This window comes from Xanthomonas sp. GW (assembly GCF_014236815.1).
Taxonomy (GTDB): Bacteria; Pseudomonadota; Gammaproteobacteria; order Xanthomonadales; family Xanthomonadaceae; genus Xanthomonas_A.
On the sequence record NZ_CP051189.1, the window covers coordinates 3,464,957 to 3,522,627 of the forward strand.

Annotated in this window: 45 protein-coding genes and 1 pseudogene (2 of these 46 running past the window's edge); 30 read left to right on the plus strand and 16 right to left on the minus strand. The window is 69.2% G+C overall.

Going from position 1 to position 57,671, the window contains the following annotated elements; all coding sequences use genetic code 11:
* From HEP73_RS14830 to HEP73_RS14865, 8 genes are all read left to right on the plus strand, one after another.
* Nucleotides 1-249, plus strand: the 3' portion of a protein-coding gene (locus tag HEP73_RS14830) for an FKBP-type peptidyl-prolyl cis-trans isomerase (RefSeq protein WP_179563736.1). Its footprint begins 222 nt before the window's first position; 249 of the gene's 471 nt are visible here — the last part of the coding sequence; its start codon lies off the left edge, out of view; its stop codon occupies nucleotides 247-249.
* 169 nt (nucleotides 250-418) lie between these two features.
* Entirely contained in the window at nucleotides 419-1,777 is a 1,359-nt protein-coding gene (locus HEP73_RS14835) for an Hsp70 family protein (RefSeq protein WP_185820563.1), read from the plus strand.
* 242 nt (nucleotides 1,778-2,019) lie between these two features.
* Nucleotides 2,020-2,700, plus strand: coding sequence for a class I SAM-dependent methyltransferase (locus tag HEP73_RS14840; protein WP_185813393.1), 681 nt, complete (start codon nucleotides 2,020-2,022; stop codon nucleotides 2,698-2,700).
* Nucleotides 2,697-3,032 (plus strand): YkgJ family cysteine cluster protein, encoded by a 336-nt coding sequence (locus HEP73_RS14845; RefSeq protein ID WP_185813394.1) that lies wholly within the window; start codon nucleotides 2,697-2,699, stop codon nucleotides 3,030-3,032. The genes HEP73_RS14840 and HEP73_RS14845 overlap by 4 nt, the downstream gene beginning before the upstream one ends.
* Before the next feature lie 16 nt (nucleotides 3,033-3,048).
* Nucleotides 3,049-3,246 (plus strand): hypothetical protein, encoded by a 198-nt coding sequence (locus tag HEP73_RS14850; RefSeq protein WP_185813395.1) that lies wholly within the window; start codon nucleotides 3,049-3,051, stop codon nucleotides 3,244-3,246.
* A 95-nt stretch (nucleotides 3,247-3,341) separates the two neighbouring features.
* Nucleotides 3,342-4,136: an EAL domain-containing protein gene (locus HEP73_RS14855; RefSeq protein WP_185820564.1), complete on the plus strand. Its 795-nt coding sequence runs from the start codon at nucleotides 3,342-3,344 to the stop codon at nucleotides 4,134-4,136.
* A 132-nt stretch (nucleotides 4,137-4,268) separates the two neighbouring features.
* Nucleotides 4,269-4,847: a mechanosensitive ion channel family protein gene (locus HEP73_RS14860; RefSeq protein WP_185820565.1), complete on the plus strand. Its 579-nt coding sequence runs from the start codon at nucleotides 4,269-4,271 to the stop codon at nucleotides 4,845-4,847.
* A 102-nt stretch (nucleotides 4,848-4,949) separates the two neighbouring features.
* Complete coding sequence (locus tag HEP73_RS14865) at nucleotides 4,950-5,222, plus strand: DUF2789 domain-containing protein (protein WP_185813398.1); 273 nt, start codon at nucleotides 4,950-4,952, stop codon at nucleotides 5,220-5,222.
* A 178-nt stretch (nucleotides 5,223-5,400) separates the two neighbouring features.
* Here HEP73_RS14865 and HEP73_RS14870 read toward each other — a convergent pair whose 3' ends face one another.
* Both HEP73_RS14870 and HEP73_RS14875 read right to left on the minus strand, forming a co-directional pair.
* Nucleotides 5,401-5,667: a DksA/TraR family C4-type zinc finger protein gene (locus HEP73_RS14870; protein WP_185820566.1), complete on the minus strand. Its 267-nt coding sequence runs from the start codon at nucleotides 5,665-5,667 to the stop codon at nucleotides 5,401-5,403.
* 225 nt (nucleotides 5,668-5,892) lie between these two features.
* Nucleotides 5,893-6,429, minus strand: a complete 537-nt coding sequence (locus HEP73_RS14875; protein WP_185820567.1) for a DUF2058 domain-containing protein — start codon at nucleotides 6,427-6,429, stop codon at nucleotides 5,893-5,895.
* A 124-nt stretch (nucleotides 6,430-6,553) separates the two neighbouring features.
* Between HEP73_RS14875 and HEP73_RS14880 the strand changes: the two genes are divergently transcribed.
* The 3 genes from HEP73_RS14880 (at nucleotide 6,554) to HEP73_RS14890 (ending at nucleotide 9,105) form a co-directional block, all read left to right on the plus strand.
* On the plus strand, nucleotides 6,554-7,060 hold the full coding sequence (locus tag HEP73_RS14880; RefSeq protein WP_185820568.1) for a YgjP-like metallopeptidase domain-containing protein: 507 nt from the start codon (nucleotides 6,554-6,556) through the stop codon (nucleotides 7,058-7,060).
* Nucleotides 7,061-7,128: 68 nt separating this feature from the next.
* Nucleotides 7,129-7,839, plus strand: a complete 711-nt coding sequence (locus tag HEP73_RS14885) for an rRNA pseudouridine synthase (protein ID WP_185820569.1) — start codon at nucleotides 7,129-7,131, stop codon at nucleotides 7,837-7,839.
* A 159-nt stretch (nucleotides 7,840-7,998) separates the two neighbouring features.
* Nucleotides 7,999-9,105 (plus strand): S41 family peptidase, encoded by a 1,107-nt coding sequence (locus HEP73_RS14890; RefSeq protein ID WP_185820570.1) that lies wholly within the window; start codon nucleotides 7,999-8,001, stop codon nucleotides 9,103-9,105.
* A gap of 75 nt (nucleotides 9,106-9,180) precedes the next feature.
* On the opposite strand, the gene HEP73_RS14895 is transcribed toward HEP73_RS14890, so the two are convergent.
* Both HEP73_RS14895 and HEP73_RS14900 read right to left on the minus strand, forming a co-directional pair.
* Nucleotides 9,181-9,981: an SGNH/GDSL hydrolase family protein gene (locus HEP73_RS14895; RefSeq protein WP_185820571.1), complete on the minus strand. Its 801-nt coding sequence runs from the start codon at nucleotides 9,979-9,981 to the stop codon at nucleotides 9,181-9,183.
* Nucleotides 9,982-10,245: 264 nt separating this feature from the next.
* Nucleotides 10,246-11,382, minus strand: a complete 1,137-nt coding sequence (locus HEP73_RS14900) for a sensor histidine kinase (RefSeq protein ID WP_185820572.1) — start codon at nucleotides 11,380-11,382, stop codon at nucleotides 10,246-10,248.
* 815 nt (nucleotides 11,383-12,197) lie between these two features.
* Between HEP73_RS14900 and HEP73_RS14905 the strand changes: the two genes are divergently transcribed.
* Nucleotides 12,198-13,931, plus strand: coding sequence for an outer membrane protein assembly factor BamB family protein (locus HEP73_RS14905; protein ID WP_185820573.1), 1,734 nt, complete (start codon nucleotides 12,198-12,200; stop codon nucleotides 13,929-13,931).
* 169 nt (nucleotides 13,932-14,100) lie between these two features.
* On the opposite strand, the gene HEP73_RS14910 is transcribed toward HEP73_RS14905, so the two are convergent.
* The 6 genes from HEP73_RS14910 to HEP73_RS14935 all read right to left on the minus strand — a co-directional run bounded on the left by HEP73_RS14910 (nucleotide 14,101) and on the right by HEP73_RS14935 (nucleotide 26,160).
* A complete protein-coding gene (locus HEP73_RS14910) occupies nucleotides 14,101-14,742 on the minus strand; it encodes a FadR/GntR family transcriptional regulator (RefSeq protein WP_255423511.1) in 642 nt (213 codons plus the stop codon).
* 351 nt (nucleotides 14,743-15,093) lie between these two features.
* On the minus strand, nucleotides 15,094-18,315 hold the full coding sequence (locus HEP73_RS14915) for a glycoside hydrolase family 2 TIM barrel-domain containing protein (RefSeq protein WP_255423512.1): 3,222 nt from the start codon (nucleotides 18,313-18,315) through the stop codon (nucleotides 15,094-15,096).
* A 139-nt stretch (nucleotides 18,316-18,454) separates the two neighbouring features.
* A complete protein-coding gene (locus HEP73_RS14920) occupies nucleotides 18,455-20,020 on the minus strand; it encodes a glycoside hydrolase (RefSeq protein WP_255423513.1) in 1,566 nt (521 codons plus the stop codon).
* Nucleotides 20,013-21,614 (minus strand): DUF5597 domain-containing protein, encoded by a 1,602-nt coding sequence (locus HEP73_RS14925; RefSeq protein WP_185820575.1) that lies wholly within the window; start codon nucleotides 21,612-21,614, stop codon nucleotides 20,013-20,015. The genes HEP73_RS14920 and HEP73_RS14925 overlap by 8 nt, the downstream gene beginning before the upstream one ends.
* 82 nt (nucleotides 21,615-21,696) lie before the next feature.
* Nucleotides 21,697-23,139: a tryptophan halogenase family protein gene (locus HEP73_RS14930; RefSeq protein WP_255423801.1), complete on the minus strand. Its 1,443-nt coding sequence runs from the start codon at nucleotides 23,137-23,139 to the stop codon at nucleotides 21,697-21,699.
* A gap of 204 nt (nucleotides 23,140-23,343) precedes the next feature.
* Nucleotides 23,344-26,160, minus strand: a complete 2,817-nt coding sequence (locus HEP73_RS14935) for a TonB-dependent receptor (RefSeq protein WP_185820576.1) — start codon at nucleotides 26,158-26,160, stop codon at nucleotides 23,344-23,346.
* Nucleotides 26,161-26,613: 453 nt separating this feature from the next.
* On the opposite strand from HEP73_RS14935, the gene HEP73_RS14940 reads away from it, so the two are divergent.
* Both HEP73_RS14940 and HEP73_RS14945 read left to right on the plus strand, forming a co-directional pair.
* On the plus strand, nucleotides 26,614-28,014 hold the full coding sequence (locus HEP73_RS14940; RefSeq protein WP_185820577.1) for a trypsin-like serine peptidase: 1,401 nt from the start codon (nucleotides 26,614-26,616) through the stop codon (nucleotides 28,012-28,014).
* 136 nt (nucleotides 28,015-28,150) lie between these two features.
* Nucleotides 28,151-28,303 carry a hypothetical protein gene (locus HEP73_RS14945; protein ID WP_179563714.1) on the plus strand — a complete coding sequence of 51 codons (153 nt, stop codon included), beginning with the start codon at nucleotides 28,151-28,153 and terminating at the stop codon, nucleotides 28,301-28,303.
* Between the two features lie 104 nt (nucleotides 28,304-28,407).
* Here the strand turns inward: HEP73_RS14945 and HEP73_RS14950 are convergent, their stop codons facing one another.
* On the minus strand, nucleotides 28,408-28,989 hold the full coding sequence (locus tag HEP73_RS14950) for a glycoside hydrolase family 108 protein (protein WP_185820578.1): 582 nt from the start codon (nucleotides 28,987-28,989) through the stop codon (nucleotides 28,408-28,410).
* Nucleotides 28,990-29,204: 215 nt separating this feature from the next.
* Here HEP73_RS14950 and HEP73_RS14955 point away from each other — a divergent pair, with 215 nt between their 5' ends.
* Together HEP73_RS14955 and HEP73_RS14960 are read left to right on the plus strand one after the other, a co-directional pair.
* On the plus strand, nucleotides 29,205-29,693 hold the full coding sequence (locus tag HEP73_RS14955; protein ID WP_185820579.1) for a pyridoxamine 5'-phosphate oxidase family protein: 489 nt from the start codon (nucleotides 29,205-29,207) through the stop codon (nucleotides 29,691-29,693).
* Between the two features lie 261 nt (nucleotides 29,694-29,954).
* Nucleotides 29,955-30,926, plus strand: coding sequence for a hypothetical protein (locus HEP73_RS14960; protein WP_185820580.1), 972 nt, complete (start codon nucleotides 29,955-29,957; stop codon nucleotides 30,924-30,926).
* Between the two features lie 36 nt (nucleotides 30,927-30,962).
* Here the strand turns inward: HEP73_RS14960 and HEP73_RS14965 are convergent, their stop codons facing one another.
* The 3 genes from HEP73_RS14965 to HEP73_RS14975 form a co-directional block, all read right to left on the minus strand.
* Nucleotides 30,963-31,919, minus strand: a complete 957-nt coding sequence (locus HEP73_RS14965) for an HDOD domain-containing protein (RefSeq protein ID WP_255423514.1) — start codon at nucleotides 31,917-31,919, stop codon at nucleotides 30,963-30,965.
* Nucleotides 31,920-32,179: 260 nt separating this feature from the next.
* Nucleotides 32,180-32,659 (minus strand): nuclear transport factor 2 family protein, encoded by a 480-nt coding sequence (locus tag HEP73_RS14970; protein WP_185820581.1) that lies wholly within the window; start codon nucleotides 32,657-32,659, stop codon nucleotides 32,180-32,182.
* 163 nt (nucleotides 32,660-32,822) lie between these two features.
* Nucleotides 32,823-36,509, minus strand: coding sequence for a methylmalonyl-CoA mutase family protein (locus HEP73_RS14975; protein WP_185820582.1), 3,687 nt, complete (start codon nucleotides 36,507-36,509; stop codon nucleotides 32,823-32,825).
* A 229-nt stretch (nucleotides 36,510-36,738) separates the two neighbouring features.
* Here HEP73_RS14975 and HEP73_RS14980 point away from each other — a divergent pair, with 229 nt between their 5' ends.
* From HEP73_RS14980 to HEP73_RS14990, 3 genes are all read left to right on the plus strand, one after another.
* Complete coding sequence (locus HEP73_RS14980; RefSeq protein WP_185820583.1) at nucleotides 36,739-37,056, plus strand: YXWGXW repeat-containing protein; 318 nt, start codon at nucleotides 36,739-36,741, stop codon at nucleotides 37,054-37,056.
* 212 nt (nucleotides 37,057-37,268) lie between these two features.
* Entirely contained in the window at nucleotides 37,269-37,823 is a 555-nt protein-coding gene (locus HEP73_RS14985; RefSeq protein WP_185820584.1) for a hypothetical protein, read from the plus strand.
* 276 nt (nucleotides 37,824-38,099) lie between these two features.
* Nucleotides 38,100-39,200 (plus strand): Glu/Leu/Phe/Val family dehydrogenase, encoded by a 1,101-nt coding sequence (locus HEP73_RS14990; protein ID WP_185820585.1) that lies wholly within the window; start codon nucleotides 38,100-38,102, stop codon nucleotides 39,198-39,200.
* Nucleotides 39,201-39,543: 343 nt separating this feature from the next.
* On the opposite strand, the pseudogene HEP73_RS14995 reads toward HEP73_RS14990, so the two are convergent.
* Nucleotides 39,544-42,383: pseudogene (locus HEP73_RS14995) on the minus strand (S8 family serine peptidase).
* Between the two features lie 205 nt (nucleotides 42,384-42,588).
* Between HEP73_RS14995 and HEP73_RS15000 the strand changes: the two are divergent.
* The 8 genes from HEP73_RS15000 to HEP73_RS15035 all read left to right on the plus strand — a co-directional run bounded on the left by HEP73_RS15000 (nucleotide 42,589) and on the right by HEP73_RS15035 (nucleotide 51,156).
* Nucleotides 42,589-43,764: a thiolase family protein gene (locus HEP73_RS15000; protein WP_185820586.1), complete on the plus strand. Its 1,176-nt coding sequence runs from the start codon at nucleotides 42,589-42,591 to the stop codon at nucleotides 43,762-43,764.
* Nucleotides 43,765-43,887: 123 nt separating this feature from the next.
* Nucleotides 43,888-44,229: a hypothetical protein gene (locus HEP73_RS15005; RefSeq protein ID WP_145701049.1), complete on the plus strand. Its 342-nt coding sequence runs from the start codon at nucleotides 43,888-43,890 to the stop codon at nucleotides 44,227-44,229.
* A 210-nt stretch (nucleotides 44,230-44,439) separates the two neighbouring features.
* Nucleotides 44,440-46,128: a molecular chaperone HscC gene (locus HEP73_RS15010; RefSeq protein ID WP_185820587.1), complete on the plus strand. Its 1,689-nt coding sequence runs from the start codon at nucleotides 44,440-44,442 to the stop codon at nucleotides 46,126-46,128.
* Nucleotides 46,125-47,675 (plus strand): J domain-containing protein, encoded by a 1,551-nt coding sequence (locus HEP73_RS15015; protein ID WP_185820588.1) that lies wholly within the window; start codon nucleotides 46,125-46,127, stop codon nucleotides 47,673-47,675. Before HEP73_RS15010 ends, HEP73_RS15015 begins: the two co-directional genes overlap by 4 nt.
* 90 nt (nucleotides 47,676-47,765) lie before the next feature.
* Nucleotides 47,766-48,125 (plus strand): hypothetical protein, encoded by a 360-nt coding sequence (locus HEP73_RS15020; protein WP_185820589.1) that lies wholly within the window; start codon nucleotides 47,766-47,768, stop codon nucleotides 48,123-48,125.
* 198 nt (nucleotides 48,126-48,323) lie between these two features.
* Complete coding sequence (locus tag HEP73_RS15025) at nucleotides 48,324-50,033, plus strand: diguanylate cyclase (RefSeq protein WP_185813421.1); 1,710 nt, start codon at nucleotides 48,324-48,326, stop codon at nucleotides 50,031-50,033.
* A 212-nt stretch (nucleotides 50,034-50,245) separates the two neighbouring features.
* A complete protein-coding gene (locus HEP73_RS15030) occupies nucleotides 50,246-50,791 on the plus strand; it encodes a bactofilin family protein (protein ID WP_185820590.1) in 546 nt (181 codons plus the stop codon).
* Nucleotides 50,788-51,156 carry a hypothetical protein gene (locus tag HEP73_RS15035; protein ID WP_185820591.1) on the plus strand — a complete coding sequence of 123 codons (369 nt, stop codon included), beginning with the start codon at nucleotides 50,788-50,790 and terminating at the stop codon, nucleotides 51,154-51,156. Before HEP73_RS15030 ends, HEP73_RS15035 begins: the two co-directional genes overlap by 4 nt.
* 277 nt (nucleotides 51,157-51,433) lie before the next feature.
* Here the strand turns inward: HEP73_RS15035 and HEP73_RS15040 are convergent, their stop codons facing one another.
* On the minus strand, nucleotides 51,434-53,089 hold the full coding sequence (locus HEP73_RS15040; RefSeq protein WP_458309691.1) for an acyl-CoA dehydrogenase family protein: 1,656 nt from the start codon (nucleotides 53,087-53,089) through the stop codon (nucleotides 51,434-51,436).
* 97 nt (nucleotides 53,090-53,186) lie between these two features.
* Between HEP73_RS15040 and HEP73_RS15045 the strand changes: the two genes are divergently transcribed.
* The 3 genes in view from HEP73_RS15045 to HEP73_RS15055 are tightly spaced (each overlapping or abutting the next) and all read left to right on the plus strand, a layout consistent with a single transcriptional unit that may run on beyond the window.
* Nucleotides 53,187-54,191, plus strand: a complete 1,005-nt coding sequence (locus HEP73_RS15045) for a ligase-associated DNA damage response exonuclease (protein WP_185820593.1) — start codon at nucleotides 53,187-53,189, stop codon at nucleotides 54,189-54,191.
* Nucleotides 54,188-55,780, plus strand: coding sequence for an ATP-dependent DNA ligase (locus HEP73_RS15050; protein WP_185820594.1), 1,593 nt, complete (start codon nucleotides 54,188-54,190; stop codon nucleotides 55,778-55,780). Before HEP73_RS15045 ends, HEP73_RS15050 begins: the two co-directional genes overlap by 4 nt.
* Nucleotides 55,777-57,671 carry the 5' portion of a ligase-associated DNA damage response DEXH box helicase gene (locus HEP73_RS15055; RefSeq protein WP_185820595.1) on the plus strand. It continues 646 nt past the right edge of the window, so only the first 1,895 of its 2,541 coding nucleotides appear in the window; the start codon lies at nucleotides 55,777-55,779; its stop codon lies beyond the right edge, outside the window. Before HEP73_RS15050 ends, HEP73_RS15055 begins: the two co-directional genes overlap by 4 nt.

The window sequence follows — 57,671 nt, forward strand, 5'->3', positions numbered from 1 at the left end:
CTGCAACAGCAGGTGCCGCGCAGCTCGTTCCCGGATGCCGAAGGCCTGCAGCCCGGCATGCAGTTCCAGGCGCAGACCGACCAGGGCCCGCTGCTGGTCACGGTCACCGAGGTCGGCGCGGAACTGGTGACCATCGACGGCAACCATCCGCTGGCCGGGCAGGTGCTGCATTTCGCGGTGGAAGTGGCCGGCGTGCGCGATGCCACCGAGCAGGAAAAGAACCAGGGCCACGCGGGCGCGGCGCTGTAACCGTCCGCATCCCGGCTGCACCGCACGAGGCCCGCAATCGCGGGCCTCGTGCATTGTGCGGAGGCGGCAGCGACAGGCGCGGCCACGCCCCTGCAGCGGCCGTCGCCAGCTTGCGCCGCGCTGCGGCTTGCCGCACAGTGCGCGGCCCCCTGCCCGGCCCCGCAGCGACATGAGACTCGGCATCGATTTCGGTACCAGCAACTCCGCCGCCGCCGCGGTGATCGATGGCCGCGTGGTGCCGATCGGCTTCGGCGACCAGCACCAGTTCCGCACCACCGTGTACTTCCCGGAAGTGATGCGCGACCCGGCCGATTTCGAGCTGACCCCGGTGCTGGAACGGCAGGTGGACGAGCTGATCGAGGCCGGCCGCCGCGATGCGGCCGCCGCCGGCCGCGAGCGCAGCCGCGAAGAGTTGCGCCGCGATGCGATCCGGGTGGTGCGCCGGCAATGGATGGAAGCGCAGATGCGCGAACCGCGCAGTTCCGCGGCGCTGCTGCAGAACGCGGTGTACGGCGACGCGGCGCTGGATGCGTATTTCATCGAAGGCGAAGGCAGCCTGGTGCAGAGCCCGAAATCGATGCTCGGCTACAACCTGCATCCGCGCGCCAAGCAGACCATCACCGGCATCGCCACCCATATTCTCGAGCACATCCGCCTGACCGCGTCGCAGCAACTCGGCCTGCAGGTGCGCAGCGCGCTGCTCGGGCGCCCGGTGCAGTTCCGCAGTTCGATCGGCGAGGCCGGCAATGCGCAGGCGCTGCAGATCCTGCACAGCGCCGCGATCGCCGCCGGCTTCGACGACATCGCGTTCCTGGAAGAACCCGCCGCCGCGGCGATGCACTACCACGCCGGCAGCGACGAACGCCACGACGCGGTGGTGGTGGACATCGGCGGCGGCACCACCGACATCGCCCACGCCAGCGTCGGCGGCGACGGCGCGCCGCAGGTGCATCGCGCCTGGGGTATCGCCCGCGGCGGTACCGACATCGACCTGGCGCTGAGTCTGGCCAGCTACATGCCGCTGTTCGGCCGCGGCAGCACCCGCGTGCCGGCGCACCATTACGTCGAGGCGGCGATGGTGCAGGACACCACCCGCCAGCGCGATTTCCGCCAGCATCGCTACGACGAAGTGCCGCACCCGTACGACACGCGGCTGCAGGCGCTGCAGGACACCGGCAACACCGCGCGCCTGTACCGCGCGGTGGAACGCAGCAAGATCCGCCTCAGCGACAGCGCACAGCACGCGGAGGCGCTGGAGTACATCGAAGCCGGGCTGCAGGTGCAGGTGCGCGCCGACGAGCTGACCCATGCCGCACGCAGCTATCTGGAGGCGCTGGGCGAACTGCTCGCGCAGGTCCGCAGCGACATCGGCTGCGATCCGGCCGCGGTGTTCCTGACCGGCGGCATGTCGCGCGCCGGCTACATCCAGCAGGTGGTCGCCGCCGCGTTCCCGCAGGCGCGCCTGGTGCACGGCGACCCCTCGTTCGGCGTGGTCCAGGGTCTGGCCCTGGCCGCCGCGCAGCGCTGACCGACGCAGGCCGCAACGCCTCGCCAACCTCGCCGCAGCGCGCGCCGGCATGGCCGCGCGTGCGCAAGTCGCTAGCGCAGCTTCCGTTCATACGCAAGGGGCGCGACTGGCGTAATATGCGCGGTCACGCTTCAGCGTCACGTTTCTACACGCGTCTCGTCCGGCCGTTTCTGTCGCCCGACTCGCCCCTCTTCTCGCGCCAGCCTCCGTCCCGCTTCGGGCCGGACCCAACGGGAGCGCCTGTGTCCGGCTACGCCACCCAGATCAACACGCTCAACCTGGGCGGCCAGGACTATCGCATCCGTTCGCTGCTCGATACCCAACAGTTCTCCGATCCCGACGCGCAGGCCGAAGCGGCCGGCATTTCCTCGGCGCAATGGAGCCTGTTCGGCAACGTGTGGCCGGCCGGCCGGCTGCTCGCCGAAGCGATGGCGCTGTACGACTTCGGCGACAAGCGCATCCTCGAGATCGGCTGCGGCCTCGGCCTGGCCAGCCTGGTGCTGCGCCGCCGCGGCGCCGACATCGTCGCCAGCGACCGGCATCCGCTGACCGAAGTGTTCCTGGCCTACAACGCCGCGCTCAACGAAATGCCCGCGGTGCCGTACCGTCGCCTCGACTGGGACCAGCCCAACCTCGAGCTGGGCCGTTTCGACGTGATCATCGGCAGCGATGTGCTGTACGAACACCAGCATCCGGCGCTGCTGGCCGAATTGCTGGCGCGGCATGCGACGGCGAGCGCGGAAGTGCTGATCGCCGATCCGGGCCGCGGCAACAGCGCCGCGCTGACCCGCGCGCTGGCCACGCAGGGCTACGCGCTCAGCGAACAGCGCGAAATGCCGTTGGGGCCGGACGATCTGCCGCCCTACCGCGGCCGCGTGTTGCGCTTCAGCCGCGATGCCCTGCCAACCGGTGGCAACGCGTGAGCGCCCAACAGGCAACGCCGCGCGCCGCGGCCGAAAAATCCGTCACCTGCGATCGCTGCGACGCGATCTGCTGCCGCCTGACCGTGCTGCTGATGCCCGACGACAAGGTGCCCGAGCACTACACCGAGCACACCGCCGAAGGCCTGCACGTGATGGCCCGCGACGAGGACGGCTGGTGCGTGGCGGTGGACAGCAAGCGCATGTGCTGCTCGATCTACGAACAGCGCCCGGCGATCTGCCGCAAATTCACGATGGCCGGCCCGTATTGCCGCGACATCCGCCGCATCCACAACGATCAGTTGGCGCGCGGCATTCCCCTGACGATGTACTGACTCCAGGAGATTCACCATGGCACGTCCCACCAGCAAGACCCCGCCCCCGACCGCCAAGACCGCACGCAGCAGCAGCGGCGACAAGGCGCAGAAGGGCCTCAGCCGCGAGCGTATCGAGGCCGACATGGCCGCGTTCCGCAAGGCCGGCGGCCGCGTCGAAGTGCTCGGCACCACCCGCGTGCTGAAGAAAGTCGACGAAGCCGAAGCCGGCTGAGCACGCGCACTGCGGCCCCGCCGCAGGCGATGTCGGCGCCGTCTTCACGGCGCCGGCCGATAATCCAGATCTCTTCGCTGTGACAGACGCACGGCATGCTCCTGCGCTCCCTCTCCGCTGAACTGGGCCAGCCGGCCTGCGGCAATTGCCGCGATGGCGAGCCGCTCGACTTCGGCATCCGCATGGCGTTCCAGCCGATCGTCGATGCGCAGGCGCGCACGATCTACGCGTACGAGGCGCTGGTCCGCGGCGAGGACGGCAGCGGCGCGGCCGCGGTATTGGCGCGGGTGCGGCCGCAGCAGCTGTACCGCTTCGACCAGACCTGCCGAGTGCAGGCGATCGCCACCGCGGCGCGGCTGGGCCTGGGCACCCGGCTGTCGATCAATTTCATTCCCAATGCGGTGTACGAACCGGCGACGTGCATCCGCCTGACCCTGGCCGCGGCCGAGCACTACGGCGTACCGACCGGCAATCTGATCTTCGAGATGAGCGAGTCCGAGCGCATCCGCGACCTGCCCAAGGTGGTGCGGATCCTGCGCGACTACGCGCAGCGCGGCTTCCTGACCGCGATCGACGATTTCGGCGCCGGCCACTCCGGACTCAACCTGCTCGCCAGTTTCCAACCGCATCTGCTCAAGCTGGACATGGCCCTGATCCGCGACATCGATAGCAGCGTACCGCGCCAGCATATCGTCGCCGGCATCGTCGGCATGGCCGCGGCACTGGGCTGCCGGGTGCTTGCCGAGGGCGTGGAGACGCCCGCCGAATACCGCGCGCTGCGCGCGTTGGGCATCGACCTGTACCAGGGTTTCCTGTTCGCGATGCCGGCGCTGGAGGCGCTGCCGGAGATTCCCGCCGAACGCTGGGACAGCCTGGAACAGGCCGCCTGAGCCACACCCGGCAGCGCGCATGCGCTGCAGCGTCGGCGTGGCGGCGATGGCGATGGCCGGGCGTGTTGCGCACTTGCCCGATGCGGCGACGATTGCGACCATCGCGCCTCCCCCGCCATGCCGAACCCGCCGATGTCCTCGCTCCACACCATGCTGCCACCCTCGGTCCACCGCTGGCTGGAGCTGATCGTGCCGGGCGCGCAGATCGCGCTGATCGTGCTCGGCGCATGGCTGTTGCGCACCCTGCTGCGGCGGCTGGTGCGGCGACTGAGCGAGCACCACGCGTTGCCGCCCGAACTGACCATGCTGGCGCGCCGCGGCAGCGGCTTCGTGATCTACACCACGGCGCTGCTGCTCATCCTGGATCGGCTGGGCGTGTCCGGCACGGTGCTGTGGACCGCGTTCACCGGCTTCGCCGCCGTGGCGGCGGTGGCGTTCTTCGCGGCCTGGAGCGTGCTGTCGAACATCTTCTGCACGCTGCTGATCTTCGCCACGCGGCCGTTCCGCCTGCACGACCACATCGAACTGCTCGAGAACGGCGAAAAGCCCGGACTCAAGGGCCAAGTGGTGGATATCAACCTGATCTACACCACGCTGCGCGAACACCGCGGCGACGACGGCGACAGCGTGCTGCAGATTCCCAACAGCCTGTTCTTTCAGCGCAGCACGCGGCGCTGGCGCGGCCATCCAGTGCCGCCGGGACTCGGCTAGCGCGCAAGCGCACGTCCTAACAAGACACTGATCGCACCAACGCTATCGTGCCTGGTCTGTGCGCCGCCTCGCGGCGCGCCCCCCATCGACAAGGTGCCCCCCATGGAACAACCCGTCCACCCGTTCGCCGAGCTGTTCGCCCAGTTGGGCCTGCCCAACAGCGAAACCGAGATCCGCCAGTTCATCGGCCGCCATTCACCGCTGCCGGATACGATGCGGCTGGAAGAGGCGCCGTTCTGGACGCCGGCACAGGCGCAGCTGCTGCGCGAGGAACGCATCGACGACGCCGACTGGGCGATGGTGGTCGATCAGCTCAACATCGCCCTGCACTCGCGGCCGGTGCCGCCGGTCGGCACCGCCGCCAACGACGATTGAGTCGCCAGGGCGTGCCATCCATTCCCAAGCAGATCGCGCCGCTCCTACCTACGCGTTGGATTGAACGAACCCGTGGCCACGCCCGCGCGCGGACACGACAGCGTGCACGCGCAACAGCGGCCCTGCGGGTTGGGCCTGACAGGCCCAACGCGACCTACTCGGGAATGCAAGACACGCCCTAGCGCAGCTGGCTGTCCTTGCTGCCGCGGCGGTTGTAGCCGCTGTGCTCGTGCTGTTCGTGGTCGTGCGCTTCCTGGCAGGCCACGCACAGGCGCACGCCCGGCACCGCCTTGCGCCGCGCCTCGGGAATCGGCACATCGCAGGCCTCGCACTGCTCCAGGCTCGGGCCCTGCGGCAGCTGGCTGCGCGCACGCTTGATCGCATCTTCGACGGTGGCGTCGATCTGGTCCTGCACCGCGCCGTCGCCTGCCCACCCTGTGGCCATGATCGTCTCCAAGGATCCGCTACGTCCCGATGATGCGGCCGCGGCCGGCGATTGCAATGCACGCCGGTTTCACATTCGCCGGCATGTTCATGCACGGCGCGCGCTGCCCGCCGAGGCGGGTCATCGATTTTCAAGCAGATCGCGTTACGCAGGAGTGCGACAGCTGCCGGCGCTTGGCTGATGCAGCCGCCGCTGCGCAGCGACCGGAACGCCGCGCGCCGTGGGCTACCAGATCAGGTCGTCCGGCACCTGGAAGCGGCTGTAGTACGCGCCGTCTTCGTCGCCGGCAGCCGGCGCGGCCTGGGTGGTGTCGAGCACGATTGCTGCAGGATCGCGGCTGGCCACCTTTTCCACCACCGCGCGCGGGATCGGCGCATAGCCGGCATCCAGCCGCGCGATCACCGCCGCGCCGCTGATCAGCTGCGCGCGCAAGGCCGCGTCGACCCGCAAGCGCTGGATCTTGCCGGCATCGGTGAAGTGGTAGTCGATCTCGCCATCGGCCTTGAGCTTGTTGCTGTCGACGATCTGCCGCGCCTGTGCGCGCTGCTCCTGCGCGCGCGCCTGCGCATTGCGCTCGGCGGCCAGCGCGCGGTCGCGCTCCACCCGTTCCAGCCGCAGCCGCTCGCTCTCCAGCTGCTCGGCGCTGGGCGGCGGCGGCGCCTTGCCGTGGCGCGCCTTGGCCTGCTCGCGCGCGACCTGCGCCACCTGGTTCTTCTTCACCAGGCCGGCCTTGAGCAGTTGTTCCTGCAGGGGATTGCGCATCGGGAAAATCCAGTCGATCCAAGACGTTGGACCCTATCTTACCCGCTGCGCCCGCCCCCTGGCCGCGCCCGTGCGGCGGCGGCCACGGCTCGTGCCGGCGGCCATGGCGCGCTATCGTGGCGCCATGCAAACGCTGAAATACCTCGTCGGCTATCCGCCGCATGTGCAGGATCAGGTCCGCGAGCTGATCGCGCGCGATCGCCTCGGCGAATGGCTGCGCAAGCGCTACGACACGCCCAATCCGGTGCGCAACGACCGCCAGCTGTACGACTACACGCTGGCGTTGAAGGACCGCCACATGCGCAGCTCCGAGCCGCTGCACAAGGTGATCTACGACAACCGGCTGCAGGCGGTGAAGCACGCGCTCGGCACCCACACCAGCGTCTCGCGGGTGCAGGGCAGTAAGCTCAAGGCCAGCCGCGAGATCCGCATCGCCGGCGTGTTCCGCGACGCGCCGGCGCCGTTCCTGCAGATGATCGTGGCGCACGAACTGGCGCACCTGAAGGAAAGCGCGCACAACAAGCCGTTCTACCAGTTGTGCACGCACATGGCGCCGGACTATCACCAGCTGGAATTCGATCTGCGCCTGTACCTGACCCAGCTCGATCTGGCCGGCACCGCGGACCGCTGAGGCGCCGCGCATGGCAGCGTGGCGACGGCTGCACGTACACTGCCCTGCCCTGATCGCCGAGCCATTCGATGTCCGTCCCTACCCGCCTCGACAAATACGTGGCCGCCATGCTGCCGTGCTCGCGCAGCGAAGCGCAGCAGTACATCGAGGGCGGCTGGGTCAGCGTGGACGGCGTGGTGGTCGAGGAACCGCAGGCGGCGGTGACCACGCAGCAGGTGACTCTGGCCGCCGACGCGCAACTGGGCGCGGTCGAACCGGCCACCTTGTTGCTGCACAAACCGGCCGGGCTGGACCTGGACGCCGCGCTGGCCCTGGTCAGGCCGGACACGCGCAGCGCGTTGGACATGGCCAAGGTGCGCGTGCTGAAACGCCACTTCCTGCGCCTGAACGCGCCAATGCCGCTGGAAGACGCCGCCAGCGGCCTGTTGGTGCTCAGCCAGGACGGCCGCGTGCTGCGCCGCCTGACCGAGGACGCGACCTCCATCGAACAGGAATTCGTGGTCGAGGTGCGCGGCGAACTGAAGCCTTACGGCATGCTGCGGCTGGCGCACGGCCTGGTGTACCGGCAACGTAGCCTGCCGCCGTGCAAGGTCAGCTGGCAGAACGAAGACCGCCTGCGCTTCGCGATCAAGCACGTGCAGCCCGGGCAGCTGCAGCACATGTGCGCCGAGGTCGGGCTGGAAGCGATCAGCCTGCGGCGCCTGCGCGTGGGCCGCATCCCGTTGGGCAAGCTGGCAGCGGGCGAATGGCGTTATCTGCCGGGCGGCGAGCGTTTCTGAGCGGCGGCGGTCGCGACCGGTGACGCGCCGACGCACGGCGCTTGCCACCGTGCCGTCGCGCACGCTTGAGCCTGCCGGCGCGAAGTCCCCCTGTCTTGCGGCCTATTGCGCGCGTCGCGGCCGGCGGCCGACACTCGCCGCGGGCACAAGGGGACGGACATGATCGCAACGATGCTGGCAGCGGCACTGGCCTTGGCGCCGACCGATGCCGCGCTGGCGCAAGCCGACCTGCAGTTCGCCGCCGCGCGCATCGCCGCCGATCATCCGGGCCTGGCCCCTGGCGCGGATCCGAGGCTGGCCGCGCAGGCGCGACAGGCGGCGAGCGCGGCGCAGAGCCAGGCGCGGCGCATCGTCGATCGTGCCGGCTATGCCCAGGTCATGCAGGCCTATGTCGCCTCGTTCGGCGATCCGCATGTCGCGATCGAACTGGCCTCGCCCGACACCGACACCACCGCCGCGAGCGCGACCCCGCCCGCACCCGACAGCGCCGCGCAGGGCGCATTCGAACGCCTCACGCCAGCAGCGTGGAAACTGACCCTGCCGACCTTCTATGCCGGCGATCCCGGCTTCGATTCGACAATGAGCGCGATCGCCGCGGCGGCGGACGCGCTGCGGCAACACACGCCCGCCCTGCTGGTCCTGGACCTGCGCGGCAATGGCGGCGGCGCCGCGGCGCCCGGCGATGCGGTGCTGGCCGCGATCTGGGGCGAGCAGGCGCTGCCTGCGCTGGACCGCCGCCGCGCCAGCGCCTCGCTGTGGCGGGTCTCCGACGGGGTGATCGAAAACCTGCAGACGCGCCGCACGCGCATCGCCGCGCGCTACCCGCAGGAGCTGCCCGGCTTCGACCGCTTGCTGGACGGGCTGCGCGCGGCGCAGCGCCGGGGAGAAGCCCTGTATCGCGACCCGCTGCCGAGCGCGGCCGCCGGCACCCCGCCAAGCGGTGGCCCGGCACGCATCGTCGCGATCACCGATGGCGCCTGCATCAGTGCCTGCCTGGATTTCATGGACCGGCTGCTGGAAGGTCCCGGCGTGGAGCAGGTCGGCCAGCCGACCGGCGCCGACACGCTCTACACCGAAGTGGAAAGCGTGCCGCTGCCGAGCGGACGCGCGACGTTGCTGTTGCCGATGCAGCGCCTGGAAGGGCGCCAGCGCGGCGCGATGCAGGCCTATGCGCCGCGCGTGCGCCTGGACGACGACGCGGCGGTGAGCGCCTGGCTGCGCCGCGAAGTGGCCGCGGTCTCGCCGCCGGCCGGCACCGCGCCGTAGCGCTGCGGCGCGGCGCGACCGGGATCGGGATCGGGATCGATCCGAGCGTGTCGAGCGCGCCTATGCGGCAACGCGCTACGGCTGCGCCAACGCGCGCTCCACCGCCTGCTGCGCCAATGGCGCCATCAGCCCGTAACCGGCCGCGGTGGGATGCACGCCGTCGGTGGCCAGCGCCTTGTCCAGGCCGCCCTGGCGATTGCGCATCTTGCTGTGGTAGTCCAGGTACACCGCGCCGTGGCTTTGTGCGTACTGCTCGATCCAGGCGTTGAGCGCGCGGATCTTTTCCGCCGGTTGCAGGCCCGGCCGCCACGGGTAGTCGCTGACCGGCAGCACCGACGCCAGCACCAGCTTGATGTGGTTGGCCTGCGCCAGCTCGGCCATCGAGCGCAGGTTGTCTTCGATCATGCGCTGGGTGGACAGGCCGGTGTTGCCGGCCAGGTCGTTGGTGCCGGCCAGGATCACCACGGCCGCCGGCTTCAGGTCGATGACGTCCTGGCGAAAGCGCACCAGCATCTGCGCGGTGGTCTGCCCGGAAATGCCGCGATTGACGTAGGGCTTGCCGGGGAAGAACCTGGCGCCCTCGCTACGCCCCCACATGTCGGTGATCGAATCGCCGTAGAACACCACGCGCCGCTCGCCCGCGGCGGGCGGCGCCAGCGCGGCGTTGTCAGCGCGATAGCGATCGAGCTGCGCCCAGTCCAGCAGGCGCTGCTGCAGTTCGGCCACATCCTTGGCCTGCAGCGTGTCCGGCGCTTGCGTGTACAGCGCATCCACCTTGCCCTGCAACGCGTCGGCGGGCGCGGCGGTCTGCGCGAACGCAGGATGGACGGCACTCAGGCACAGCGACAGCAGTGCGGCACGCGACAAGGGCTTCACGATCGACCTCCAGCTCGGGGAAACGCGTCACCCTAATCCAAATCTTGCGCCTGCGCGCGGGTCGGTGGCTGGGGCGGCTTTTGCGGAGCGCATGGGCAGTGTGCGTGGCATTGCCGGTGCGGCGTCGCCCGCGGTTTCTGCGCACGGAGTTCGCTCGTAGTTCGGCTTGGCGATGCTGCGCCCGTACCCTCACCCCAACCCCTCTCCCGTGGGGAGAGGGGCTTTTATTTGCTCCGGTGGGATTCGCGCTGCCGCCGGCTTCGCTCAGTCGCAGGCGGCCGCCTGCCGCGGCAGCGTCGCCAGGAAACGGGTGCCATCCTGCTTCGACGAGCTGACCTCGATGCGCCCGCCATGCGCCGCGACGATCCGGTCGACGATGTACAGGCCCAGGCCCAGGTTCGCGCCGGCGACCTGCGGGGTGCCGTCGGCGTGCGCGGTGGTGGTCAGCGGCTCGAACACCGAGGCCAGCATCGCCTCGGGAATCGGCGGCCCCAGGTTGTGCACGCTCAGGCCCACCTCGTCCGCCGCCAGGCCGTTCAATGCGATGGTGATCTGCTGATCGCGGCTGCCGTACTTCAATGCGTTGTTCAGCAGGTTCGCGATCACCCGGCGCAGCCGCATCACGTCCCAGCTGCCGTGCAGATCGCCGACCGTGATCACCTGCATCGACCGTTTCGGATAGATCGTGGCCATTTCGTCGACGAGTTCCTGGGCCAACGCATCCAGGCTGGCCGCTTGCGGACGCACCGGCGTGGACACGCCCAATTTGTCGCTGGTGAAGTCCATCAGATCGTCCAGGATCGCCTTCATCTGCATGGCGCTGCGCAGCAGCACGCGCGCCTGCGGCGCTTGCGCCTCGCCCTGCCCCAGCATCAGGTCCGCGCAACTCATCACCGCCGACAACGGCCCACGCAGGTCGTGGCCGAGGATGCCCATGAACAGATGCTGGGTCTGCTCCACGCTCTCCATGAAGGCGCGCACCGAATCGGCCAGGATCTGGTCCAGGGCCTCGTTGAAGCGGCTCATGTCCGGCAGATCCTGCACGCCCGGGATGTGCTCGGATCGGCTCCACAGGCGCATCACGCTGGCGCGCAGCGCACGGAATTCCGACACCAGCTGCATCATGCCGAAGCCGTGCTTGATCCGTTGCCGCGCATGCAGGCTCGCCGCGCCGTCGGTCTCGAATTGCTCCGAGCCGGCGTCCAGCGACCTGAGCCGCAGCTCGGTCGCGCTCATCGGCGCGCGCATGTCGGCGACGATTTCGGCCAGCAGTTGCGCGGCGTGATCGCGCAACTGGAATGCGCTCATCGCCTCGCCTTCCGCACCGCGGGTACGCGCGAACGCGATCCAGTCGCCGCACAACGGCTCGATGTTCGCCTCGATGAAATCGGCCAACTTCATGCCGGCAGCCTCGCACCCGGGCGAGCGCACCGTAGCCGCCGGGCGCGCCCATTCGCCGCGAGCATGGCCCCCGCGCCGCTCGCCGCCGTCGCCGCGCGGCCTTCCAAGCAAAACATCCCCATTGCGTCAGCCCCCAGCGTCGATGCGCCAGCTTAAACATTCCCGGTTGGATGCGTACGCCGGGACCCTGCCGGATCGGGCAAGGCGCTGCCATGCGTCGCCGCCACAGCCCGGTTTCCGGCTGCACAAGGGTGCTGCGGCTCGCGCAGCCTCTAAACGGATCGATTTTTGCGCGGCGCCGAGGCTACGAGGCGCACGGCAGTACCGATGGGGAATCGGCGATATGCGCAACGGCGAGCCGCCAAGGACCGACACTCGAATACGGCATGCGCCAGGCACGCGACGCGCAGATTGTCACCAAAGCGCCATACGGCAGCCTCCGCTTCGGCCAATCGCAGGCATGCCGCTGCGCCACACGCTCGGCATTCAGTCGCCACTCATGCGCCGATCACTGTCCCGTATCGGCCCGCATGCCGCGCGATAGCCAATGCACGAATGCCGGATGCCGAACCCACAAGCCGTTGCCCAGCAAGGGACAACGGCGAATGCCGAAGCGCGCACGCCGCGCATGCCGGCCATCGGGCATGCACACGTTTGCCACGCGATGCCACGCGGGCGATTGGTTTTCGCTATCCATGCAACCTTTTCGCCGGCCCTAACTTTTTTGTACGTACATGACACGCGCCGTTTTCGGTTCCTACCATTGCGCCGGTAGTGAAGGGGGGGTCCCCACTCCAAGCCCCGAAGGACACCGCATGAACAGGCATTACGCGCAACGGAAACTCTCTCTGCTGTGGCTGGCCTTGGCTCCCGGACTGATGCTCGCCGCGACGGCGTCGGCACAATCCGCAAGCACTGCCCCCGCGCAAGCGCCGAACGACAGCGCAGCGTCCGCCAGCCCGCAGGGCGGCAGCGACGGCGACACCGCAAGCTCGCGTTCCATTGCTGGCTATGGCACAGCGTTCGGCGGCGGCGCGCCGTACGCCACGCGCAGCAGTTGGGAAAACGCCGGTGGCGGTTATCTCAACACCCGCTTCGCCCCGGCCGAATGGCAGATCACTCCGTTCAACGCGGCGCGGCTGAAGACCGCATGGACCTTCACCACCGCAGGCGACGTGTCCGCCACGCCGACCGTGCAGGGCAGCGCGCTGTACGTGCCCGACTGGGGCGGCCAGCTGTATCGCATCGATACCGCGCTGGGCAAGGCGGTGTGGCAGGTGAAACTGTCCGACTACACCGGCAACGCCGCCTCGCTGTCGCGCAACAGCCCGGCGATCGCGCGCGACAGCGTGCTGGTCGGCGACCAGGCCAGCGGCACCGTCATCGCCATCGACAAGAACACCGGCAAGCTGCTGTGGAAGACCGTGGTCGAAGCCAATACGCAAGCGCGCATCACCGCCTCGCCGGTGGTGTACGGCGATCGCGTCTACGTCGGCGTGTCTTCCGGCGACTGGGGCGGGCTGACGCCTGGCTACAAATTCTCGTTCCGCGGCAGCGTGGCCGCGCTCGATCTGAAGACCGGCAAGCTGCTGTGGAGCTTCCGCACCGCGCCGGAGGGCTACACCGGCGCCTCGGTGTGGGGCACGCTGGCGCTCGACCCGCAACGGCAGCGCGTCTATGCCACCACCGGCAACAACTACTCGGTGCCGCTGGACGTGGCCAGCTGCGTCAAGAACGCCAATGGCGACAAGACCGCGCAACTGGCCTGCCTGGCGCCGGACAACTACGTGGACTCGGTACTGGCGCTGGACATGCGCAGCGGCAAGCCGGTGTGGACGCGCCGCCTGCAGGGCGCCGATGCCTGGTCGCTGTCGTGCCTGGTCGCGCCGACCGCCGGCGTGTGCCAGGAACCGCAGGGGCCGGACTACGACTTCAGCGGCGGCGGCGCCAACCTGTTCACCGCGATCCGCAACGGCAAGCGCCAGGCCCTGGTCGGCGCCGGGCAGAAGAGCGGCGTGTACTGGGCGTTCGACGCGGACAGCGGGCGCACCGTGTGGTCCACCCAGGTCGGGCCGGGCGGCACCGCCGGCGGCATCGAGTGGGGCTCGTCGGTGGACCCGCTCAAGTCGCGCGTGTACGTGGCCATCAACAACAACAACCACACCAGCTACACCCTCGCCCCCGGCAACACCGAGACCTGGAACGCCGGCGCGTGGGCGGCGCTGGACGCGGCCAGCGGCAAGATCCTGTGGCAGGTGAAAGTGCCGGGCATCGATCCGATCCAGACCACGTTCGGCGCCGGCGGCCGCGGCCCGCTCGCGTCCTCGCCCGGACTGGTCTACGCGGGTTCGATGTCCGGCGCGATGACCGTGCTCGACGCCGAGACCGGCAAGACCCTGTGGAGCTTCGATGCCGGCGGTTCGGTGTCCAGCGCACCGGCCGTGGTGGACGGCGCGGTGTACTGGGGCGCGGGCTATAGCCGCTTCAACTTCGGCACCGGCGTGCACAAGCTGTACAAGTTCGTCCCGGCCAGCGCGCGCGGTCACTGATCGCGCGGCAGCGTCCCCGAGACAGGTTCGCACCGACAGTCCTCCTGCACGCAGGAGGACTGTTTTTGTAGACAATGCATCCGCCGCGAGGCCGAAGGTCAGCCGCCGGCGGCGCGACAGCGACGCTTCCATCACGCAGGCGATCGGCGCGCAGCCCAGCTGCCAGTCCTTACGAGCGCTTCTTTTTTTTCGCTTCCCGGCTTTCTTCGCCGGCAATCAGCGACCGCACGTCGTGGATGATGGTGAACATCGCCGCCTGCGCCTTGTCCCCGTCACCGCTCTTGATCGCGTTCAGGACCCGCCGGTGCGCCGGGATGCTCGCCGTGTGCCCATGGATGCGGTTGGTGAACTGGATCGAAAAACTCAGTGCGGTGTTCACCAGCTCGTGGAATTGCATGTAGAACGGATTGCCGGTCGCGTCGAGGATCGCGACATGGAAGGCCACGTCCGAGGACAGGTGATCGTCTTCGCCACGGCCGGCCGCGATCATGCGTTGCAGCGCGTGCTCGATCTTGCCGATCGCCTCGGCATTGCCCTGCTGCGCGGCCAGCTTGGCCGCCATCGGCTCGATGCCCTGGCGCATTTCGGTGAACGAACGCAGCAGGCCGTGCGAGAACTTGCGCTCCAGCATCCAGCGCAGCACGTCCGGATCCAGCAGGCTCCAGGTCTGCTCGGGCCGGACCACGATGCCGCTGCGCGGGCGTGCGGACAGCAGGCCCTTGGCGGTCAGCATCTTGATCGCCTCGCGGGTCACGCTGCGGCTGGTGGCATACGCCGAGGAGATCTCCGCCTCGGTGGGGAAACTCTGCAAACCATAAATTCCGGCCACGACATCGCGCCCCAGCGCATCGAGCAATTGCGAGCTAAGCGTCGTGCTTCCGAACTGTCGCGTCCCCCTTCCCAGATGGTGGGATTTCATTGCAGGCAGCCGTTTTTACAAGGAAAGATCGAGAGTAGCACGGCGATTTCGGCGCGGAAGTCTTGATTTTTTCACGCCAAATCCGGTGGCCCGGGACATGCGCGGACACGTCCCGGACACCGGGCGGGCACACGTGCCGCCGGCCGGCAAGCGCCTCACCGCAGCCGTTCGCAAGCGCTCGCGCAGCGGGCGGTGCTGGGCCCGCAACACGCGTCTCGCCGTGCTGCGCCGCCCTGCCACCGCTCACTCGTCGCGACCGGGCGCCGCCTGCTCGGCGACGCTGTCCGGCATCGCGTTCGGCTGCAGGCGGAACCGATAGCTCGCCGGCTGCAGCGCGATGCGATACGCCGCGTGCGGCTGGCCCCACTTGCTCCACTGGTCGTCGCCGCCCACACCGATCTGGCGATCGTCGATCAGCAGCGACACCCGGCCATGGGCACGGATATCGGAACTGTGCGCGCTGCCGACCGGCCTGCGCTCCAGGTCCGAATACGGAAACGCGAGCGCGTTGACCGACAGCGGCGCGGATCCGCTCACGGTCAGCGCCGCGCCCTGCTCCGGCGCCAGCCGCAGCCAGCGCACGCCGACCTTGTTGCCGGTTTCCTGCGGGCGGATGTAGTCATGGTGCTGCTCGGCGATCTTGCCCGCATAGAGCGCGATCTCGCCGCTGCTGTAGCGATCGGCATAGGTCTCGTGCGGACCGCGGCCATACCAGGCCAGGTCGACGAAGCGGCTGGGCATGGTGAACGCCAGGCCGAGGCGCAACGGATCCGGCAGGCCGGGATAGCGCGGGTCGAAGCGCGCGGTGACCTCCACCGAGCCGTCGCGCGCCATCAGGTAGGCGACGTCGTAGCGCACGTCGGCCGTCGCGCCATCGCCGCCAAGATCGAAATCGACCTCGATCCTGGCGCTGCCGTCATCGGCCTTGCTGGCGACGACGGAACGCACCCGGCGCGTTTCCGACAAGGTCTTCCACACCAGGTGCGTCGCATACAGGCCGGTGCCGATGTCGTTGTCGGTCGGCGCGCGCCAGAAATTGGGCGCACCGCCCTGCAGCAATTCCTGGCCGTGGTAGGCATACCGCGCGACCAATCCGGTGCCGCGGTCGATGCGCAGTTCCGCGCCCGCCGCGCGCAGGCTCACTTCGCCCGCCGCCTCGCGCAGCGAAACCGCGGCGCCGTCCGTACGCGGCGCCGATGCCGCCGCCGGCGGCGACGCCAGCGCGAACTGCTCCCAGGACACCACGTGCCCGGCGGGCACCAGCGGGATCGTGCCTTCGCGCGCGTGGGCGCGCACGCTGATCAGGTACTCGGCGCCGGGCTGCTTGTGCAATGCCGGCAGGTCCAGCTGCAGCTCGCCGGCGGCGCCGGCGGCGATCGCCAGGTCCGGCGCGCGGCCTTCCTGCACCACCCGCCCGTCCTGGCGGATCTGCCAGTCGAAAGAAAATCCCGACAGGTCGATGAAGGCATGCCGGTTGCGCACCAGGAAGCGCCCGCGGTCGGCGTCGATGGCCTCGAACTGGATCGGGCCGTAGACCTTGGCCAGCTCGTGCAGATGCGGGTTCGGGGTACGGTCCGATTGCAGCAGGCCGTCGCCGAACTCGATCGCGCTCTGGCCGGAGGGATTCGGCCCGTAGTCGGCGCCATAGCCCCAGTACGGCCGGCCATCGGCGGTCTTCAGCAGCGTGCTCTGGTCCACCCAGTCCCAGATGAAGCCGCCCTGCAGGCGGTCGTGCGCATAGATGGCGTCCCAATAGGCTTTCAGGTCGCCCAGGCTGTTGCCCATCGCATGCGCGTACTCGCACATGATCAGCGGCTTCTGCGCATACTCGGTGCTCGTCGCGTAATCGACGATGCGCGCCACCGAGTCGTACATCGGCGCGTAGATGTCGGCATAGGCGTTGGGCGCGTGCTGCGCGTACAGCGTGCCCCAGCCCAGGTAGCTCACCAGCCGGGTGGTGTCGCGCGCGTGCAGCCAGTTGGCGGCCTTCTCGAAATTCGGGCCGATGCCGGCCTCGTTGCCCAGCGACCAGAAGATGATCGACGGATGGTTCTTGTCGCGCTCGAACATGCGCTGCACCCGCTGCAGGTGCGCCAGTTCCCATTTCGGGTCGTAGCCGAGCTGCACCTTCTCACGCGGGCGCATGCCCTCGTTGCCGGCCTCCATGTAGGCATGCGATTCGATGTTCGCCTCGTCCATCACGTACAGGCCGTATTCGTCGGCCAGGGCGTACCACAGCTCCGCGTTCGGATAGTGCGAGGTGCGCACGGCGTTGATGTTGTTCTGCTTCATCAACTCAATGTCGCGCCGCATCGAGGCTTCGGAAATCACGTGGAAGGTCTGCGGGTCGTGCTCGTGCCGGTTCACGCCGCGGATCTTGACCGGCTTGCCGTTGACCTTGACCAACCCGTCCTTGACCTCGACCGTGCGGAAGCCGATGCGGCTGGCGCTGGCCTGGATCAGCCGTCCATCGGCGGCGTGAACCTCCAGCAGCAAGGTGTACAGATTTGGCGTTTCCGCGCTCCACGGGCGCACCTTGCCGATCGCCCCGGACAGCGTGAGCGCCTGCTCCTGTTTGGCCGCCGCCAGCGTCGCCTGCCGCACCAGCACCGGCGTGTCGCCGTCGAGCAGCGTGGCGGTGACCCGCGTGCCCTTGGCCGCGTGCACCAGGCCGACATCGACATCCAGCGCGCCGCCGACATAGCGCGCATCCAGCGTGGCGCGCGCGAAGAAATCGCGCAGCCAGGTCTGCGGCGTGGCCAGCAGGTAGACATCGCGCTCGATGCCGCTGACCCGCCAGAAATCCTGGTCTTCCAGATAGCTGCCATCGGACCAGCGATAGACCTCGATGGCGACCGAATTGCGGCCGGGACGCAGCTGCGCGGTCACGTCGAATTCGGCCGGCAGCTTGGAATCCTCGCTGTAGCCGACCCGCTGCCCGTTGACCCAGACGTAGTAGGCCGCGCCAGCCGCGCCGATGTGCAGCAGCACCCGGCGCCCGTCCCAGCCTTGCGGCACCTCGAACTCGCGCCGGTAGGAGCCGACGCTGTTGATGGCGTGGGGGATGAACGGCTGGTTGGCCGGGAACGGGTACTGGATGTTGTTGTACAGCGGCTGCCCGTAGCCCTGCGCCTGCCAGTCGGACGGCACCGGAATGGTCTTCCACGCCGACACGTCGTAATCGTCGCGGTAGAACTGCGCCGGGCGCTGCTCCGGCGTGGGCGAGAACATGAAGCGCCAGTCGCCGTTGAGCGCGAGGTGGTAACGCGAATCGGCGATGCGGCCGGCCTTGGCCAGTTCCACCGATTCGTACGGGAAGGACGTGGCCCGCGCCGGCAGCCGGTCGATTTCGTTGACCTCCGGACGCTCCCATTCGGGCCGCGTATCGGCGGCGGCCCAGGCCGTGGCCATGTGCAGGCCAAGCAGCAGCAAGACGCTTGCGTTGGCCAGGAGTCGTTGTCGCACTGTCGGTTTCATCGAAAGCCCCTCGTGTACAAAACAGCGAATCGGGTCGCACTGCAGCGGCGATTCCCAACGTCGGGATGCAGCGCCGGCACTGCAAAACGTAAACATCCACGGCCACGCGGCTGGGCGCGGGCCGGCCTCATTGTTTGCGCAGGACCACGGTGACCACCGACTGCGGCGGTGCCAGTGCCGTTTGCGCACCGGGCGCGGCCGCGCGGCGGCAAGCGGCTTCGGCGCGCTGCGAAGCCGAGGTGACGATCACCTGCTGCGTCCACGCGCCAGTCCCCAGCGTCTGCGCCGCGATCGCCAGCCGCCGCGTCGACAGCCCGGCGTTGACGTGCACGAATACCAGGTCGCGCCCATCCGCCGACAGCGCCGCCACCGTATCCGCGTCGTCCACCTGCAGCAGGCGCATGCCCGGTCGCAGATAGCGACTGAAGTTGGCCATGGCCCAGTACTTGCGGGTGACCTGGAAGGGATGCTCCGCCGTCGCCGCGGCGCTCAGGTCCATCCGGATCAGGCCCCAATGGCGGCCGGAGCCGGGCTTGCCGGCCGCGGACGTTTCGATCGCCTGCCAGAACACCCACGCCGACGGCTCCAGGCGCTTGAGGTCCAGCACCATGTGCTCGGCCAGCGCCAACGCCGGGCGCATGTCGTCCACGCCCTCGGCCACGTTGGGCGGCGACAGGTCGTTTTCCGACATCCACAGGCGAATGCCGCTGGCGGCGGCGATATCGCGCACGCCGGTCTGGCCGGTGCTGTCGTAGCTGTGCACGTTGAGCTGGCCCAGCACCGCCTTGGTGGCGTCCGCATAGCCGGACCAGTTGTGGATGAAGCCCAGCGCGCTGGTTTCGTCCATCGCCGCGACCCGGGTACGCAAGCCGCGCGCACGCAGCGCGCGGTCGCTGGCCTGGAGGATGCGTTCCTGCGCCGGCACGCTCCAGTGCGCGCCTTCCTGGGTGTTGGCGGCGAACCAGTAGGGCGTGCCCGGCTCGTTGACCGGCGACAGGGTGCGGAAGGCGATGCCGTGGCGACGCTGCAGTTCGTCCACCACCTGCGCCAGATACGCCGCGAACGCCGCCTCCTGGCCGGGCCGCAGATTGTCGTCCAGCCCATGCTCGGCACCGGAGACGCGCCCGCTCACGGTCATGAACCACGGCGGCGAGTTGGAAAACGCCTCGAAGATGCGCTGATCCGCAGGCACCCGCGCGCGGATCGCGTCCAGCCACCAGCGCTGGCCCTGGTCGGCCGACCAATCCCACAGCGCCGGATCGTCGGCACGCCACCAATCCTTGCCCGATGCGCCCGCCGGCTGCCGCCAGAACCCCGGTATCGCCGCGCCGGGGCGCAGATAAGGGGGTGTGTCGGCCGCGTTGCCGCCGCCGATGTTGTAGCGGGCGATCACCCAGCCCAGACCGTCGCGGCCATAGAGCAGATCGGCCAGGCGGTTGCGCAGCGGATCCGGATAGGCGCCGGTCACGTTGGCGAACCAGGCCAGTGCCGTGCCGAAGCCCTCGAAGCGGGTCCGCGGCGACTGCAGGTCCACGCGCAAGGCAATGGTGACCGGCGCGTCGGCGTCGCACAGCGGCGCGCCGAGACACGGCAGCGCCAGCGCCGCGAGCGCGATGCCGCCGAGCCAGCGGCGCCGCAGGAGCGCAGCCCACGTACGCCGCAGGCGCGGGCGATGCAATGCCGCGCTACTCATGCGCCGCCTGCATCAGCGTCACCATCAGGCTGCCGCCGCGTTCGGGCAAACGCAGTCCGAAATAGGTTTCGTCGCCGTTGAGCAGGCGCTCGCGCACCCAGCGCCCGTCGTCGAAATGCCCCTCTTCCACCGTGAGCAGCTGCGCCGTGCCACGCGCACCGAGCTTTGCGGCGAACGCCAGGTTGGCGTTGGCGCCGCTGACCAGGAACCGTTCGGGTTCCACTTCGGCGACCAGCACGCGGCCGTTCGGCACCGCATTGCCCTGCCCGCGCGGCCCGCCATAGCCGTCGCGGACCTCGCCGAAGCGCACCGCGACATCCAACTGCGAGAACGCCAGCGCCACGTTGGCGATGCCCTCTTCTTCCACCGCGGCCTGCACCCGCCCGGCATCGCGCAACGGCAGCAGGAACCGCGCCGCGTCGCGCAGCAGCCGGAAGTTGACGGCGACCGGATCGAGCGTTTCGCGGCCCTCGGCATCCAGGGCGAAGTCCGCGCCGATGCCGAACTTGCCGATGCCCACTGCGAAGGGCCGTGCCAGCACCAGGAACATGTGCCGCGCATGCGCGGCCGACCCGCCGGTCTCGGGCACGAACAAGGGATTGTCCGGGCGGTCGTAGGCCGCGGCGATGGCGGTATAGGGCGCGACGTTGGTGTCGTAGTTGTCCACGCCGACGACGTCGATCGCCGGCGCCAGCGCCTTCCACATCGGCAACAGCCAGGACACCGCGCCACCGCTGGGCGAGGACAGTCCGGGCCGCAGCAGGCCGGGTTGCTCGCGCGGCCAGACGTTGAGGTACAGCGGCAGGTCGTAGGCGGCCTTGCCCGCCGCGGCGACCGCCTGGATGTAGCGCGCGGTGTGGTAGGCCATGAACGCCTCCGGCGCGCGCACGCCGAATGCCGCGGTCCAATCACCGCCTGCAGCGCCGGGCATATCGGCCGGCACCTGGCTGGCGAACAGCGCCTGCGCGGCGGCGGAATGGTCGCGATCGGCGCCGAGCGTGCCGGCCTCGTTCTCGACCTGCACCATCAGCACGGTGCGGCGCTTGCCGTCGATGTCGCGCAGGTGCCGCATCAGCGCCGCGAAGGCGCGCGCATCGGCGTCGCGGCTGGCCGCCGCCAGCGGCGAGAGCGCGTCGATCGGGCGGCCAGCGGCGTCGATGACGCGCGGGTAGCGCACGGGATCGCGTTTCACCCAGTCGGGGACGTAGGCCATGCCGCCGTTCTTCCAGGTGCCGAACCACAACAGCGCCAGCCGCACCTGTTGCCGCCGCGCCTCGGCGACCAAGCCGTCGACCAGGCTGAAGTCGTAGCGGCCGGCGACCGGCTCCAGTTCCTGCCAGGACACCGGGACCATCACCGTGTTGCAGTGGCTGCGCGCGATCGCCGCCTGCAACTGCCGCAACTGCGCCGGGGTGCCGCTGCTGTTGTTGAGCTGCATGCCCAGCAGCAGCCACGGCATGCCATCCACGGTGAAACTGCGGCGGCCGTCGGCGGCGGCGACGAAACGGCTGTCCTGCGCCTGCACCGCCATGGCCGGGACCAGGGCCAGGAGCAGCGCGATCGCGCCGCCGCGCAGGCGGCGCCAGAAGCGCATGCGGGCAGTGCTGTTAGTCGATGGCATCTGCATGGCGTGCGTACTGTCTCCGGGTCGGGTCGGTGTGGTTGCCTGCAGGCGCTCAGGTCGCGGCGCAGTGGGCGCGGACGAAGTCGGCGTGCGCCGGCATCCGCTCTACCGCCATCGCCGCCGCCGCGGCCACGCGCTGCAGCCGCGCGACGGCCTCCGCTGCCGGCATCGCCGTCGCCAGCGGATCGAACCCGTGCACGCGCAGGCCCTGCCCCTCCATAACCGCCAGCCAGCTGGTCTTGCTGAAGAGTTCGTCGGCCTCGCGGAACACCCGGCCCGATTGCGCGAAGACCTGCAGGCGTTCGGCCAGGCTGTCGGGGATCGGCATCGTGCGCGCACGCTCCCAGTACGCGCCGGGCCGCGCGGTAGCGTGGAAGTGCAGGATGATGAAGTCGCGGATGCTGTCGAATTCCTGCGCCATCAACCGGTTGTAGCGGCGGATGTCGGCCGGGTTGCCGGCACGGTCGGGCAGCATCTCCAGGAAGCGGGCGATGCCGGCCTGGATCAGGTGGATGCTGGTCGATTCCAGCGGCTCCAGGAACCCCGCCGCCAGCCCCAGCGCCAGGCAATTGCCGGACCAGAATCGTTCGCGCCGGCCGGCACGGAAGCGCAGCGTGCGCGGCTCCGCCAGGGCCTTCCCGTCCAGGTTGGCCAGCAGCGTCGCGGCGGCGGCATCGTCGGACAGATGTTCGCTCGAATAGACGTAACCGTTGCCGGTGCGATGCTGCAGCGGAATCCGCCATTGCCAGCCCGCCTCGCGCGCGGTCGATCTGGTGTAAGGCGTGAACGCCGACGAGCGCTCCGACGGCACCGCTACCGCGCGGTCGTTGAACAGCCAATGCGACCAGTCGACGAACCCGGCATCGGGCGCGTCCGCGATCAGCAGGCTACGAAAGCCGGAGCAGTCGATGAAGAAATCGGCATCGATGCGCGTGCCGGACTCGAGAACGAGCGCGGCGATGCCGCCGTCGGGCGCACGCCGCAGCACCTGCTCGACCTTGCCCTCCAGCCGCGTCACGCCACGGCTCTCGGCGTACTCGCGCAACAGCCGCGCATACAGCGAGGCGTCGAAATGGAAGGCGTAACCCAGCCGCGACAGCAAGGCATCGCCTTGCTGCGGCCGTATGAAGCGCCCGCGCATCGCCGCCAGGGTATTGAGCGAATACGCCGCCAACGGTTCGGCCTGGCTGTCGCGGTGCATGCGCCGCCACAGGCCGTCGAACGGCACGGTGCCGAAGTCGACCCCATAGGTGCCGAACGGATGGAAATAGCGCTGTCCCGGCTGCAGCCAGTCGACGAATTCGATGCCCAGCTTGAAACTGCCCTGGGTGGCGCGCAGGAACGCGTTTTCGTCGATGCCGAGCAAGGCGTTGAACAGCGCGATCGGCGGAATCGTCGCCTCGCCCACCCCGACCGTGCCGATCGCCTCGGACTCGACCAGAGTGATACGGGTGGCGCTTGCGCCGAGCACGCGCACCAGGGCCGCCGCGGCCATCCAGCCCGCCGTGCCACCGCCGACGATCGCGATGTGGCGCAACGGCTCGCCGGCACTCACGTCCGTTGCCACCGGCACCGCTGCGCTACCCAGCGTGATCCCATCTTCATCGGTCCTTGCATGACATCGATCGCAGGTGCCCGGCCCATGCAGGCATGGGCCGGATGCGGCCCGCTTCGATCGCCGAAGCGGCCCCCCATCGCATCAGTACGTGACCCGTGCCGAGAAGCCGTAGCGCCGGTCGTTGAGTTCGTACCGCAACGGCGCGCTCGCCGTGCCGATGTAGATCTCGTTCATGCGGTTGTTCAAGTTCACCGCGTCGAACGACAGCGCGACGTGCTCGTTGACGTTGTAGCTGACCGAGGCATCCAGCGATGCGTAGGGCTTCTGGTACTGCGGAATGCCGTTGGCGCCGCTGCCCTGGGTGGTGTCCAGGTATTCGCCACGCCAGCTCCAGGCCAGGCGCGCGGTGATGGGGCCCTTCTCGTACAGGGCCACCGCGTTGTAGCTGTGCTTGGACAACTTCTCCAGCGGCACCGTGGCCGGGATGTCGGAGCCGGCGGTGGCGAAGGGATTGGACACGCTGCTGTCCACGTAGGTGTAGTTGAACTGGAACCCCAGGCCGCTCAGCAAACCGGGCAGGAAATCGTAGAACTGCTGGTAGGCGAATTCGGCGCCGCGGATGGTGCCGTTGCCGGTGTTGAGCGAAGTGCTGATGTCGTAATCCAGGCCGTTGTAGTTGCGCACCACGGTGCCACTGGCCAGGAAGCCGTTCACCTTCTTGTAGAACAGGCCGGCGGTGAGCGAGCCGGCAGGAGCGAAGTACCACTCCAGCGTCGCATCGTAGTTGTCCGACTGGACCGGACGCAGGAACGGATTGCCCGAGGAGCCGCCGGGCCGCCCGGTGATCGGATTGAGCTGGCTCGACGCGCCCAGCGAGACGTTGGTCGACATCTGGTCGAAATTGGGCCGCGCGATCAGCTGCGAATAGGCCAGACGCGCCTGCAGGGTGTCGCTCAGGTGCGCGCGCAGGTTGAAGCTGGGCAGCACGTCGTTGTAGGTGCGTTCGACCGACAGCGGGGTGATGCCGCCGCCGTCCATGAACACCGCGCCGTCCGAGCCGGTGGTGGTCTTGAGCAGGCGCACGCCGATGTTGCCGTCCAGGCGCAGCCCGGCGAGCTCGGTGTCGTAGTCGGCGGCGAAATAGCCGGCCCAGGTCTTTTCGGTCTGGTGGTTGAGGTCGCTCGGCTTGAACGCGGTCTGCGGCGCGAAGCCGAACAGCGCCTCGGTGCGCGTGGTGCGGTCGAACAGCCCGCCGCCGCTGGCGAACTCCGGATACAGCACGCCGCCGGTCAGGGTCTTGCCGTCGAAGAAGTCCGGCGACGGCCCATTGCGCACCAGTTCCGGATGCGCCGAGACCGACGGATAGACCAGGCTCGTGGCGCAGTTGGGATCGGGTCCGTCCACGCCCAGGCAGGCCGCGTTCCAGGTGCCGCGCAGGTCGATGCTGCTGTCGGCGTAGCGCACGCCGGCGCTGAGCTTGGTGAAAAAACCGCCCTCGGTGAAATATTCCAGGTCCGATTGCAGCGCCAGCTGGTCGGCGTCGTTGCGGGTCAGCGCATCGGCGATATAGCTGGCGGCATAGTTGTTGGGATCGCTCAGCAACGCCGGATCGCGCACGTTGAAGCGCGGGTTGCCGCCGCGCAGGTCGAAGTCGACGATCGAGCGGTTGAGCGCGTTGCTGCTGTCCTCCGAGGCGCGGTCGTAGAGCGAGACGACGAAGCCGTTGCGGTCGGCATCGTAGGACGAGGTGAGGTATTGCGCGTCGAACGTCACCGCCAGCTTGTCGCTGGGATTCCAACGCAGATTGAGGCTGTAGTTGGTATTGGTCGAGGTGAGATCCTGGTCGTAGCGCGCCGACTCGAACATCTGGTTGTCCAGCGCGCCCGAGGTCGCGTAGCCGTTCTTGTCGAAGGTGAAGTCCGCGCCCGCCAACGGCGACGCCGCCTCGCGTCGGTTGGCCTGATAGAAGTACTTGCCCTGCCGGTAGAAGTCGTAGGTCGTGCGCAGGAACTGCCCGGTGACCAGCACCGTATCGGACGGCTTCCACTGCAGCGCAGCCGCCGTACCCAGGCGCTTGCGGTCGCCGCCGTCGTCGTAGATCTGGAAGCCGGAGGGAATCTGCGCGCCGCTCGGCGCGCCGGCGATGACGCCGTCCGGCACCGCCACGAACGGGCCGGTCAGGATGCCGTCCTGGCGATAGCTGGAGCGGCCATAGCCGACGTTGAACAACACGCCGATCTCGCCGGCGTCGGTGTCGAAGCGGTCGCTGTACAGGCCCGAGGCCGATCCGCCGGTCTTGTCGGCGCGGTCGTAGTAGTTGCCTTTGACGGTGGCGCTGATGACCCGGCCGGGCGCGTCGAACGGCAGCCGGGTGCGCAGGTTCACCACGCCGCCAACGCCGCCTTCGATGATGTTCGCAGGCGGATTCTTGTAGACGTCGATACCGGACAGCAGCTCCGGCGGAATGCCTTCCAGGTCCAGCGTGCGGCCGCCGGAAGCGGAAAACGTATCGCGCCCGTCCAGGAAGTTGCGCACCTGGGTCAGGCCGCGCACGGTGACCGCCGGCTGCGTGCGGTGATCGAAATCGGTGGCGCCTTCGCCGTAACGGCGCTGGATCTGCACGCCGGTGATGCGCTGCAGCGCTTCCACCGTGTTCGCATCCGGCAGCTTGCCGATGTCCTGGGCCTGCACCGAATCCACGACCTGCGTCGCGTCCTGCTTGATCGCCTGCGCCGAGCGCAGGCTTTCGCGCACCCCGGTGACCGAGATGCTGTCCAGCGTCTTGACGTCGCCGCTGGCCGGCTGCGCAGCGGCATCCTGCCCGCCCTGCTCGGCAGGCGCGGTGGGCGTGGCCTGTGCCCACGCCAGGACCGGCGTCAGCATCGCCAGGCCCAGGGCGCTGGCGAGGGGATTCCTGTGCTTCGGGTACTTACGCTTGAAGGGCGCACGGCTTGTCATTCGAACTCTCTCCGGTACTGACGAAATTGACCTGCGTATCGAAACCGACATCGGCCTTGAAGCTGCGCGCGATGGACAGCGAAGTTCGTGCCGGTGGTGGCGACAACTACAGCGACAGCAAGCAGTGTTTTCCAGCTATGTTCATATTTATATGACAATTAGAGAGGGCGCACGTTGCGTCGCAACATGACCTCAGCGCCTGCGGTCGCAACGCTGCGCACTTGTGATGCCGGCCTTTGGCGCCCGCACGCCAGCGCTGATACCGGTTGTAGATGCGTGCGACGGCGCATCGCAACGACGCACCTGTCTACGAAATCGGCCACGTACGCGTGACGTCGCGCACGCAATCGCCGAGTCGGCGCCCGTAGCCTCGGCATGCACCTTGGAAGTGGGTGCAACGGCATCCGGTCCCCTGCCGGATGGTCCTGTCGTCTTCTAGCAGAAGGAAGATCCATGAATCGCAAGCACGCGTTGTATCTGGCCTTGCTCGCCGGCATCTCCGGCCTTTCCCCCGTCGCCATGGCCGCCAATCCCCCCGCGGCCGAGATGGACTCCGCTCCCGTCGAAACCAGCGCCAGTGCCGCCGCGCTCGGCGGCGCCGAACTGCGCAGCCTCGCCATCGGCAGCGCGCATGCGCCGCGGGTCATCGAACTCGGCGCTCCCGACAGCGCCCAGGCCGCGACGATGAAGCAACTGCGCGGCCAGCAGGTCAAGCATGGCCAGCCGCTGCAGATCGGCTTCTCGCGCGACATCGCCAAGCCGGCGATCAACCTGCGCCGGCTCGGTTGGCAAAGCCTGCCCAACGGCGCGCAGGTCACCAGCTTCGAGATCGTCTCCACCGATGCGGCGGCGCTGCGCGCGGCATTGCAGCTCAGCGGCAGCGGCGCCCAGCCGGGCGACCCGAGCAAGGCCACGCTGCGCTTCGCCGGCGACGACGGCCGCGTGTTCGAACAGAGCGGCGCCGATTTCGCCGGCAGCGAGCCGGGCTGGTCCGCGGCGGTGTCCGGCTCGCGCCTGGTGGTGGAGATCGAACTGCCGGCCGGCCAGTATCCGCAGGGCTTCGCGCTGAAGATCCCGCAGATCTCGCACATGGACATCAATCCCGTCGCCAGCGAGGAAATGATGCGGCCGATGATCGGCGAGAGCGATTCGTGCGAGCGCGACATCGTTTGCCGCGCCAGCCCCAGCAGCGGCTTCACCTCGGCCGCCAAGTCGGTGGCGCGCATGGTGTTCAGCACCAGCAGCGGCTCCTACCTGTGCACCGGCACCCTGCTCAACAACAGCAACTCGCCGAAGAAGTACCTGTTCTGGACCGCGGCGCACTGCATCAGCACCCAGACCGTGGCCAACACCCTGCAGACCTACTGGTTCTACGACGCGACCACCTGCAACGGCTCCACGGTCAGCTCGTCCTACACCACGCTCAGCGGCGGCGCCTACCTGCGCCACGCCAACACCACCCGCGACACCTCGCTGCTGGAACTGAAGACCGCCCCGCCCAGCGGCGCCTTCTATGCCGGCTGGAGCAGTTCGGCGATCGGTTCCACCGGCACCGCGATCGAGGGCATCCACCACCCCGCCGGCGACGTGAAGAAGTACTCGCTGGGCAGCGTCACCGCGCTGTCGTCGTCGATCGACGGCAAGTCGCCGCTGTACAAGGTGGTCTGGAACACCGGCGTCACCGAAGGCGGTTCGTCCGGCTCGGGCCTGTTCACCGTCAACAGCAGCGGCGCCTACCAGTTGCGCGGCGGCCTGTACGGCGGCACCTCCTACTGCAGCGCGCCCAGCGATCCGGACTACTACTCGCGCCTTTCCGACGTGTATTCCAGCATCCAGCCGTACCTGAGTCCGTAAGCCCAGGCCCGGGAGGGCCGTACTCCCGGACCCGGACGGGCCACGCCGCGCGCGTGGCCTGTCCCTACGGCCCGCCACCACCCCGGCACGCAGGGGTTACACTGGGGGCCCCATCTCTCATACGGCAGGCATCCACTTGGCAAAGCCCAACTATTCCTTCGAAAAACGTCAGCGCGAAATCGCCAAGAAGAAACAGCAGGACGAGAAGGACGCGCGCAAGCGCGAAGCCCGCGAGGCGGCCAAGGCCGCAGCGGACGCCGAAGCAAAGACGCCCGACAGCGGCACCTGAGCGGCGCCGGCGGAACCGGTCGCGTACCGGCTCCCGCCACTGCGCGCAGCCCCCAGTGTTGCCGGCCATGCGCAGCGGCAGGCGCCATCGCCTCCTGTTGCGACTCAGGCGACGCCGGTGGCCGGCGGAGCGGCAGCGGTGGACGTGGACGGCAACGTCGCCGGGAACCAATCCGCGCGTGCCAGCCAACCCTTGAGGAATTTGTCGTCGGCCGGGCGCTCCTGCGCCAGCCGTTCGTAGTAATCGACCCGGCCTTGGCGATACGCCGCATAGACCTGTGCCTGGTCGGCCGCCTGCAACGCCGCCAGCGTGACAGGCCCCATTTCCCCGTCCGTGGCCAGGCCTGTCGCTCCCAGCTGCAGCAGGACCCGCTGCAGCAGCAGCACCGCCTCGGTCCCGGCATTGACGTAGAAATCGAACAGGATCTCGGCCAACAGTTGCGAGGCGATCTGATCGCCGTCCAGCTTGTCCCAGTAGGCAGTCCGATAGATGACGCCGGCTTGCTCCGGGGTCAGCGCGCGCAGTGCGTCCAGCGTCGGCTGCTCGCCGAGCAACGGCTGCGCATAACGCTCGAACGTCGCCAGGGTGATGCCGCGGTTGGTAGCGCCGCCGGGATCGGACGGATCGTCGACGAAGCCCCCTTCGAACTGCAACAACTGCGGTAGATATAGATCCAGCGATGCCATCGCGACGCACTCCTTGACCAACGATAGGACCTGCAGTGTGGCACCGACGCGGCCTCCATGCTGTGCCCCAGGGAACAACGTGCTTAGCCGCGGGACGCTGCACGGACGCTGGCGACGGACGGCGCCTACACGCCCCGTCGACGCCTCCGTCACGACCCGCCTGCGCGCGGCAATGCACAGTGCCGGCAGGCATTCACGCCCTATCGGAGACCCGCATGGCCAGCCCGCAGGAACTGGAAGATAAATTCTGGAAAGCGCTCAAATCCGACCGCACGGTGATGCTCGGCCTGGACGGCGTGGAAGACGGCCATGCGCGGCCGATGACGGCGCAATTCGAAGGCGACCGCGGCGGTCCGATCTGGTTCTTCACCTCCAAGGACAACGCCCTGGTGCAGAAGCTGACCCAGAGCCAGCGGGTCATCGCCGCGTTCAGCGCCAAGGACCACGACCTGTTTGCCAGCATCAGCGGCACGCTCAGCGTGGACAACGACCAGGCGGTGATCGAGCGCCTGTGGAACGGTTTCATCGACGCGTGGTACGAGCAAGGCAAGGACGATCCGAAGCTGGCGCTGCTGCGCCTTGATCCGGACCACGCGCAGATCTGGCTCAACGGTTCCAGCCTGGTGGCCGGCATCAAGGTGCTGTTCGGCATCGACCCCAAGCGCGATTACCAGGACAAGGTCGCGGACGTGCCGCTGCGTTGAGCTGCATGCACGTGTCCTGACAGGCCGCATCGCGCGCCTGTCGAGGCTAATCAGTCGTGTCCCTTTCTCGCCGCGCGCACTGCCGCAGCGAGAAGGGCTTTTCGCAAGCGCTCGGATACCAGCAGCGCCTCCACGCGTTGCTACGCCGTCCTCCCTCCCATGCACTATCCGCGCGGCCTCAAGTGGCATCGCCCTGGGCAGGGCCGCATCGCGCATCCATAATCAGCCGCCAATGCCCACAGGGCCAACCAGGTCGTGCCGATGCCGCAGCCCTTATCCGAAGAAGACCTGCAGACGGTGCACGAACGCGCCTACGCGAGTTTCGACGCAGGACAGCTGGAACAGGCTGCGCACCACTTCGCCACCCTGCTCGCGCATGCGCCGGATGCACGCTATTACCACTACATGCAAGGCCTGGTGCATAAATATCGTCTGGACTGGAGCGTGTCCCTGCACCACAACCTGCGTGCATTGGCGCTCGCCGAAAAAACAGACGAAGCCGCGCACTGGAATGCCGGCATCGTTGCGACGGCCATCGGCGACTGGGCGCAGGCGCGCGCGCAATGGGCGGCCTGCGGCATCGGCATTCCCGAAGGCGATGGACCGATCGAGACAGATTTCGGCGTGGTCAGCGTGCGCCTGAATCCCTGGTCCAATGGCGAGACGCTGTTCGCCCGGCGCATCGATGTGGTCCGCGCACGCTTGCTCAATGTGCCGCTGCCGGAAAGCGGCCACCGCTACGGCGACATCATCCTGCACGACGGCGCCGCCACCGGGCAGCGTGCGTTTCGCGACCGCACGGTACCGGTCTTCAACGCCTTGGCACGACTGCAGCCTTCGCCATTCCGGACCTTCACGGTGTTCGCGCATTGCCCCGCCCCGGAAGACCGCGACGCGCTCCGCGACGTTCCCCCCGGCGGCGAGATCGCTCTGGTCGAAGACTGGACCGAAACCCTGGTCAACTATTGCCTGCGCTGCAGTTACGGCGCAGCCGCGCATCCGCACCACGACGCATCGACCGATACCTGGAAAAGCGATCGCGATTTCGGCGTCGCCACCGCCCAACGCAGTTCGCTGGATGCATGGTTGCAGCACTGGCAGGCCGGTGCTGCAGGACGTCGCATCGATGGGGTGGAGCTCCGCGAGACCAGCCCGCCGCTGCGCCAGGATGGCATGGTCTGGTGGATCTCACCGGACGACGCGGCCGACGAGAGCATAGCGGAGGGTTCCTAACGCGTCGGCAAGCGCGTTGATGCCACACCCAGGCGCTCAACCCGAAGCGACATCCAGCAGTTCCAGCGCCGCCTGGCGGCGCCCGATCCGCAGCGAACGCCCCAAGGAACTCAACGCATGCGGCTCGACATGCTTGTGTTGTTCGTCGAGAGCGTGTTGCATGCGCTCCGACAGCGCCCAGTCCTGCGAGATGGCCTGCGCCACCCGCGCCGTCCAGTCTCGCAGCAACTCGGCCAGCATCCCTGCATCGGGTACGAGTCCTGGCTGTTTCGCATACGCATCGCGTACCACCTGCACCACCGCGACCGTGCCCAACCCATACAACAGCGCCGGCAGCTGTGCCGCGGCGGGATCCTCGCGCGTTGCATCCTCGGCATGGCGCGCCGTGGCCTTGGCCGACAGCAAGCTGTGCTCCCACAGCAGCGCCGCGCAGCGGCCGAACGGGCTGCCGTCATCGGCGATGACCGGCTGCAGCAGCGCGGCCAGCACGATCTGGCGCAGGCCTTCGGTGCCGAGCAAGGCCACCGCGCGCTCCAGGTTCTCGATCGGCTCGGCGTGGCGGCGGTACGCGGCACTGTTGGCGATGCGCAGCAGATTGCCGGCCAGCGCCGGATCCTGGCCGAGAATCGCGGCGATGGCCTGGGCGCCCACATCGGGATCGTTGATTGCGCGGGTCAGCTGCGGCAACAACTGCGGGCGGCGCGGCGTATAGCGCGGATGCGCATCGATGCGCGCCAGGACCGCGACGGCCGCCGCGGCAATCTCGGCCTGCCCGGCACGCGACGCCGCGCTCGGTTCGGGCGCAGGCACGCCGGCGAACGCCAGCGCGTACAGGCGCAGCAACAGCGCGGATTCCTGCTCTGCGGAAAGTTCAGCGGCAGCGGCGGCCACGTCCTGCCCCGGCTCCGCCGCGATCGCCGCATCCGTGCCGGCGTCTTCGGTGGCGGCACGGTGCGCAGACGCCGCGGCTGTTCGCGCAACGGCGATCGGCACCACAGGTCCACGCGGGCGCCCACGGCGCCACATCCAGCCGCCGATGCCCAGCAGCAACACGACGGCAACGCCTGCAATCCAAATCGACGGCACCATCATCGGCATCCGCAAGGTCGCCAGATCCCCCACCCGGCTGGAAGCGCAGCCATGGCCAGGCGCGCCACGCCATTCAAGCATGGCGCGCAGATTCCTGCTTGAACGGCGGCGCCGGCCTGCACGCGAAGCCGCAGCGACTGCGCGGTGCCGGCGCCCTTGCACGCTCAGGGCGCCGGCGCAGCCGCCGCGCGATGCCCGTAGCTGAGCACCCGCGTCAGCTTCCAGCCGTCCTGGTCCTGGCGCCACACCATCACGAACTTGGCGATGCCCTCGCAACGCCCGCTGGCCAGTTCGCAGAAGCGGTGCTCGCCTTCCTCGATCGCACCGAAGTCCTTGACCGGGTAGACCCGCAGCGTGCCGTCCACCAATTCGCGGCGCACCTTGCCGCAGATCCACTTGCGCGTGTTGTCCACCACGGTCTTGCGGTCCCAGCTTGCCCCGCCAGTGTCGTGATAGAACTCCACGTCGGGCACGAACAGCTGCTCGAACGCCGCCATGTCGCAGCGGTTGTAGGCGCCGAACAGGCGCTGGTCCAGTGCGGCGACCGTGTCGAACAGCGGCCCCGCAGTGCCGTCCTCGGCCGGCGCCGCGGCCCGCGCGGTCGCCGCGCAAGCCAGCAGCAGTAGCGATCCCCAAATCTTCATCCGCCACACCCCCAGTCGTCGATGCGCAACTATGCGTCTCCCCAGGCCGCGACCGCAATGGCGCCAGGCGCATGCCGCAGGCAACGCGCTGCGCGGTGGCAAACGCAGACATCATGGCTGCAGGCACCCTCAGCGCACGCGCCACAGCCGGCGTGGCCGGCGGCTACATGTTGCGCCGGTACTCCCCGCCCACTTCGTACAGCGCGTGGCTGATCTGCCCCAGGCTGTGGGTCTTCACCGCCTGCATCAGCGCGGCGAAGACGTTGCGGCGCTCGCGCGCGGCACGCTGCAGATAGCCGAGGCCCACCGCATCGCCGGGAGTAGGCGCGCCGGTAGCTTCGCCCGGTTCCGCTGGCAGCGGCTGCGACGGCGCAATGCCGTTGCGGCGCTGCTGCCAGTCGCGCACGTTGGCGATCTGCTGGCCCTTTTCCTCCTCGGTGGAGCGGATCAGCTCGATCTGGGTCGCGGTCTCGCCGGCGTGCTGCTTGGGCAGGAAGGTATTGACCCCGACCAGCGGCAGGCTGCCGTCGTGCTTCTTGTGCTCGTAGTACAGGCTCTCTTCCTGGATCTTGCCGCGCTGGTACATGGTGTCCATCGCGCCGAGCACGCCGCCGCGCTCGCTGATCGCCTCGAATTCCCTGTACACCGCCTCCTCCACCAGGTCGGTGAGCTGTTCGACGATGAAGCTGCCCTGCCACGGGTTCTCGCAGAAGTTCAGCCCCAGCTCCTTGTTGATGATCATCTGGATCGCCACCGCGCGGCGCACGCTTTCCTCGGTCGGCGTGGTGATCGCCTCGTCGTAGGCGTTGGTGTGCAGGCTGTTGCAGTTGTCGAACAGCGCGTACAGCGCCTGCAGCGTGGTGCGGATGTCGTTGAACTGGATCTCCTGCGCATGCAGCGATCGGCCGGAGGTCTGGATGTGGTACTTCATCATCTGGCTGCGTTCGTTGCCGCCGTAGCGCTCGCGCATCGCCCGCGCCCAGATGCGCCGCGCCACGCGGCCGATCGCGGTGTACTCCGGGTCCATGCCGTTGCTGAAGAAGAAGCTCAGGTTGGGCGCGAAATCGTCGATGCGCATGCCGCGCGCCAGGTAGTACTCGACGATGGTGAAACCGTTGCTCAGGGTGAAGGCGAGCTGGCTGATCGGGTTCGCCCCGGCCTCGGCGATGTGATAGCCGGAGATCGACACCGAATAGAAGTTGCGCACTTTCTGCTCGACGAAATACTGCTGGATGTCGCCCATCATGCGCAGCGCGAACTCGGTGCTGAAGATGCAGGTGTTCTGCGCCTGGTCCTCCTTGAGGATGTCGGCCTGCACCGTGCCGCGCACGCTGGACAGGGTCTGCGCCTTGATCTGCGCATAGGTCTGCGCGTCGACCAATTGATCGCCGCTGACCCCGAGCAAGGCCAGGCCCAGGCCGTCGTTGGTCGGCGGCAGTTCGCCGTGATAACGCGGCCGCTGCCGGCCTTCGAACAAGGCCTCCAGGGCCTGCTCGGCCTGCGCCCAACGCTGCGCATCGGCCTTGAGGTATTTCTCCACCTGCTGGTCGATGGCGGTGTTCATGAACATCGCCAGGATCATCGGCGCTGGGCCATTGATGGTCATCGACACGCTGGTGGTCGGCGCGCACAGGTCGAAGCCGGAGTACAGCTTCTTCATGTCGTCCAGGGTGGGAATATTGACCCCGGAATTGCCGATCTTGCCGTAGATGTCCGGGCGCGGCGCCGGATCCTCGCCGTACAGGGTGACGCTGTCGAAGGCGGTGGACAGGCGCGCGGCCGGCTGGCCCACGCTCAGGTAGTGGAAGCGGCGGTTGGTGCGCTCCGGCGTGCCCTCGCCGGCGAACATGCGGATCGGGTCCTCGCCGGCGCGCCGGTACGGATAGACGCCGCCGGTATAGGGATAGCTGCCGGGCAGGTTCTCCTTGCCGAGAAAGCGCAGCAGTTCGCCCCAGCTCCTGTAGCGCGGCGCGGCGATCTTCGGGATCGGCTGGTGGCTCAGCGACTGGCGGTAGTTCTCCACGCGGATCGCCTTGCCGCGCACTTCGTACTCGGTGACTTCGTCGGTGATCGACTTCAGCCGCTGCGGCCACTCGCGCAGCAATTTCAGCGATTCGCTGGACAGCGTCTGCAGCGCATCGTTGTAGCGCTGGCGCAGCAGCAGCAAGGTCGCATCGACGGCCGCACCGGCCATGGCGGGCGCGTCCGCGCTGCGGGCGGTCGGCTGCAATTCCTCGACTGCATAAAGCTCCAGCTGCTTCGGCAACTGCGGGTCTTGCAGTTCCTGCAACGACTGCCAGAACGATTGCGCGCGATCCGCGGCCTCGGCCTGGCGCTCGATGCCGGCGTTGAGCGCGCGGCCCTGTTCGGCGATCTCGGCCAGGTAGCGCACGCGCGCGCCGGGGATCAGCACGGTAGCGCGCGGCTCCTTCAGCGTGGTGTCCAGTTGTGGCTGGAAATCGCAATGCGGCGACGGCGCGGCGTGGCGGGCGGCGGCGGTCATTTCGGCTTCGGGATCGGATACCTCGAGGCCCAGCTTCGCGCGCAACAGCCGGCACAGGTTGACGAACATCCAGCTGATGCCGGGATCGTTGAACTGGCTGGCGATGGTCGGATACACCGGCACCGCCTCGTCCTCGAGCTGGAACGCGACGCGGTTGCGCCGCCACTGCTTGCGCACGTCGCGCAACGCGTCCTCGGCGCCGCGCCGGTCGTACTTGTTCAGCACCACCAGTTCGGCGAAGTCGAGCATGTCGATCTTCTCCAGCTGGCTTGGCGCGCCGTAATCGCTGGTCATCACGTACACCGGGAAATCGACCAGGTCGACGATCTCCGAATCGCTCTGGCCGATGCCGGCGGTCTCCACGATCACCAGGTCGTAGCCGATGCCTTTAAGGAACGCGATGCAGTCCCTCAGCACCCGGTTGGTGGCCGCATGCTGGCGCCGCGTGGCCATCGAGCGCATGTACACGCGTGGGCTGCGCAAGGCGTTCATGCGAATGCGGTCGCCGAGCAGCGCGCCACCGGTGCGGCGCCGGCTCGGGTCCACCGACACCACCGCGATGCGCATCTGCGGGAAGCCGGCCAGGAAGCGGTTGAGCAATTCGTCGGTGACCGACGACTTGCCGGCGCCGCCGGTGCCGGTCAGGCCGAGCACCGGCGCTGGGCGCCTGGTGCGGGACTCGGGACTGGGGACGCGGGACTCGGAAGTGCCCGACAGGCCGGATTGCCACTGCTTGCGCAGCAGGGCCAACTCGGATTCGGAGAACGCGCCATCCTCGAGCGCCGACAACACCTTGCCGATTCCGATCTCGTCGTCGATGTGCGGCAGCGAGGCGCCGGCTTGTCCCGGGTCCCGAGTCCCGGGTCCCGAGTCCCGCGAAAATCCCGAGTCTCGCGCGCGCGAAGCGCGCGCCACCACGTCCTCGATCATCTCCACCAGGCCCATCTTCATGCCGTCGTTGGGGTGGTAGATGCGCTCCACGCCGTAGGCCTGCAGCTCGGCGATCTCCTCCGGGGTGATGGTGCCGCCACCGCCGCCGAACACCCGCACATGGCCGGCGCCGCGTTCGCGCAGCATGTCCACCATGTACTTGAAATACTCGACATGGCCGCCCTGGTAGGACGACAGCGCGATCGCGTCGGCGTCCTCCTGCAACGCCGCGCGCACCACGTCCTCGACGCTGCGGTTGTGGCCGAGATGGATCACCTCCGCACCCTGCGCCTGGATCAACCGCCGCATGATGTTGATCGCCGCATCGTGGCCGTCGAACAGGCTGGCAGCGGTGACGAAGCGCAGCGGGCTGGTGTCGGCTTGCGGCAGCGGCACGCGGGACGCGGGAATGCTCATCGAGAAGACATCGGCAAGAGAATGCCGCAATTCTAGGCGCGCAGAGCAGCCTGGGCAGGTTGCGCTGCAACATGCGGCGAGCGGCGCGCTGGCGATGAAGGTGCCGCCGGACGCTGTGGCGAGCTTAGCTATCCGAGACATGAATGCGGCAACGCGATGCGTCAACAGCGGCGGCGCCTGCCGCGTTTGCGTTGACGTCGGCACACCGCCGATGTCCCTGGAGAATCGCATGTCCATTCGTCCCTTGTTGCTGGCCTCCCTGCTCGGCAGCGCGCTCGCCGGCGGCATGCTGGCCGCGCCCGCGCAGGCGCGCTCGGTGGTGGAACTGTCGGTGCAGACCGCACCGCCGCCGCCGCGCTTCGAACGCGTGGTGGTGCGGCCGGGCTACGTCTGGGCACCGGGCTACTGGCATTGGAACGGCCGCCGCCATGTCTGGGTCGCCGGCCGCTACGTGGCCGCACGCCCGGGCTATGTCTATGTCGGCCCACGCTGGGAGCATCGCGGCCCCGCCTACCGCTTCCACGGCGGCTATTGGGTGCATCGCTAGGCCGCGGTCTGGCGGCGCGGCACGGTCCGCGCCGCCAATGCTGCGCGGCGTCGTGACCGTCTTCATCGCGCTTTGCGATAGTGCGCGAACCACGGCATCCGCCGGCTCCCGAGAGAACGCATGATCAGGCATTCGCTGTCGCGTGCGTTCCCGCCGTCGTCGCCGGTGCCAGCCTTCCGTGGCGCGGGCTGTCTGCGCATGGCGTCCTAGCGATGCCGTCGCGCGTCCCGCCAGGCACCTATGCGATCGCCATCACCGTGCTGGCGGTGGCGATCGCCAGCGTCGCTGCGTGGCGCGAACGTCCCACCGACGCAGCCTCGCACCGCGGACTCGGCGACGCCATCGACGCTACAGCGAGGACAGTCGCGGCACGCAAACGCACCGCCACGCCTATCGCCAGCGCGCCGGCTGCGCCGCGCGCCGCCGCGACCATCGATGAACCTCGCTTCGACCAGCAAGGCCGTCTGCTGCCGGATCCGGCATTGCGGCGCTACCTAGACCGCCATCTGACGGCAGTGGATGCACAGGCCGTGGCGACGCAGCGCCAGGGCCTGGCGCGCGACCTGGCCGCGATGCCCGCCGCGCAGGCGGGTCAGATCCTTGCCTGGTTCGATCGCTACGCCGCCTATCTGCAGGCCGAAGCGGCAGGCGCGCCGCACGGCATCGACCAGGAACAGCAAGCGCAGCAGACCCGCGCACTGCGCGAACGCCTGCTCGGACCGCAAGCGGCCAGCACCCTCTTCGCCGACGAGACCGGCACGCGCTGAACGGCGCAGCGATCGGCGCCGGGTGGAGAAAGATGCCCTCCGCAGCGCGCCCCGGCGTCATCGGAGCGTCGCAGCCGGCACCGAGATGCCTATGCTGCGCGGGTCTGCAGAGTCCGCCCGCAGAGTGCACGGTCCGCAGGCAATTGCTTTAAAATGCGCCTATCGCGACGATCAGGACCCGTTCCGGAACCCGTCGCGTTTTTCGTTTTGCGCACCCTCACTAGGCAAGTTCCTGGAACCAAGGTGTCCTACACCTGCAACGCCAGCGGAGCCCCCATGCTTTTCGAAACGCTAGCCACCACCGGCCACGAACAAGTCATCTTCTGCAACAACCGCGACGTGGGCCTGCAGGCGATCATCGCCATCCACAACACCGTGCTCGGCCCCGCGCTGGGTGGCGTGCGCATGCGCCCCTATCCCAACACCGAGGCCGCGCTGCACGACGCGCTGCGGCTCAGCCGCACCATGACCTACAAGAACGCGCTGGCCGGGCTGAACATCGGCGGCGGCAAGGCGGTGATCATCGGCGATCCCAAGGCCGACAAGGCCGAGGCCCTGTTCCGCGCGTTCGGCCGCTACGTGGATTCGCTGGGCGGGCGCTACATCACCGCCGAGGACGTCGGCACCGACGTCAACGACATGGAACAGATCTACCTGGAGACCGAATACGTCACCGGCGTGCACCAGGTGCACGGCGGCTCCGGCGATCCGGCCCCGTTCACCGCCTATGGCGCGCTGCAGGCGCTGATGGCTTCGCTGCAGCGCAAGCTCGGCCACGAGGAGATCGGCAAGACCAGCATCGCCGTGCAGGGCCTGGGCCACATCGGCATGGAGCTGGTGAAGCTGCTGAAGGAGCGCGGCGCCAAGCTGTACGTCACCGACCTGGACCAGACGCTGGTGGAACGCGCGGTCGCCGAATACGGCGCCGAGGCGGTCAAGCCGGACGAGATCTACGACGTGGCCGCCGATGTGCTGGCGCCGTGCGCGCTGGAAAGCGCGATCGACGAAGCCACCCTGCCGCGACTGAAGGCGAAGATCATCTGCGGCACCGCCAACAACCAGCTGGCCAACGCCGCAGTGGGCGAAGAATTGCATCGCCGCGGCATCCTCTACGCCCCGGACTATGCGGTCAACGCAGGCGGGGTGATGAACGTGTCGCTGGAGATCGACGGCTACAACCGCGAACGCGCGATGCGCCTGATCCGCAGCCTGTACCACAACCTCGGCAAGATCTTCGACCTGTCCGAGCGCGACAACATTCCGCCGCAACAGGCCGCCGACCGCATCGCCGAAGCGCGCATGCACGCCATCGGCAAGCTCAAGCTGCCGCTGGGCCGCACCGCCCCGCGCTCGATGGGGCATCTGCGCGGCGAGTAGGCGAGCCAACAACAGAACTCCCGACGCGCAGCGCGTCGGGACTCAAGTCCCTCCCACAAAAGCCGGCACGCCATCGGCAGCCAAATGCCCCTGTAGGAGCGGCTTCAGCCGCGACAAGCGAAGAGGAAAACCTGACGCTGCCTCGGCACGTCAGCCGCAGCCTCCTCCACGAATCAAGAGCACCTGCCGACGATAAGCCGGCACCGCATCGACTGGCCCAAGCGCCCCTGTAGGAGCGGCTTCAGCCGCGACAGGCGAAGAGGGAAACCTGACGCTGCCTCGGCACGTCGGCGCCGAAGCCGCTTCTGTAAATCAAGCGCGGGCGCACCAGGCCCGCACAGCATCAGAACCCCAACCGATACCGCAGCGACATCGCACGATCGTCGCCGCGCGGGCCGAAGCGCCGGTCGTAGCCGATGCCCAGCGCGCTGCTGCCCCAGCGCCGGTCCAGGCTCGCGCCGAACAGCCCGCCCGAACGCGCCGGCTGCAGATCCACCAGCGGCGCCCAGGCGTCCACGCCGACGAAGCTGGCCTGGCGCTGCAGTCCTTGCGCGGCCAGGGTCTGCTGCCATTCGGCATAGCCCTGCAGCGACCAGCCGCGCCCGCCGTAGCCGGCACGCAGACCGGCCAACGCCTGACTGCGCGAAGAGGACGCGGCCGCGGCCATCAGCCCGAAGCCGTCGCCGCCCTGCTCGCGGAAGCCGTCGCTATCGATGCGGCTGTAGTCGGCGCCCGCGTACGGAGTCAGCGACGCCTTGCCGCGCCCGAAGCGATAGCCGACTTCGACGCTGCTTGACAGGAAGCGTCCGGCGTAGCGGCTGGACGCGTCGGCGACGCTATCGCCGAGCAGCAGGCTGCGGTCGAGCTGGCGCCGGTACTGCCCGCTGCCCAGCTGCGCCAGCGCGTAGGCATTGCCGCCAACCGCGCCGAGATAAGCCTGGCCCTGCACCTGGCGGTCGCGGCTGTGGTCCAGGCCGCCGTCGCCGCCACCGTCGGCGCGGCTCTCGCCGAAGGCGAAACCGGCCACGCCGTGCTCGCCCAGGCGCAGGTCCTGGCCCATCATCCAGCCGTCGAGCTGGAACTGGCTGCCGGCGAAGCTGCCCTGCCCGGTGTCGCCCAGGCGCTGGCTCCACGCGCCGATCGCGCGCGGCTGCGCGACCAGGCTGTCGAAGCGGCCGGACAGCGCGCGCCGCTGCAAGTCGATGCTGTCGAAGGTCATCGCGGTGGCCGCCGCATGCGCTTCGCCGGACAGGCTGCGCAGCGTCGCCGCCGCGGCGGCCGCGCTCGGCGATTGCTGCACCGCGCCGGCCGCCTTCAGCAGCGACGCATCGACCGTCGCCGGATCCCGGCTCAGTTGCGCATCCAGTTGCGCGAACGCCGCATCCACCCGCGTGGCGGAGGCGAGCGTGGCCGCGGTGATGCTGCCGAAACTCGCCGCCGTGGCGGTGACGCTGAGCGCCTGCACGGTGATCGACGCGCTGGTGCTGTCGTAGGCCAGCGACGAGGTCAGGAACACGTTCGACGGCGTGGTCACCGAGGCGAACGTGCCACTCAGTCCGCCGCTGGTGTCGAGCACCTTGTAGGCGGTGTTGTTGACCACGTAGTCGCGCTTGCCGAGCACGTACAGCGAGCCGCCCTGCAGCGTCGCCGTACCGGTCACCGAGAGCTTGTCGCCGACCAGCAACGCCAGCCGGCCGTTGCTGTCCTGCACGTAGTTGCCGCTCAGGCTCAGCGCCGCGGCACCGACCTGGAAGGTGCCGGAATTGCTGACGTTGCCGCGCAGCGGCCCGGTGCCGATGAAGGTGGCGCCATTGCTGATCGCCACGTTGGAGCCGCCCAGGCTGGCCGCGCTGAGCGTGCCGGCCTGCACCTGGGTCGTGCCGCTGTAGCTGTTCTGGGTGCCGCTCAGGGTCAAGGTGCCGCTGCCCTGCTTGACCAGGCCGCCGCTGCCGGCGATGTCGTTGGCCCAGGTCGAGCTGCCGCTGAAGGACACGCTGACGTCGCCCCAGTCGAACCTGGCCGGCCCCAGCACCGCCTTGCCGACGTTGAGCAGGCCGTAGCCGAAGGTGGCATCCACCCCGGGCGTGCCCAGGTCGGTGGCGGTGCCGAGCAGGGTCTGCCGCAGCAGGTCGTTGCTGAAGTAGGGAAACGCCTGCCACACCAGCGCCGCGGCGCCCGAGACCAACGGCGCCGCGTACGACGTACCGCTGCCGTAGTAATAGTCAGGATTGGCGGTGGCGGTGGTCGCCTTGGGATCGACGAACACTTCCGTGCCCGGCGCCACCAGGCAGTAATGCATGGCCACGCCGCAGGCGTTGGAGTACGACTCCAGCTTGGTCCCGGTGCTCGCATCCACCGCGGCCACCACCAGCCAGCCGCGCTCCAGGTCCGCCGCCGGGCGGCTGCCGCCGGGGCCGGGCTGGCTGGGCAGCGCGGCGACATCCGACGGATCGGCCTTGGCTTCGTTGCCGGCGGCGAACACCACCAGCCCGCCATTGCTCAGCACGAACGGGCGGTATTCGTTGGCGATGGCGTTGGTCGCGGTCGGATCGGTCCAGTAGATGCCGCCCCAGGAATTGTTCATCACCTTGACCCCGGCGTTGATCAGGTCCTGGTGGACGGAGGCCAGGCCCAGCGCGCCGCTGGCCTGGTTGCCCTCGCCGCTGCCGTCGTCGTCGGGCGAGGTGTCGCTGATGATGCGCGCCGACACGATCTGCGCGCCGGGCGCGATGCCGCCGGGCCACGCGCCCACCGCCTTGCCCGCGGCCAGCTGCGCGACCGTGGTGCCGTGGCCGTCGACATCGTCGACGTTGACGTTGTTCTTGGCCGGATCGACATAGATCAGGTTGGACACCACGCGTCCGGCCAGGGCCGGGTGGTTGCGGTTCACGCCGGTGTCGACCACGCCGATGCGATAGCCGCTGCCGTCGTAGCCGGCGTTGTGCGCGGCCAGCGTGTTGGTCAGCGCCAGATGCGCGTCGAACGCCGGCTGCGGCGGTGGCGGCGAGGTCGGCGGCGAGGTGGGGGGAGAGGTCGGCGGCGGCGGTGGCGGGGTGAGCTCGGCGGCGGCGAGGTCGGCGGCGGATCGCTGCGGGTCAGCCCGCCACCGCCGCCACCGCCGCACGAGGTCAACGCCATCGCCAGTGCGGTCGCCAGCAGCGACCGGGCCATCAACTTCCGCATGATCTCTCTCCGAAGATAAGCACACCGGCCAAGTCGGCAGGCAACGTTGCGTTAGCGGCCGCAAACAGGCGGCCTGAATTGGCATGAATCTACACCGGAATCCACATCGACAATCTACGCCGCCACGATCCTGCCAACGCGCCGCGATTGGCAGAAGTCGCCCCGAGGCAGATAATCGGCGACTAATCTTTCGTAAGGGTTTGCCATGACCGAGATCGTCATCGCCGCGGCCAAGCGCACCGCCATCGGCGCCTTCCTGGGCCAGTTCAACGGCGTGCCCACGCCGGAACTCGGCGCCGCGGCCATCCGCGCCGCGCTGGAGCAGTCCGGCATCCCCGCCGCCGACGTGTCGGAAGTGATCATGGGCTGTGTGCTGCCGGCCAACCTCGGCCAGGCGCCGGCGCGCCAGGCCGCGCGCGCCGCCGGCGTGCCCGACGCCACCGGCGCCACCACGATCAACAAGGTGTGCGGGTCGGGCATGAAGGCGATCATGCTCGGCCACGACCTGATCAAGGCCGGCTCGGCCAGCATCGTCGTCGCCGGCGGCATGGAATCGATGAGCAACGCCCCGCACCTGCTGCCGAATTCGCGCACTGGCAACCGCTACGGCAACTTCCAGGCGGTCGACCACATGGCCTGGGACGGCTTGACCAATCCCGACGACGGCCAGGCCATGGGCGTGTTCGGCGAGGCCACCGCGGAGAAGTTCGGCTTCAGCCGCCAGGACCAGGACGCCTACGCGATCGAGTCGGTGACGCGTGCGCAGGCCGCGCAGCGCGATGGCGCGTTCGACGCGGAGATCGTTCCGGTGCGCGTGGCCACCCGCAAGGGCGAGGCGGTGTTCGCCAGCGACGAGCAACCGGGCAAGTCCGACATCGCCAAGATCCCCACGCTGAAACCGGCATTCAAGAAGGATGGCACGGTCACCGCCGCCAGCTCCTCCAGCATCTCCGACGGCGCCGCCGCCACGGTACTGCTCAGCGCCGACGACGCGGCCCGCCGCGGCGTGGTGCCGCTGGCGCGGATCGCCGGCCACGCGACGTTCTCGCAGGCGCCGGAGTGGTTCACCACCGCCCCGGTCGGCGCGATCAAGAAGCTGCTCGAGCAGGTCGGCTGGAGCCTGGACCAGGTCGACCTGTTCGAAATCAACGAAGCGTTCGCGGTGGTGCCGATGGTGCCGATCAAGGAACTGGGACTGGACCCGGCCAAGGTCAACGTCAACGGCGGCGCCTGCGCGCTCGGCCATCCGATCGGCGCATCCGGCGCGCGACTGGTGGTGACATTGCTAAACGCGTTGCGCACGCGCGGCGGACGCCGCGGAATCGCAACCCTGTGCATCGGTGGCGGCGAGGCGACAGCGGTCGCCATCGAATTGATTTGATTGGAATTAACCCTTAAAACACAAAAATGAATGCGCGTGCGCTTGACAGCCGACTTTGGCTTGTCATCATGTTGAGGGCGCGCAATAGCGCGTTGCCTAACTAAACGACGAGGATAGACACACATGAGCATCAACAAGCTGCTGATCGCAATGGCCCTGGGCCTGGCCCTGGCCGCATGCTCGAAGCAGGAGCAGGCGCAGGACGCCGCTGCTTCGGCTAACGAAGCCGCCACCGACGCGCAGGCTGCTGCCGACCAGGCTTCGGCCGCCGGTGCCGCCACCGCCGATTCCGCCCAGGCTGCTGCCGACACGGCCGCTACCGCTGCCAACACCGCTGCCGACGCTTCGCAGGCCGCCGCCGCTGCCCCGACCGATGCCGCTGCCGACAAGGCTGCCGACACCGCCAAGGCTGCTGACGACACCGCCGACAAGGCCAAGGACGCTGCCGAAGAAGCCAAGAAGTAATAACTTCTCGCTTCAGGCACGTCTGAAGAAGCCGCTGGTTCGCCAGCGGCTTTTTCTTTGCCCGCGATTTACCCAAGCGCATGCGCGACATCGGCGTTGCGCGCTGCGCCGGGCTTTCGGCCGACGCTATCATTGGCGAGCGCGAGCGCCTGGCCGGCGCCATCGGCGCCGCCACTGCCCGGCCGTATTTCTTTCGCAACGGACTTGCCAATGATCGTCGGTATCGACCTCGGCACCACCCATTCCCTGATCGGCGCCTACTTCGAGCAAGGCAGCCGCTTGTTTCCCAACGCGCTCGGCGAGTTGCTGACCCCGTCGGTGGTCAGCGTCGACGACAGCGGCATCCTGGTCGGCCAGGCCGCACGCGAACGCCTGGTCAGCCACCCGCAGCGCAGCGTGGCGGCGTTCAAGCGCTGGATGGGCAGCGACCGCGAGACCGTGCTGGGCGAACATCGCTTCCGCCCGGAAGAACTGTCGGCGATGGTGCTGCGCTCGTTGCTGGCCGATGCCGAAGCCGCACTCGGCGAAAAAGTGCATGAAGCGGTCATCAGCGTGCCGGCGTATTTCTCCGATGCCCAGCGCAAGGCCACCCGCGCGGCCGGCGAACTGGCCGGCATCCGCGTCGAGCGGCTGATCAACGAACCCACCGCGGCCGCCCTCGCCTACGGCCTGCAGGAACGCCAGGGCCATGGCCGCTTCCTGGTGCTGGACCTGGGCGGCGGCACCTTCGACGTGTCGATCCTGGAGATGTTCGAAGGCGTCATCGAGGTCCACGCCAGCGCCGGCGACAACTTCCTCGGCGGCGAGGATTTCCTGGAACTGCTGCTGCAGGCCTTCCTGGCCGACCATGCGCTCGCGCCGCAGGCGCTGAGCGTGCAGGAAAGCGGCCAGCTGCGGCGGCGGCTGGAAGCGGCCAAGCGCGCGCTGTCCAACGGCCAGGAAGCGACCGTGCAGATCGGCGTGGCCGGCCAGGCGCTGCACTGGACACTGCACGAGGAACGCTTCAACCGTCTGGCCGAACCGCTGGTGCAGCGCATGCGCGCGCCGCTGGAACGGGCGATGCGCGATGCGCGGCTGCAGCCGGCGCAGCTGGACGAGATCGTGCTGGTCGGCGGCGCGACGCGGATGCCGCTGGTCGCCAAGCTGGTCACGCGCATGTTCGGGCGGCTGCCGATGCGCCACATCAATCCCGACCAGGCGGTGGCGCTGGGCGCGGCGGTGGCGGCCGGAATGAAGGCGCGCAATGCCGCGCTGGAAGAAGTGATCCTCACCGACGTGTGCCCGTATACGCTCGGTACCGAAGTCGCCGCGCGCGACGCGCACGGCCAGCTGCGCACCGGCCTGTTCCATCCGATCATCCAGCGCAACAGCACCGTGCCGATCAGCCGCGAGGACAGCTTCTATCCGGTCCACGACGAGCAGGAACACCTGGTGATCGACGTCTACCAGGGCGAGAGCCCGCTGGTGGCCAAGAACATCAAGCTCGGCGAACTGCGGGTGCCGCTGCCCAAACACCTGCCCACTGCCGAGAAAGGCGTCACCACCCGCTTCACCTACGACAACAACGGCCTGCTGCAGGTGGAAGTGACAGAGCACCATAGCGGCCTCAAGCACGAACTGATCCTGGAGCAGAATCCCGGCCTGCTCGGCGCCGAGCAGATCCGCGAACGGCTGGCCGCGTTGCAGGCGCTGAAGATCCATCCGCGCGAACAGCAGGACAACCTGAGCCTGCTGGCGCGCGCCGAACGCATGTACGAGGAATACCTGGACCTGCGCGAACAGATCCAGGCCTGGATCGTCGCCTTCCGCGGCGCGCTCGACACCCAGGACCTGCGCCTGATCGACGATCATCGCCGACAGCTCGGCGAGGCGCTGGACGCATTGGAGCGTCGCGCTTGAACTGGGCGTTGCGGTGGCTGCAACTGCCGCCGGATGCCGACGAAACCGCGATCAAGCGCAGCTACGCCAAGCTGCTGCGCCAGCATCGCCCGGATACCGACCCGGAAGGTTTCCAGCAATTGCACGCGGCGTACCAGGCCGCGCTGGCCTGGGCACGAACCCGCGGCGCCGATGCCGATGCCGATGCCGATGCCGATGACGATGCCGATGACGTTGAAGACGACGCTGCTCGCGCCGCTGCGGAAGCCGCGACCGTTGCTGGCGACCTCGGCGATGGCGATGGCGATGGCGACGATCGTAGCGACGCGCAGCCGACTCCGGCAGCGGCGTCCGCCACGCACGGCGATTTCCTCGACGGCCACCGGCCACGCCACGAGACCGAGGGTGACGCCCCACACCCGACGCAGCACCCGCCGACGCCAGCGCCGCAGGTCGACGCGGCTACGCCGCCGCCGTGCGACCCCGAAGCGCTGTGCGACGATCTCCTCGCCGTGGCCACGCGCGCCGAGCCGCAGGCGCTGCAGCAGTGGCTGGAAGGTCAACCTACGCTGTGGTCGCTACGCGACAAGGCGCAGGTCGGCTGGCTGTTGAGCCATCGATTGCAGCAGCGACTGCCACCAATCCAGCGCGACAATTTCGCGATCCTGCTCGGCTTCTTCGGCCTGGACGACATCGCCGCCGGCCCCGCGGCGCAGGCCTTGCCGATGCTGCAGGAGCGCCTGCACCTGGCCTGGGAAATGCAGCCGGCAAACGCCGAGGCATTGGCTCGGCGGGTGTATCCCGCCACCGCCGACGAATATCGGGTGCCCGCGCTGATGCGCCAGCTGACGCGTCCGTTTGCGCTGCCGCAGGCGCTGTGGGCGAGCCTGATGCCGGGGCGGCCGCTGGCGCTGCGCCGATTGCTGCTGCGCCTGGATCAGGGCCGTCTGCACACCCTACCCGCACCGGTGGACCCGCAACAGATCGATTTCTGGATGAGCGCCAGCGAGGCCGGCTACCTGACCCGGGCGCGGCTCTCGGTCGGCCTGCTGCGTTGCGCCGTCACCGCGCTGCTGGTGGCCAGTGTGGTGCTGCTGGCGAGCGCCGCCAGCACCTGGTCGCCGGATCCGGTGCCGATGACCTTCGCGCTGGCACGCAGCGGCCTGGCCGCCTTGGCGATCGTGGCGCTGTGGGCCGCGTGGCTGCTCGCCGGCACGCTGCTGCGCTGGCAGGGCGAAGCGGAGTCGGACACTCGCTCGCCGGCACCGCACTGGCTACGCTGGTCGTTCGTTCCGCTGCTGGCCGGCGTCGGCCTGGGCGTGAGCGAGATTCCCGGACAGCAGCTGGCCGGCGGCGTCATCGCCACCATCGCGTTGTTCTTGTCGATGGTGCGGCTATGGCGGCGAAGCGGGCGCGCCTACCGCCCGAACAGCACCATTCTCTGGCTGGCCTTGCTGACCCCCAGCATGGCCCAGTCGATCCCGGTCCCACTCAGCGCGGCGCTGGCGCTGGGTTTGTGGACCTGGGACCTGCTGCGCCAGCATCGGCTGCGCCGGCGAAGTTCCTGAACGCGAGCCGGTGGCGATCGTCGGCATTGACACCGGCTGCATGCGCGCCCGCCTAGGCTGCGCCGCATCAACCCGCAATGGAGAACGCGCATGAACAAGACCCCGATCGTGGCAGTGGCCCTGCTGGGCGCCCTGGCGCTGGCCGCCTGCCAAGGCCCGGAAGCGCAGCAAGCGCAGCGCGACGCCAAGGTGGCTGCGGAGCAGACCGGCGAAGCAGCCAAGGAAGCTGCCGACCAGGCCGCGCAGACCGGCCACGAAATCGCCACCGACGCCCGCGACGCGGCGCACCGCGCCGCCAACTCCGAGGCGGTGCAGGATGCCTCGGCCGCTGCCAAGGAAGCCGCGGCCGACGCCAGCGAGGCCACCGCCAGCGCGGCGCAGAAGCTCGCCGACAAGGCGCGCGAGAACGCCAACGAAGATCCGCACAACGGCGACAAAGAGACGCATTGATCGCACTCGCCCGCCGCACTCGCGCACTGCGCACGAGTGCGGCGGGTAGCGTGGCGGCGCCACGAACCGCGCCGCCACGTCCCCAGTAAAACCGGCGTTGCTGCGCCGATGTCGCAACCCGGCCGCGCCGTGGCGTGACCTACGCCACCTTTTGCACGCGAGGGTTCTGCCGATCCGGTCCCTGGTTACAATTCCCCCATGTCGACGTTCCAACGCGTGCGGATCAGAACCCGCCTAGCGCTTCTGTTCTCCGCCCTGGTCTTCGTCTCGATCGGGTTCGGGGTGTTTTCCGGCGCACAGCGTTCGATCTCCGATGCGGCGCGCGTGGCCCACACCCACCAGGTGCTGCGCAGCATCGACGAAGTGCAATCGACCCTGCTGCTGGCCGAAACCGCGGCGCGCGGCTACGAACTCACCGGCAACCAGGCCTACCTCAGCAACTACCGCGACAGCGCCGAACGCGTGCCGCGGCATCTGGCGCAGCTGCGCGGCCTGGTGGTCGACAACCCGGTACAGATCGCGAACCTGGACATCCTGCAACGCCTCGTGCAGGCGCGGCTGACGCAGATGCAGCAGATGCTCGAGATCTACCAGCGCGATGGATTGGACGCGCTGCAACGCGCGATGGCGCCGAGCGTGTTCAAGGATTCCAGCGCGATCCGCGACCACGTGCAGCAGATGACCGAGCTGGAGCAACAGCTGCTGCAGAGCCGCGACCGTTCCAACCAGCGCAGTTCCGATCTGCTGCTCGCACTGGCCCTGGCCGGGATTCCGTTCGGCCTGGGCAGCGTGGGCGTGGTCTACGCGTTGCTGTTCCGCGAATTGCGCAGCCGCAGCAACGCCGAGCAGGCCGCCTCGGTCGCCAACGAAAAGCTGGCCGCCAGTATCCGCGACCTGGAGCGCACCAGCGCCGACCTCAATGCGCTCAGCCGCTACACCGGTCTGCTGCAGAGCTGCGTGGACCCCAAGGAAGCGCTGGAGGTGACCGCGCGCATGCTCGCCGCGCTGATGCCCGACGCCGGCGGCAGCGTGTACCTGCTGCGCGCGTCGCGCGATCGCGCCGAATCCATCGTCGCCTGGGGCCAGGCGCCGGTGCGCAGCGAACCGGCGGTGGCGCCGGAGGAATGCTGGGCGCTGCGTCGCGACAAGGCGCACTTCGTGCACGCGCTGCGCCACGACTCGGCGTGCGCGCATCTGCTCGACGATCCGCAGGCGGTCGGCGCCAGCAGCGCCTGCATTCCGCTGTCCGCGCAGGGCACGCAACTGGGCTTCGTGTTCCTGGCCGGTCCTGGCCCCGGGCCGCTGCCGCGCATCGCCATCGCCGAGGCGGCCGCCGAGCAGCTGTCGCTGGCGCTGAGCAACCTGCGCCTGCGCGAATCGCTGCGCATGCAGTCGATCCGCGACCCGCTCACCGGCCTGTTCAACCGCCGCTACCTGGAGGAGTCGCTGAACCACGAACTGGCACGCTGCGCACGCCGTTCGGTGCCGCTGTCGCTGCTGATGCTGGACGTGGACCATTTCAAGCACTTCAACGACCTGCACGGCCATGGCGGCGGCGACAGCCTGCTCGCCGCGGTCGGGCAGATGCTCGCCTCGCGGCTGCGCGGCGAGGACATCGCCTGCCGCTACGGCGGCGAGGAATTCACCGTGATCCTGCCGGAAACCGGCGCGGAGGCGGCGCTGGCGATCGCCGAGCAGATCCGCAGCGCCGCGCAGCAGATGAGCACCACGCTGGACGGCAAGGCGCTGCCGGGCGTAACGCTCTCGATCGGGCTGGCCAGCTATTCGCGTGACGGCGTGGTCGCCACCACCCTGCTGCGCAAGGCCGATGCGGCGCTGTACCGGGCCAAGCGCAGCGGCCGCAACCAGGTGCAGCAGTTCGATCCGGCGCTGGACGGGATGGGCTGAGGCCAATCGCGTCCCAATGAGAAGGCGGAAGGCGCGCTGCGCCTGGCTGCCTGCCGCCCAGACCGCTGGATACGGCAAAGCGTCCCATTCGATCGCGCTGCAGGCCGTGGATCCGCTCGCGGCGGACGAAGCGCGCTTTAGCGATGGTTGTCACAAAACCTGAGCGGTAGAGCGGCGATAGTCGGCTTTCCCCCGACTGGAGACGTCTGCGCATGTCCATCTGGAAAGATCAGGGTACCCCGCGCAAGGATGGCCTGCCGCTGCCTGGCGCGCCCGGCGGCACCGCAGTGCCCGAACCACGGCCGGCCACCGAACCGGCGCTCGGCGAGTCCGCGGTCAGCGTCGCCGCGGCCGCCCCCCTCCCCGTACGCGCCGCAGCGCCGGCGGCAAAGGAGTCGCTGATCGCTGCCGACATCACCATCGAAGGCAAGATCGAAGGCACCGGCCACATCCGCATCGCCGGCAAGTTCAAGGGCGACGTCAACGTGCAGGGCGACCTGACCATCGAGACCGGGGCCAAGCTCAGCGGCGGCGTGCGCGCCAACAAGGTGATCATCGCCGGCGAGCTGGAAGGCAACATCGAATCGGCCTCGCAGGTGGAGTTGCTGGCCTCCGGCGCGCTGATCGGCGACGTCAAGGCCGGCTCGCTGACCGTGGCCTCCGGCGCGCGGATGCGCGGCCAGGCCGACTTCGGCTGGGAAGACGACAAGGGCCGCAAGGGCGGCAAGCCGACCACGGAGCCCGACGCCGGCGCATGAGCACGCCGCGTCCCGGCACCCCGGGGTCGACCCGGACCTGTCCCCACTGCAAGGCGACGATCCTGGAAAGCGCCAGCGTCTGCCCGGCCTGCAAGCACCACCTGCGCTTCGACTCGGCGGTGCTGCAGCAATCGGCGGCGACCGCGACGGTGCCGCTGCGCGTGCAAGGCACCATCCAGCATCCTGCCGACGGCACCGCGTGGGAGTACACCGTGGTGGTGACGATCCGCAACGGCCGCGGCGAGGAAATCAAGCGCCAATTGGTCGGCGTGGGCGCGATGCTGGACGGCGAGGAACGCAGCTTCACCCTGTCGGTGGAGGCGACCCAGGCCAAGGGCGGCGGCAAGCGTGGGACGCGGCATTAGCCGTACTGGCTGGCCGTACCCTCATCCGCCCCTTCGGGGCACCTTCTCCCGAGGGGAGAAGGAACAGCGGCTAGCCCCTCTCCCACCGGGAGAGGGGTTGGGGTGAGGGTACGGCGCGAAGCGTCTCGCGGAGTTTGAGTGCACGAGGCTGCGCCCGTACCCTCATCCGCCCCTTCGGGGCACCTTCTCCCGAGGGGAGAAGGAACAGCCGACTAGCCCCCTCTCCCACCGGGAGAGGGGTTGGGGTGAGGGTACGGCGCCCGCTGTCTCCCACCAATCAGGGCAACACCCGCGCCAACAGCTCCTCCACCGGCACGTCCGCGTCCAGCGTCCCGAACGCCAACCCGTGCGCGCCGGCCAGGCGACTGCGCACGAACGCATCGGCAGCGGGACTGGCGCTGCGCAACAGCAGCGCCGCCTGCAACGCCAGCGCGATGCGTTCGCTGATGCGGCGCGCGGCGTATTCGTCGACCTCGCCGTTGCCGGCCAGCGGCGCGCGCAGCGCGTCCAGCGCGGTGTCGTAGTCCGCGTTCGCACCCGCCGCGGTCTCCAACTCGGCCAGCAGCGCCGCCGCGCTGGCCGGCTCGCGCGCCAGCGCACGCAGCACGTCCAGGCACTGGATGTTGCCGCTGCCTTCCCAGATCGAATTCAGCGGCGCCTGCCGGTATAGCCGCGGCAACATCGATTCCTCGACATAACCTGCGCCGCCCAGGCATTCCTGCGCTTCGTTGACGAAGGCCGGCGCGCGTTTGCACAGCCAGTACTTGCCCAGCGCGGTGGCGATGCGCGCGAATGCGGCCTCGGCCGGATCGCGCTCGGCCGCATCCACCGCGCGCGCCACGCGCAACGCGAACACGGTGGCCGCCTCGGATTCGATCGCCAGGTCGGCGAGCACGTTGCGCATCAGCGGCTGCTCGAGCAGGCGCTTGCCGAACGCCACGCGATGCCGCGCGTGATGCAAGGCCTGCGCCAGCGCCATGCGCATCTGCGCAGCGGCGGCGAGCATGCAGTCCAGCCGGGTCAGCATCACCATGCCGATGATGCGCGCCACGCCGCGCCCTTCCGCGCCGATGCGTTGCGCCCAGGCGCCGGCGAATTCGACTTCGCTGGAGGCGTTCGACCAGTCGCCGAGCTTGTCCTTCAAGCGCATCAGCCGCAGCGCGTTGAGCCGGCCGTCGGGCAGGCGCCGTGGCAGCAGGAAGCAACTCAGCCCGCCCGGCGCCTGCGCCAGCACCAGGAAGCCATCGGACATCGGCGCGGAGAAGAACCACTTGTGCCCGACCAGCGCGTACTCGCCGTCGGCGCCCAGCGGCGTGGCGACGGTGGCGTTGCTGCGCACGTCCGAGCCGCCCTGCTTCTCGGTCATGCCCATGCCCAGGGTGATGCCGGCCTTGTCGGCGATCGGTACGTCGCGCGGGTCGTAGTGCGGCGCGGCGGCCTTGTCCGCCCAGTCGCGCAGCGCCGGTTCCTGGCGCAGCACCGCGACCGCGGCATGGGTCATCGTCAACGGACAACTGGTGCCCGCCTCGGCCTGGTGATGCAGGTAGCTCAGTGCCGCCCGCGCCACGTGCGCGCCCGGCTGCGGCGTGTGCCAGGACAGGCCGGCCACGCCGTGGGTCTTGGCCGCATCCAGCAGCTGGTGGTAGGCCGGATGGAATTCGACGGTGTCGATGCGGTGGCCGTAGCGGTCGTGCGTGCGCAACCGCGGGCGGTCGCGATTGGCATCGAAGCCGAGCCGGTACAGCGTGTCGCCGGCGAGCGCGCCGTACTGCGCCAGCTGCGCGGCAAACGCCTCGCCGCCCTCGCGCGCGACCGCGGCGCGCAGCACCGCATCGTCGCGCCACAGGTCGCGCGGCTCGAACGGCGGCGGCTGGTTGTCGACCACGTGCGTGGCGAAGGCGGGCAGATCCCGTTGCATGCATCTCCCTCCCAGAAGTGCGTGCCGCATTGTGGCCGATCCGCACACGTGCGGTGAACCGCTACGCGTGGATTCTCATCTCCTGCACAGCGCATTGGACACAGTGGCGGGCATGCCCAAACCCGCTTCCCAGGACCTGGTGGTGCTGCGCCCGGAAGGGCTGTACTGCCCCGCCGGCGACTTCCACATCGACCCCTGGCGGCCGGTGCCGCGCGCGGTCATCACCCATGGCCACGGCGACCACGCCCGCGCCGGCATGGGCGAATACCACTGCGCCGCCGCCGGCCTGCCGATCCTGCGCTGGCGCCTCGGCGACCAGGCCTACCGCGCCTACGACTACGGCGAACGCTTCGCGCTTGGCGCAGCGACGGTGTCGCTGCATCCGGCTGGGCACGTGCTCGGCTCGGCGCAGGTGCGCATCGAAGTGGACGGCGAAGTGTGGGTGGCCTCGGGCGACTACAAACGCCAGCCCGACCCGACCTGTGCGGCGTTCGAAGTGGTGCACTGTGACACCTTCATCACCGAGGCCACCTTCGGCCTGCCGGTGTACCGTTGGCCGGACACCGCCGCAGTGGCGCGCGAGATCGTCGCCTGGCGCCACGAATGCGCCGCGCGCGGCGAGGCCGCGGTGCTGTTCTGCTATGCGCTGGGCAAGGCGCAGCGGGTGCTGGCCGAGCTGCAGCCGTGGGACGACCAACCGGCGCTGCTGCATGGCGCGGTCGCCGCCGGCGTGGCGGTGTACCGCGACGCCGGCGTGGCGATGCTGGACACGCACCCGGTCGCCGAGATGGACAAGCGCGCCGACTACGCCGGGCAGCTGGTGCTGGCGCCGCCGTCGGCCGCGGGCAGCCCGTGGCTGCGCCGCTTCCGCCATGCGCAGCTCGGCTTCGCCTCCGGCTGGATGCGGTTGCGCGGCAACCGTCGCCGCCGCAACTACGACCGCGGCTTCGTGGTGTCCGACCACGCCGATTGGCCGGACCTGCTGCGCACCATCGAGGAAACCGGCGCGCAGCGGGTCATCGCCACGCATGGCAACACCGACGCGATCATCCGCGCCTTGAACGAACGCGGCGTCGCCGCCGAGGCGTTCCGCACCGACTACGGTGCCGAGGAATGAAGCGCTTCGCCGCGTTGTACCGGCAGCTGGACCAGAGCACAGCGACGCTGGACAAGCGCGCCGCGCTGGTCGCGTATTTCGAGCAGGCGCCGCCGGCCGACGCGGCCTGGGCGATCTGGCTGCTGAGCGGCGGCAAGCTGCGGCGCATCGCCAACACGCGCGAACTGCGCGAGTGGATCGCGCAGGAAAGCGGCCTGCCCGGCTGGCTGGTCGACGACAGCTACGACCACGTCGGCGACCTCGCCGAAACCCTCACCTTGCTGCTCGACGATCCGGCCGCCGCCTCCGATCCGGCACCGTTGCGCGACTGGATCGAGGAACGGCTGTTGCCGGTCGCCGCGCAGGACGAGGCCGCGCGCCACGCCGCGGTGCTCGCCGGCTGGCGCAGCCTGGCGTTCGACGAACGCCTGCTGTTCAACAAGCTGCTCACCGGCGCGCTGCGCGTGGGGGTATCGCAACGGCTGGTGCAGCAGGCGCTGGCGGCGATGTCCGGCATCGACATCGCGCGCATCGCCCAGCGCATGCTCGGCGCGTGGTCGCCGACCCCGGCCGCGCTCGAAGACCTGCTCTCGCACGAAGTGCTGGCCAGCGACCGCCAGCAGCCCTACCCGTTCTTCCTGGCCTCGCCGCTGGAAAACGACGTGGCCACGCTGGGCGCGATCGACGACTGGCAACTGGAATGGAAGTGGGACGGCATCCGCCTGCAGTTGATCCGCCGCGATGGCGAGGTGGCGCTGTGGTCGCGCGGCGAAGAACGCCTGGACGGCCGTTTCCCCGAGATCGAGACCGCCGCGGCCACGCTGCCGCGCGATGCGGTGATCGACGGCGAACTGCTGGGCTGGCGCGACGGCGACGCCGCGCCGCTGCCGTTCACCGCGCTGCAGACCCGCATCCAGCGCCGCAAGCCCGGCGCCAAGACACTGGCCGACACGCCAGCGCGCGTGCTCGCCTACGACCTGCTGGAACTGGATGGCATCGACCTGCGCGAACAGCCGCTGGCGCAGCGCCGCGCGCAACTGCAGGCCTTGCTCGACGCGCATGCCGATCCGCGCATCGTGCTGTCGCCGCTGGTGCAGCCCGCGTCGTGGGAAGACGCCGCGACGCTCCGCGAGGATTCGCGCGAGCGCGGCGTGGAAGGGCTGATGCTCAAACGCGCCGCGTCGCCCTACCAATCAGGGCGCCGCCGCGGCGACTGGTGGAAATGGAAGATCGAACCGCTGACCATCGACGCGGTGCTGCTGTACGCGCAGGCCGGCCACGGCCGCCGCAGCACGCTGTACACCGACTACACCTTCGGACTGTGGGACGGCGAGCAGTTGGTGCCGGTGGCGAAGGCGTATTCGGGCCTGGACGACAGCGAGATCCTGGCGCTGGACCGCTGGATCCGCGCGCACACCACCGAGCGCTTCGGCCCGGTACGCGCGGTGACGCCGTACCACGTGTTCGAACTCGGCTTCGAAGCGGTGAACAAGAGCAGCCGGCACAAGTCCGGCATCGCGGTGCGCTTCCCGCGCATCCTGCGCTGGCGCCACGACAAGCCGTTCGCCGAGGCCGACCGACTAACAACACTGCAGGCGCTGGCGCGATGACCACGGCGCAGGCGCGCAAGCGCCCGGCCGATGCGCCGCTGTACGCATGGTTCGCCGCGCAAGGCTGGCAACCGCTGCCGTTCCAGCGCGACCTGTGGCGGCACTACCTGGACGGCGGCTCGGGCCTGTTGCACACGCCCACCGGCAGCGGCAAGACCCTGGCCGCGTTCGGCGGCCCGCTGCTGGAAGGCCTGCGCGACCAAGCCGCACGGCAGGCGGCGGCAGACAAGCGGCCGCGGCGCGCGAAGGCAGCCGCTGCCGACAAGACCGCTTCAGCACCTAGGTCGCGCCGCCAAGCGCAGCGCGACCTGAAAGTACTGTGGATCACCCCGCTGCGCGCGCTCGCCGCCGACACCTTGCGCGCGTTGCGCGAACCGGCGCAAGCGCTTGGCCTGGACTGGCAGATCGGCCTGCGCACCGGCGACGCCAGCGCGCGCGACAAGCGCCTGGCGCGCAGCGGCAAGCTCGACGTGCTGGTGACCACGCCTGAATCGCTGGCGCTGCTGCTGTCCTATCCGGACACCGCGCCGCAGCTGGCGACGCTGCGTTGCGTGATCGTCGACGAATGGCACGAACTGCTCGGCAACAAGCGCGGCGTGCTGCTGCAACTGTGCCTGGCGCGGCTGCGCGCCTGGGCGCCGGCGCTGCGCACATGGGGGCTGTCGGCTACGCTCGGCAACTTGGACGAGGCGCGCGACGTGCTGCTGCCGCATGTGCCGAATGCGCCGATCGTGGCTGGGGTCAAGCCGCGCACGCTGACCCTGGAAACGCTGACCCCGGCCAGCGGCGAGCGCTTCCCCTGGGCCGGCCACCTCGGCCTGGCGCAACTGCCGCGGGTACTGGAAAAACTGTTCGCGGTGCGCACCAGCCTGCTGTTCACCAACACCCGCGCGCAGGCCGAACTTTGGCACCAGGCGCTGGAATCGGTGTGGCCGGAAGACGCGCACACGCTGGCCCTGCACCACGGCTCGCTGGATCCGGCGCTGCGCAGCACCGCCGAGCAAGGCCTGCGCGACGGCAGCCTACGCTGCGTGGTCGCCACCTCGAGCCTGGACCTGGGCGTGGATTTCCCCGCGGTCGACCAAGTACTGCAGATCGGCAGTCCAAAGGGCGTGGCGCGGCTGCTGCAGCGCGCCGGCCGCGCCAAGCACCGGCCCGGCGAGGCTGGCCACGTGCTGTGCGTGCCCACGCATGCGCTGGAACTGGTCGAGTACGCCGCCGCGCGCCGCGCCATCGCCCACGGCCGCATCGAATCGCGCCCTTCCCCGCGGCTGTCGCTGGACGTGCTGGCGCAGCATTGCGTGAGCTGCGCGCTGGGCGGCGGCTTCCGCGCCGACGCGTTGTTCGACGAAGTCCGCGGCACGGCCGCGTTCGCCGCGCTCGACGCACCGACCTGGGCCGCGGTGCTGGAGTTCGTCGTGCAGGGCGGCCGCGCGCTGGCGCAGTACCCGGACTACCGCAAGGTGGTGCTCGACGAAGACGGCGTGTACCGCGTGCACGACCGCCGCATCGCGCTGCGCCACCGGCTGTCGATCGGCACCATCACCAGCGACGGCAGCGTCGCGGTGCGCTTCCTGCGCGGGGGCCGGCTCGGCGCGGTGGAAGAACAGTTCGTCGGCCGCCTGCGCCGCGGCGACCGTTTCCAGTTCGCCGGGCGCCTGCTGGAGCTGGTGCGGCTGGAAGACATGACCGCCTACGTGCGCCTGGCCAAGGGCGGCGACGGCAGCGTGCCGAAATGGATGGGCGGGCGCATGCCGCTGTCCTCGGCGCTGGCGCATGAAGTGGAGGCGGTGTTCGCCGAACCGCGCGGCGAGGAGGAACTGCGCGCCCTGGCGCCGCTGCTCGGCCTGCAGCGTGCGTTGTCGGCGCTGCCGTCGCCGCAGCGGCTGCT

Coding starts and splice junctions, on each gene's coding strand:
- HEP73_RS14835 (WP_185820563.1), top strand. CDS start 419: ATGAGACTCGGCATCGATTTCGGTACCAGCAACTCCGCCGCCGCCGCG.
- HEP73_RS14850 (WP_185813395.1), top strand. CDS start 3,049: ATGGCACGTCCCACCAGCAAGACCCCGCCCCCGACCGCCAAGACCGCA.
- HEP73_RS14855 (WP_185820564.1), top strand. CDS start 3,342: ATGCTCCTGCGCTCCCTCTCCGCTGAACTGGGCCAGCCGGCCTGCGGC.
- HEP73_RS14860 (WP_185820565.1), top strand. CDS start 4,269: ATGTCCTCGCTCCACACCATGCTGCCACCCTCGGTCCACCGCTGGCTG.
- HEP73_RS14865 (WP_185813398.1), top strand. CDS start 4,950: ATGGAACAACCCGTCCACCCGTTCGCCGAGCTGTTCGCCCAGTTGGGC.
- HEP73_RS14870 (WP_185820566.1), bottom strand. CDS start 5,667: ATGGCCACAGGGTGGGCAGGCGACGGCGCGGTGCAGGACCAGATCGAC.
- HEP73_RS14875 (WP_185820567.1), bottom strand. CDS start 6,429: ATGCGCAATCCCCTGCAGGAACAACTGCTCAAGGCCGGCCTGGTGAAG.
- HEP73_RS14880 (WP_185820568.1), top strand. CDS start 6,554: ATGCAAACGCTGAAATACCTCGTCGGCTATCCGCCGCATGTGCAGGAT.
- HEP73_RS14885 (WP_185820569.1), top strand. CDS start 7,129: ATGTCCGTCCCTACCCGCCTCGACAAATACGTGGCCGCCATGCTGCCG.
- HEP73_RS14890 (WP_185820570.1), top strand. CDS start 7,999: ATGATCGCAACGATGCTGGCAGCGGCACTGGCCTTGGCGCCGACCGAT.
- HEP73_RS14900 (WP_185820572.1), bottom strand. CDS start 11,382: ATGAAGTTGGCCGATTTCATCGAGGCGAACATCGAGCCGTTGTGCGGC.
- HEP73_RS14905 (WP_185820573.1), top strand. CDS start 12,198: ATGAACAGGCATTACGCGCAACGGAAACTCTCTCTGCTGTGGCTGGCC.
- HEP73_RS14920 (WP_255423513.1), bottom strand. CDS start 20,020: ATGAGTAGCGCGGCATTGCATCGCCCGCGCCTGCGGCGTACGTGGGCT.
- HEP73_RS14925 (WP_185820575.1), bottom strand. CDS start 21,614: ATGCGCTTCTGGCGCCGCCTGCGCGGCGGCGCGATCGCGCTGCTCCTG.
- HEP73_RS14930 (WP_255423801.1), bottom strand. CDS start 23,139: ATGGCCGCGGCGGCCCTGGTGCGCGTGCTCGGCGCAAGCGCCACCCGT.
- HEP73_RS14935 (WP_185820576.1), bottom strand. CDS start 26,160: ATGACAAGCCGTGCGCCCTTCAAGCGTAAGTACCCGAAGCACAGGAAT.
- HEP73_RS14940 (WP_185820577.1), top strand. CDS start 26,614: ATGAATCGCAAGCACGCGTTGTATCTGGCCTTGCTCGCCGGCATCTCC.
- HEP73_RS14950 (WP_185820578.1), bottom strand. CDS start 28,989: ATGGCATCGCTGGATCTATATCTACCGCAGTTGTTGCAGTTCGAAGGG.
- HEP73_RS14955 (WP_185820579.1), top strand. CDS start 29,205: ATGGCCAGCCCGCAGGAACTGGAAGATAAATTCTGGAAAGCGCTCAAA.
- HEP73_RS14960 (WP_185820580.1), top strand. CDS start 29,955: ATGCCGCAGCCCTTATCCGAAGAAGACCTGCAGACGGTGCACGAACGC.
- HEP73_RS14970 (WP_185820581.1), bottom strand. CDS start 32,659: ATGAAGATTTGGGGATCGCTACTGCTGCTGGCTTGCGCGGCGACCGCG.
- HEP73_RS14975 (WP_185820582.1), bottom strand. CDS start 36,509: ATGAGCATTCCCGCGTCCCGCGTGCCGCTGCCGCAAGCCGACACCAGC.
- HEP73_RS14980 (WP_185820583.1), top strand. CDS start 36,739: ATGTCCATTCGTCCCTTGTTGCTGGCCTCCCTGCTCGGCAGCGCGCTC.
- HEP73_RS14985 (WP_185820584.1), top strand. CDS start 37,269: ATGCCGTCGCGCGTCCCGCCAGGCACCTATGCGATCGCCATCACCGTG.
- HEP73_RS14990 (WP_185820585.1), top strand. CDS start 38,100: ATGCTTTTCGAAACGCTAGCCACCACCGGCCACGAACAAGTCATCTTC.
- HEP73_RS15000 (WP_185820586.1), top strand. CDS start 42,589: ATGACCGAGATCGTCATCGCCGCGGCCAAGCGCACCGCCATCGGCGCC.
- HEP73_RS15005 (WP_145701049.1), top strand. CDS start 43,888: ATGAGCATCAACAAGCTGCTGATCGCAATGGCCCTGGGCCTGGCCCTG.
- HEP73_RS15010 (WP_185820587.1), top strand. CDS start 44,440: ATGATCGTCGGTATCGACCTCGGCACCACCCATTCCCTGATCGGCGCC.
- HEP73_RS15020 (WP_185820589.1), top strand. CDS start 47,766: ATGAACAAGACCCCGATCGTGGCAGTGGCCCTGCTGGGCGCCCTGGCG.
- HEP73_RS15025 (WP_185813421.1), top strand. CDS start 48,324: ATGTCGACGTTCCAACGCGTGCGGATCAGAACCCGCCTAGCGCTTCTG.
- HEP73_RS15030 (WP_185820590.1), top strand. CDS start 50,246: ATGTCCATCTGGAAAGATCAGGGTACCCCGCGCAAGGATGGCCTGCCG.
- HEP73_RS15035 (WP_185820591.1), top strand. CDS start 50,788: ATGAGCACGCCGCGTCCCGGCACCCCGGGGTCGACCCGGACCTGTCCC.
- HEP73_RS15045 (WP_185820593.1), top strand. CDS start 53,187: ATGCCCAAACCCGCTTCCCAGGACCTGGTGGTGCTGCGCCCGGAAGGG.
- HEP73_RS15050 (WP_185820594.1), top strand. CDS start 54,188: ATGAAGCGCTTCGCCGCGTTGTACCGGCAGCTGGACCAGAGCACAGCG.